Annotated in this window: 42 protein-coding genes and 1 tRNA gene; 17 read left to right on the forward strand and 26 right to left on the reverse strand. The window is 61.5% G+C overall.

Annotated features, from left to right (window positions below; genetic code table 11):
- Nucleotides 1-562: 562 nt before the first annotated feature.
- The 7 genes from AC1Q6Y_RS26945 to AC1Q6Y_RS26975 all read right to left on the reverse strand — a co-directional run bounded on the left by AC1Q6Y_RS26945 (nucleotide 563) and on the right by AC1Q6Y_RS26975 (nucleotide 8,677).
- Nucleotides 563-2,035, reverse strand: coding sequence for an aldehyde dehydrogenase family protein (locus AC1Q6Y_RS26945; protein WP_492625524.1), 1,473 nt, complete (start codon nucleotides 2,033-2,035; stop codon nucleotides 563-565).
- Nucleotides 2,028-2,855 carry an ABC transporter permease gene (locus tag AC1Q6Y_RS26950; RefSeq protein ID WP_057715265.1) on the reverse strand — a complete coding sequence of 276 codons (828 nt, stop codon included), beginning with the start codon at nucleotides 2,853-2,855 and terminating at the stop codon, nucleotides 2,028-2,030. The genes AC1Q6Y_RS26945 and AC1Q6Y_RS26950 overlap by 8 nt, the downstream gene beginning before the upstream one ends.
- 1 nt (nucleotide 2,856) lies before the next feature.
- The gene (locus AC1Q6Y_RS26955; RefSeq protein ID WP_349736185.1) at nucleotides 2,857-3,774 is read right to left on the reverse strand and encodes an ABC transporter permease; all 918 of its coding nucleotides are present in this window, start codon (nucleotides 3,772-3,774) and stop codon (nucleotides 2,857-2,859) included.
- A gap of 31 nt (nucleotides 3,775-3,805) precedes the next feature.
- Nucleotides 3,806-4,948, reverse strand: coding sequence for an ABC transporter substrate-binding protein (locus AC1Q6Y_RS26960; protein WP_492588720.1), 1,143 nt, complete (start codon nucleotides 4,946-4,948; stop codon nucleotides 3,806-3,808).
- A gap of 39 nt (nucleotides 4,949-4,987) precedes the next feature.
- Complete coding sequence (locus tag AC1Q6Y_RS26965; RefSeq protein ID WP_090454925.1) at nucleotides 4,988-6,103, reverse strand: ABC transporter ATP-binding protein; 1,116 nt, start codon at nucleotides 6,101-6,103, stop codon at nucleotides 4,988-4,990.
- Nucleotides 6,104-6,460: 357 nt separating this feature from the next.
- A complete protein-coding gene (locus tag AC1Q6Y_RS26970) occupies nucleotides 6,461-7,285 on the reverse strand; it encodes a response regulator transcription factor (protein ID WP_150814504.1) in 825 nt (274 codons plus the stop codon).
- A 171-nt stretch (nucleotides 7,286-7,456) separates the two neighbouring features.
- The gene (locus tag AC1Q6Y_RS26975) at nucleotides 7,457-8,677 is read right to left on the reverse strand and encodes an MFS transporter (RefSeq protein WP_056727878.1); all 1,221 of its coding nucleotides are present in this window, start codon (nucleotides 8,675-8,677) and stop codon (nucleotides 7,457-7,459) included.
- Nucleotides 8,678-8,810: 133 nt separating this feature from the next.
- On the opposite strand from AC1Q6Y_RS26975, the gene AC1Q6Y_RS26980 reads away from it, so the two are divergent.
- Complete coding sequence (locus AC1Q6Y_RS26980) at nucleotides 8,811-9,584, forward strand: AraC family transcriptional regulator (RefSeq protein ID WP_057715259.1); 774 nt, start codon at nucleotides 8,811-8,813, stop codon at nucleotides 9,582-9,584.
- Between the two features lie 53 nt (nucleotides 9,585-9,637).
- Here the strand turns inward: AC1Q6Y_RS26980 and AC1Q6Y_RS26985 are convergent, their stop codons facing one another.
- Nucleotides 9,638-10,984 carry a 2-hydroxycarboxylate transporter family protein gene (locus AC1Q6Y_RS26985; RefSeq protein WP_492625525.1) on the reverse strand — a complete coding sequence of 449 codons (1,347 nt, stop codon included), beginning with the start codon at nucleotides 10,982-10,984 and terminating at the stop codon, nucleotides 9,638-9,640.
- Nucleotides 10,985-11,112: 128 nt separating this feature from the next.
- On the opposite strand from AC1Q6Y_RS26985, the gene AC1Q6Y_RS26990 reads away from it, so the two are divergent.
- A complete protein-coding gene (locus AC1Q6Y_RS26990; protein WP_057715257.1) occupies nucleotides 11,113-12,030 on the forward strand; it encodes a LysR substrate-binding domain-containing protein in 918 nt (305 codons plus the stop codon).
- Between the two features lie 144 nt (nucleotides 12,031-12,174).
- Here AC1Q6Y_RS26990 and leuD read toward each other — a convergent pair whose 3' ends face one another.
- Together leuD and leuC are read right to left on the reverse strand one after the other, a co-directional pair.
- Entirely contained in the window at nucleotides 12,175-12,783 is a 609-nt protein-coding gene (leuD, locus tag AC1Q6Y_RS26995; protein ID WP_492625526.1) for a 3-isopropylmalate dehydratase small subunit, read from the reverse strand.
- Nucleotides 12,784-12,786: 3 nt separating this feature from the next.
- Nucleotides 12,787-14,208 carry a 3-isopropylmalate dehydratase large subunit gene (gene leuC / locus AC1Q6Y_RS27000; RefSeq protein ID WP_492625527.1) on the reverse strand — a complete coding sequence of 474 codons (1,422 nt, stop codon included), beginning with the start codon at nucleotides 14,206-14,208 and terminating at the stop codon, nucleotides 12,787-12,789.
- Nucleotides 14,209-14,458: 250 nt separating this feature from the next.
- On the opposite strand from leuC, the gene AC1Q6Y_RS27005 reads away from it, so the two are divergent.
- Nucleotides 14,459-15,082: an NIPSNAP family protein gene (locus AC1Q6Y_RS27005; protein ID WP_492625528.1), complete on the forward strand. Its 624-nt coding sequence runs from the start codon at nucleotides 14,459-14,461 to the stop codon at nucleotides 15,080-15,082.
- Between the two features lie 25 nt (nucleotides 15,083-15,107).
- Here AC1Q6Y_RS27005 and AC1Q6Y_RS27010 read toward each other — a convergent pair whose 3' ends face one another.
- The 5 genes from AC1Q6Y_RS27010 to AC1Q6Y_RS27030 form a co-directional block, all read right to left on the reverse strand.
- Nucleotides 15,108-16,394, reverse strand: a complete 1,287-nt coding sequence (locus tag AC1Q6Y_RS27010; protein ID WP_492625529.1) for an NAD(P)/FAD-dependent oxidoreductase — start codon at nucleotides 16,392-16,394, stop codon at nucleotides 15,108-15,110.
- A gap of 3 nt (nucleotides 16,395-16,397) precedes the next feature.
- Nucleotides 16,398-17,975, reverse strand: coding sequence for an aldehyde dehydrogenase (NADP(+)) (locus tag AC1Q6Y_RS27015; RefSeq protein ID WP_492625530.1), 1,578 nt, complete (start codon nucleotides 17,973-17,975; stop codon nucleotides 16,398-16,400).
- Between the two features lie 109 nt (nucleotides 17,976-18,084).
- Nucleotides 18,085-19,032 carry a dihydrodipicolinate synthase family protein gene (locus tag AC1Q6Y_RS27020; protein ID WP_492625531.1) on the reverse strand — a complete coding sequence of 316 codons (948 nt, stop codon included), beginning with the start codon at nucleotides 19,030-19,032 and terminating at the stop codon, nucleotides 18,085-18,087.
- 57 nt (nucleotides 19,033-19,089) lie between these two features.
- The gene (locus AC1Q6Y_RS27025) at nucleotides 19,090-20,016 is read right to left on the reverse strand and encodes a 4-hydroxyproline epimerase (protein ID WP_492625532.1); all 927 of its coding nucleotides are present in this window, start codon (nucleotides 20,014-20,016) and stop codon (nucleotides 19,090-19,092) included.
- A gap of 46 nt (nucleotides 20,017-20,062) precedes the next feature.
- Nucleotides 20,063-21,709 carry an APC family permease gene (locus AC1Q6Y_RS27030; protein ID WP_492625533.1) on the reverse strand — a complete coding sequence of 549 codons (1,647 nt, stop codon included), beginning with the start codon at nucleotides 21,707-21,709 and terminating at the stop codon, nucleotides 20,063-20,065.
- A 187-nt stretch (nucleotides 21,710-21,896) separates the two neighbouring features.
- Between AC1Q6Y_RS27030 and AC1Q6Y_RS27035 the strand changes: the two genes are divergently transcribed.
- From AC1Q6Y_RS27035 to AC1Q6Y_RS27045, 3 genes are all read left to right on the forward strand, one after another.
- Nucleotides 21,897-22,691 (forward strand): AraC family transcriptional regulator, encoded by a 795-nt coding sequence (locus AC1Q6Y_RS27035; RefSeq protein WP_057715245.1) that lies wholly within the window; start codon nucleotides 21,897-21,899, stop codon nucleotides 22,689-22,691.
- A gap of 76 nt (nucleotides 22,692-22,767) precedes the next feature.
- The gene (locus AC1Q6Y_RS27040; protein WP_008021538.1) at nucleotides 22,768-23,148 is read left to right on the forward strand and encodes a RidA family protein; all 381 of its coding nucleotides are present in this window, start codon (nucleotides 22,768-22,770) and stop codon (nucleotides 23,146-23,148) included.
- A 228-nt stretch (nucleotides 23,149-23,376) separates the two neighbouring features.
- Nucleotides 23,377-25,365, forward strand: coding sequence for a peptidase U32 family protein (locus AC1Q6Y_RS27045; protein WP_492625534.1), 1,989 nt, complete (start codon nucleotides 23,377-23,379; stop codon nucleotides 25,363-25,365).
- 104 nt (nucleotides 25,366-25,469) lie between these two features.
- On the opposite strand, the gene AC1Q6Y_RS27050 is transcribed toward AC1Q6Y_RS27045, so the two are convergent.
- The gene (locus AC1Q6Y_RS27050) at nucleotides 25,470-25,898 is read right to left on the reverse strand and encodes a hypothetical protein (RefSeq protein ID WP_057715243.1); all 429 of its coding nucleotides are present in this window, start codon (nucleotides 25,896-25,898) and stop codon (nucleotides 25,470-25,472) included.
- 321 nt (nucleotides 25,899-26,219) lie between these two features.
- Here AC1Q6Y_RS27050 and AC1Q6Y_RS27055 point away from each other — a divergent pair.
- A tRNA-Gln gene (locus AC1Q6Y_RS27055) sits at nucleotides 26,220-26,294 on the forward strand.
- A 99-nt stretch (nucleotides 26,295-26,393) separates the two neighbouring features.
- On the opposite strand, the gene AC1Q6Y_RS27060 is transcribed toward AC1Q6Y_RS27055, so the two are convergent.
- Nucleotides 26,394-27,056: a glutathione S-transferase family protein gene (locus tag AC1Q6Y_RS27060; protein ID WP_492625535.1), complete on the reverse strand. Its 663-nt coding sequence runs from the start codon at nucleotides 27,054-27,056 to the stop codon at nucleotides 26,394-26,396.
- Between the two features lie 158 nt (nucleotides 27,057-27,214).
- Here AC1Q6Y_RS27060 and AC1Q6Y_RS27065 point away from each other — a divergent pair, with 158 nt between their 5' ends.
- Complete coding sequence (locus AC1Q6Y_RS27065) at nucleotides 27,215-28,147, forward strand: GlxA family transcriptional regulator (protein WP_057715241.1); 933 nt, start codon at nucleotides 27,215-27,217, stop codon at nucleotides 28,145-28,147.
- Nucleotides 28,148-28,248: 101 nt separating this feature from the next.
- Nucleotides 28,249-29,223, forward strand: coding sequence for a nitrilase-related carbon-nitrogen hydrolase (locus tag AC1Q6Y_RS27070; RefSeq protein WP_057715240.1), 975 nt, complete (start codon nucleotides 28,249-28,251; stop codon nucleotides 29,221-29,223).
- A 68-nt stretch (nucleotides 29,224-29,291) separates the two neighbouring features.
- Here the strand turns inward: AC1Q6Y_RS27070 and AC1Q6Y_RS27075 are convergent, their stop codons facing one another.
- Nucleotides 29,292-29,798 carry an HvfX family Cu-binding RiPP maturation protein gene (locus AC1Q6Y_RS27075; protein ID WP_057715239.1) on the reverse strand — a complete coding sequence of 169 codons (507 nt, stop codon included), beginning with the start codon at nucleotides 29,796-29,798 and terminating at the stop codon, nucleotides 29,292-29,294.
- 285 nt (nucleotides 29,799-30,083) lie between these two features.
- Here AC1Q6Y_RS27075 and AC1Q6Y_RS27080 point away from each other — a divergent pair, with 285 nt between their 5' ends.
- Nucleotides 30,084-31,586, forward strand: coding sequence for an aldehyde dehydrogenase family protein (locus AC1Q6Y_RS27080; protein WP_492625536.1), 1,503 nt, complete (start codon nucleotides 30,084-30,086; stop codon nucleotides 31,584-31,586).
- A gap of 125 nt (nucleotides 31,587-31,711) precedes the next feature.
- On the opposite strand, the gene AC1Q6Y_RS27085 is transcribed toward AC1Q6Y_RS27080, so the two are convergent.
- From AC1Q6Y_RS27085 to AC1Q6Y_RS27095, 3 genes are all read right to left on the reverse strand, one after another.
- On the reverse strand, nucleotides 31,712-32,041 hold the full coding sequence (locus AC1Q6Y_RS27085; RefSeq protein ID WP_032829393.1) for a hypothetical protein: 330 nt from the start codon (nucleotides 32,039-32,041) through the stop codon (nucleotides 31,712-31,714).
- Between the two features lie 523 nt (nucleotides 32,042-32,564).
- Nucleotides 32,565-33,068: a GNAT family N-acetyltransferase gene (locus tag AC1Q6Y_RS27090; protein ID WP_218498278.1), complete on the reverse strand. Its 504-nt coding sequence runs from the start codon at nucleotides 33,066-33,068 to the stop codon at nucleotides 32,565-32,567.
- Between the two features lie 72 nt (nucleotides 33,069-33,140).
- Nucleotides 33,141-35,087: a DNA topoisomerase III gene (locus AC1Q6Y_RS27095; protein WP_154862297.1), complete on the reverse strand. Its 1,947-nt coding sequence runs from the start codon at nucleotides 35,085-35,087 to the stop codon at nucleotides 33,141-33,143.
- Between the two features lie 256 nt (nucleotides 35,088-35,343).
- Here AC1Q6Y_RS27095 and AC1Q6Y_RS27100 point away from each other — a divergent pair, with 256 nt between their 5' ends.
- The 4 genes from AC1Q6Y_RS27100 (at nucleotide 35,344) to AC1Q6Y_RS27115 (ending at nucleotide 39,943) form a co-directional block, all read left to right on the forward strand.
- On the forward strand, nucleotides 35,344-35,712 hold the full coding sequence (locus tag AC1Q6Y_RS27100) for a DUF427 domain-containing protein (protein ID WP_090454941.1): 369 nt from the start codon (nucleotides 35,344-35,346) through the stop codon (nucleotides 35,710-35,712).
- 176 nt (nucleotides 35,713-35,888) lie between these two features.
- Entirely contained in the window at nucleotides 35,889-36,410 is a 522-nt protein-coding gene (locus AC1Q6Y_RS27105) for a sigma-70 family RNA polymerase sigma factor (protein WP_057715235.1), read from the forward strand.
- Entirely contained in the window at nucleotides 36,407-37,357 is a 951-nt protein-coding gene (locus AC1Q6Y_RS27110; RefSeq protein ID WP_492625537.1) for a FecR domain-containing protein, read from the forward strand. Before AC1Q6Y_RS27105 ends, AC1Q6Y_RS27110 begins: the two co-directional genes overlap by 4 nt.
- A gap of 105 nt (nucleotides 37,358-37,462) precedes the next feature.
- A complete protein-coding gene (locus AC1Q6Y_RS27115; RefSeq protein ID WP_492625538.1) occupies nucleotides 37,463-39,943 on the forward strand; it encodes a TonB-dependent siderophore receptor in 2,481 nt (826 codons plus the stop codon).
- A 128-nt stretch (nucleotides 39,944-40,071) separates the two neighbouring features.
- Here the strand turns inward: AC1Q6Y_RS27115 and AC1Q6Y_RS27120 are convergent, their stop codons facing one another.
- Entirely contained in the window at nucleotides 40,072-41,694 is a 1,623-nt protein-coding gene (locus AC1Q6Y_RS27120) for an MFS transporter (protein ID WP_057715232.1), read from the reverse strand.
- Nucleotides 41,695-41,909: 215 nt separating this feature from the next.
- On the reverse strand, nucleotides 41,910-43,556 hold the full coding sequence (locus AC1Q6Y_RS27125) for a GMC family oxidoreductase (RefSeq protein ID WP_492625539.1): 1,647 nt from the start codon (nucleotides 43,554-43,556) through the stop codon (nucleotides 41,910-41,912).
- A 132-nt stretch (nucleotides 43,557-43,688) separates the two neighbouring features.
- On the opposite strand from AC1Q6Y_RS27125, the gene AC1Q6Y_RS27130 reads away from it, so the two are divergent.
- Entirely contained in the window at nucleotides 43,689-44,591 is a 903-nt protein-coding gene (locus AC1Q6Y_RS27130; RefSeq protein ID WP_102670101.1) for a LysR family transcriptional regulator, read from the forward strand.
- A 132-nt stretch (nucleotides 44,592-44,723) separates the two neighbouring features.
- Here the strand turns inward: AC1Q6Y_RS27130 and AC1Q6Y_RS27135 are convergent, their stop codons facing one another.
- The 3 genes from AC1Q6Y_RS27135 to AC1Q6Y_RS27145 form a co-directional block, all read right to left on the reverse strand.
- Nucleotides 44,724-45,821 (reverse strand): DNA alkylation repair protein, encoded by a 1,098-nt coding sequence (locus tag AC1Q6Y_RS27135; RefSeq protein ID WP_492625540.1) that lies wholly within the window; start codon nucleotides 45,819-45,821, stop codon nucleotides 44,724-44,726.
- Nucleotides 45,822-45,996: 175 nt separating this feature from the next.
- Nucleotides 45,997-47,805: a monovalent cation:proton antiporter-2 (CPA2) family protein gene (locus AC1Q6Y_RS27140; RefSeq protein WP_057715228.1), complete on the reverse strand. Its 1,809-nt coding sequence runs from the start codon at nucleotides 47,803-47,805 to the stop codon at nucleotides 45,997-45,999.
- Between the two features lie 170 nt (nucleotides 47,806-47,975).
- Nucleotides 47,976-48,533, reverse strand: coding sequence for a LuxR C-terminal-related transcriptional regulator (locus AC1Q6Y_RS27145; RefSeq protein ID WP_340317703.1), 558 nt, complete (start codon nucleotides 48,531-48,533; stop codon nucleotides 47,976-47,978).
- 312 nt (nucleotides 48,534-48,845) lie between these two features.
- Between AC1Q6Y_RS27145 and AC1Q6Y_RS27150 the strand changes: the two genes are divergently transcribed.
- Together AC1Q6Y_RS27150 and AC1Q6Y_RS27155 are read left to right on the forward strand one after the other, a co-directional pair.
- Nucleotides 48,846-49,133 carry a PilZ domain-containing protein gene (locus tag AC1Q6Y_RS27150; protein WP_218498270.1) on the forward strand — a complete coding sequence of 96 codons (288 nt, stop codon included), beginning with the start codon at nucleotides 48,846-48,848 and terminating at the stop codon, nucleotides 49,131-49,133.
- 89 nt (nucleotides 49,134-49,222) lie between these two features.
- Nucleotides 49,223-50,970: VCBS domain-containing protein (locus AC1Q6Y_RS27155; protein WP_492625541.1), on the forward strand; the 1,748-nt coding region annotated here is incomplete at its 3' end.

Consider the following 50,970-nt stretch of genomic DNA (forward strand, 5'->3'; position numbering starts at 1 on the left):
GAACCTCCAAGTTGGCGAAATCATATCGCCCTTAAGAGGTGTCCGGAATTATTAGGCCAGTTCAGCTTGCCCGCGAAGAGGCCGGCACATCCAACAGAGATACTGGCTGACCCACCGCTATCGCGAGCAAGCTCGCTCCCACAGTTTTGACTTTCAGTGAGCGCCAATCCTGCGGCTAGTCACAATCCCTGTGGGAGCGGGCTTGCCCGCGAAGAGGCCGGTACATCCAACAGCGATACTGGCTGACCCACCGCTATCGCGAGCAAGCTCGCTCCCACAGTTTTGATCTTCAGTGAACGCCAATCCTGCGGTTGGCCACCATCCCTGTGGGCGCGGGCTTGCCCGCGAAGAGGCCGGCACATCCAACAGAGATGTTGGCTGACCCACCGCTATCGCGAGCAAGCTCGCTCCCACAGTTTTGATCTTCAGTGAACGCTAATCCAACGACCGACCACCATCCCTGTGGGAGCGGGCTTGCCCGCGAAGAGGCCGGCACATCCAACAGAGATACTGGCTGACCCACCGCTATCGCGAGCAAGTTCGCTCCCACAGTTTGACCTGATTACTTCAAGTACCACCCCCAAGGCTGGTCGCTGACGTACTCGGTCACCTGTTTGACCTCCAGGTAATTGTGTAACCCCCATTGGCCCAGTTCGCGGCCGATGCCGCTGTGTTTTATGCCGCCCCAGGGGGCTTCGACGAAGGTCGGTTGCGAGCAGTTGACCCAGACGATCCCTGCACGCAACTGGTTGGCGACCCGGGCGGTGCGCTGCAAGTCCGTGCTCATCACGGCGGCGGCCAGGCCGAAGCGACTGGCGTTGGCCATTTGCAGCGCTTGCTCTTCGGTCTTGAAGCGCTTGATGCACAGCACCGGGCCGAACACTTCTTCGCGCCACAAAATGCTGCTGTGGCCAGGCTCGTCGAAAATCGCTGGCTCGACGAAGTAACCTTCGCGCAAGTGCGCCGGTCGCCGTCCGCCCGTGAGCAAACGGGCGCCACTGGCCAGGCCCTGGTCGATGAAGCCGAGCACCTTGTCGTACTGGCCCTGGCTGACCAGCGGACCGAGCAGCACGCCGGGCTGCATGCCTGGGCCAATGCTGATCTTGCGGGTTTCCTCCACCAGCCGTTCGATCAGGCGCGTAGCGATGGTTTCCTGCACCAGCAGACGAGACGTGGCGCTGCACACCTGGCCCTGGTTCCAGAAAATCCCGAACAAAATCCACTCCACGGCGGCTTCGACATCGGCGTCGTCGAACACGATGAACGCAGACTTGCCCCCCAGTTCCAGGCTGATGTTCTTGATGTCGCGGGCCGCCGCCGACATGATTTTCGCGCCGGTGGGCACGCTGCCGGTGAAGGCCAGTTTGTCCACCCCCGGATGCTCGGTGAGCGGGCTGCCGGCATCGGCGCCGAGGCCGGTGACCAGGTTCAACACCCCGGCGGGCAAACCGATACGATCGGCGGCAGCGGCCAGTTCCAGGGCGGTCAGCGGCGTCAGTTCAGACGGCTTCAACACCACAGTGGCCCCGGCAGCCAAAGCCGGCGCAACCTTCCACGCGGCCATCAGCAGCGGGTAGTTCCAGGGAATGATCTGCCCGGCCACGCCAATCGGTTCGTGGCGGATGCGACAGCGAAAGCGCGCGTCCGGCAAGTCCAGCGGCTGATCCTGTTGCTGATCCAGTTCGCGGGCCAACCCGGCGTAATAACGGAAGCAACCAATAGCATCGCCAATGTCCCACTGCGCTTCGGGCAAGGGTTTGCCGTTGTCGCGCACTTCCAGTTCCGCCAGCGCCTGCTGGCCACTTTCCAGTTCATCGGCCAGCGCCTCCAGCCATTGCCCGCGCTCGGCGCCGCTGGTCTGGCCCCAGCCATTGTCGAAGGCACGCCGGGCCGCACGCACGGCATGATCGACGTCTTCTTCGGTGCCCGCCGCCACGCGGTGGAAGGCCTGTTCGGTAGCCGGATCAATCACGTCCAGATAGCCGCCCAGGTCCGGGCTGACCCATTCGCCGTTGATATAGAGCTGATCACGCATGGTGCGACTCCTGGACGCCGGTGCGGCGGTTTTGCAGATGGCGGGAAGTGAACAGCAGGGCCAGCGACACGCAGATGATTACCGTGGAAATTGCGTTGATCTCCGGCGTCACGCCACGGCGGATGGAGGAAAAGATGTAGATCGGCAACGTCGTTTCGGAACCGGCAACGAAGAACGCGATGATGAAATCGTCGAAGCTGAAGGTGAACGCCAACAGGAACCCGGCCATGATCGCGGGGCTGATCTGCGGCAGGGTCACCCGCCAGAAGGTGTCCATCGGTGGCGCGTACAGGTCCGCGGAGGCTTCCAGCAAAGCCTTGTCCAGGGAATCGACGCGGCTGCGCACGATCACCATCACCAGTGCCATGGTGAAAAGCGAATGCGCGGCGATCACGGTGAAGAACCCCATGTTCAACTTCGGCACCGTTGGCAACCAGCTCGCCAGCAACGGGTTGATCAGGTCGAACAGGCTGATGAAGGCAATCAGCGTCGAGATGCCGATGACGATGCCCGGCACGATGATCGCGCAATAGGTCAGGGCATCGAACAGCATCCGCACCTTGGCGCCGCAGCGCTGCAAGCCGAACACCGCCAGGGTGCCGAACAGCGTGGCGATCACCGCCGAACTGAAGGCGATCAGTGCGCTGTTGCCCAGGGCTTCCATGATGAACGGGTTGCCGAACGCGGTGCCGAACCATTGCACCGAGCAGCACTGGAACGCCAGGCCACTGCGCCCGGCGTTGAAGCTGAACAGCACGATCAAGGCAATCGGCGCGTAGAGAAACAGGTACAGCGAGGTTGAATAGCTGCGCAGCCACATGTCACAGGCCTCCGTCGGCAGGGCGGCCGCCGTAGCGCGCCACCAGTTTCAGATACACGCCGATGATCAGCAGCATCATCGCCACCAACGTCATGGCCAGCGCACTGCCGAACGGCCAGTTGCGCGATTGCAGGAACAGGTCGACCAGCGCGTTGCCGACAAAGAACACCTTGCCGCCGCCGAGAATGGCCGGGATCAGGAACTCGCCCATCAGCAGGATGAACACCAGCATCACCCCAGTGATGATCCCCGGCGCGGACAGCGGCAGGGTGATCCGGCGGAAACTTTCGAAGGCGCTGGCACCGAGGTCCGCCGAGGCTTCGAGCAGGCGCTTGTCGAGTTTTTCCAGGCTGACGTAGATCGGGAACACCATCAGCGGCAGGTAGCCGTAGACGATGCCGATCAGCACCGCCCACGGCGTGTTGATCAGCCGTACATCCTCAAGACCCAGGCTGGCCAGCAGCGCCGGGATGCCCTTGCCGCTGAGGATGAAAATCCACGCGTAGGTGCGGATCAGGAAACTGGTCCAGAACGGCACGATCACCAGGGTCAGCAACAGCGAGCGGTTCCTTGTGACCTTGACCGCAAGGAAGTACGCCAATGGATAAGCCGCCACCAGGCACACCAGGGTGCCCAGCGGCGCCAACATCAGCGTGTTGCTGAACGCCGCGCCGCGAGAACCGAGGTTCAGGTAGTTGGCCAGTGTGAAGCCACCGGCGTAACCGCCCACGGCGCTGCGCTCGCCGAAACTGAAGACCAGGATGATCACCAGCGGCATCAACAACAGCAGCAGGAACCACAGAGTCGAAGGCAAGAGCATCAGCAGGGTAATGCGCCGGCCGAGGGTGCGCCGTTGGCGAACCTCGACCGACAGGGCATGGCCCGGCTGCACCGTTTGCGGGTGGGCGGCGGCATTCATGGGTGACTCCTCATTGGCCATGGTCAAGCGATCAGGCAGACTTGAATCGCGCCATCAGTTCGGCGCGCGCCGGGCTGGTCAGCGTGGCGGCAGCCCCGAACTCCAGCGGGCTCAGGGCCTCGGCGGCCGGGTACATGATCGGATCGTCGAGCATCGCCACAGGCAGCAGCGCGTCGACACGCTTGTCGCCGCTCGGGTAGCCGTGGCTCAGCACTTCCAGCTTGTTGTGCTGCGGATCGAGCAGGTAGTTGATGAACGCGTAGGCGGCATCCTTGTGCTCCGAGCTTTTGGGAATCGCGAAGAAGTCGCTCCACAACTCGCCACCTTCCTTGCCCAGTTCGAACTGCATTTGCGCGTTGTCGCGGTGCAGTTGCGAGGCGTCGCCGGTCCACGACATCGCCAGCCAGGCATCGCCGCTGCGCATCGACGGCTGGATGTCGGAGTTGATCGCGAACAGGTGTGGCTTGACCTCGATCAGCAGCTTTTCGGCATCGGCCAGTTCTTTCGGGTCCAGGGAGTTGAAGCTGTAGCCAAAGCTTTTCAGCGCGTTGCCGATGGCGGTCAACTGGTAGTCGTGGACAATTGTCCGGCCACTGGCCGGGCCTTGGGCGGCGGCCCAGAATTCCTTCCAGCTGGCTGGGCCGTTTTTCAGTTTGCCGGCGTCGTAGAGCATGCCGGTGGTGCCCCAGTTTTTCGGTACCGCGTAGACCTTGCCGTCCACCGTGCCCTGGGCCATGAACTTTTGCTGGAACGCCGAGGCGTCGAAGTTGGGGATGCGCGACAGGTCCAGCGGCTCGATCAGGCCCAGGCCGACGTAGGTGCTGATGGTGTAGTTGGTCGGCACCAGCACGTCCCAGCCACTGCCGCCGGCCTGTAATTTGGCGAGCATTTCCTCGTTGGAACCGAACACGCTCATCGACACCCGGGCGCCTGTGGTCTTGCCGAAGGCGTCGAGGTTTTCCTGGCTGTGGTAGTTCGGCCAGGTCGCCAGCGACAGGCGATCACCGAGCCTGGTTTGCTCGGCGGCTTCTGCGGTGGAGGTCAGCAGGCCGGGCATGTTGGTCGCGACCACAGCGGCGGCGATCCCAAGGCCCGTGCGGCCAAGGAACTCACGGCGGCTGATCGAGCCGTTCTGCCAGCTGCGCAGGGTTTTTATAAAAGTCTTCTGGTCCATAGCACGCTCCACATCCGGTTGATGAAACGAATCGATGATTTACAACGCCATGGCCAGGCCATTGGCGTGATCCCAGCCGACGCGCACTGCCGCGCCGTGTTCGAATGCATTGGCGCCGTGATCCTGCTGGCGCGGAACCCGTACGCAAACCACGCCAAAGGCCTGGGTGCGCACGCGGTACTCGGTGGAATTGCCCAGATAAATGCGATCTTCAACGCAGCCCGGCAGCTTCACTTCCCGGGTCATCTCGGCGTTGGCCCCGGCGATGCTGATCAGCTCAGGCCGCACCGCAATGCAACCGGCGGCGTTGGCGCTCAGGGCTTTGCCGGTGGGGGTGAGGGGGCTGGTCAGTTCCAGCCCTTGCTCGGTGCGCAGCACCACGGAGTTGCCATTGAGCTGGCGCACGGTGCCGTCGAACAGATTGGACTCACCGATAAAATCCGCCACGTAGCGGCTGGCCGGGGCTTCATAGAGTTGTTCCGGAGTGGCGGTCTGGATGATCGAACCGTTGTGCATCACGCTGATGCTGTCACTCATCGACAGGGCTTCTTCCTGGTCGTGGGTGACCAGCACGAAGGTGATGCCGACCTCGCGTTGCAAGCGCAGCAATTCCGATTGCATCTCCTTGCGCAGCTTGCGGTCCAGCGCGGCCAGTGGCTCGTCGAGCAGCAACACCGTCGGCTTGTTGACCAAGGCGCGGGCGAGGGCGACACGCTGCTGCTGGCCGCCGGAAAGCTCGCTCGGCTTGCGCTGGCCGAAGCCGCTAAGGCGCACCATTTCCAGTGCTTCATCGGCCATGCGCAGTTGCTGTTTTTTGTCAGGGCGCGGGGTGCGATAGCGCAGGCCATAGGCAATGTTCTGCGCCACGGTCAGGTGCGGGAACAGCGCGTAATGCTGGAACACCATGTTCACCGGCCGCTCGAAGGCCGGCACGCCGGCAACGCTCTTGCCGGCCAAGCGGACCTCGCCGCTGGTGGGCTGTTCGAAGCCGGCGATCATGCGCAGGGTGGTGGTCTTGCCGCAGCCCGAGCCGCCGAGGAAGGAATGAAACGAGCCACGGCGCACCGCGAAATTCAGACCGCCGACGGCCTGCACCTCGCCATAGCGTTTGACCACATTGCAGAATTCGATATCGCTTGGCGGGGTGTTGTTCACGAGACGGGCTCCCTTGCAGTGATGAATCAGTGCGTCGGGGGCCAAACTAGCAATCGGGGTTTTGCGGTGTATATATCCCTTGGGGGATAGAAGCGGATTGTCGTAGGAGCGAGCTTGCTCGCGATGGACCCAAGAGCACTGCGTTCAGCCAGTCATCACGCGTATTCGTTAACGACCATCGCGAGCAGGCTCGCTCCTACAGGGATTTGAGGTGAATACAAATTTTGTTTACACCGCCGACCATTGTGGGAGCGAGCTTGCTCGCGATGGCGGTGTGTCAGACACTTGGATGTTGAATGTAAGGCCGCAATCGCGAGCGAGCTCGCTCCCACAGGGGGGGCTGCTAGCCGACAGGGATCAGGCTTGCAGCTTCAGGCCAGGGGCCTGCAACGGATCCTCCGTCAGCTCCCGAATAAACAACCCCAGCAACTCCGACTGGCTGCCAATGCCCAGCTTGGCGTAGATGTTCTTGCGGTGAATCTTCACCGTGCCGGGGCTGATGTTCAGTTGTTCGGCCACCGAGGCGCTGGAGTGGCCGCGCAGCAACAGTTGAACGATTTCCTGCTCGCGTCCGGTGAGGATGTGCGCACCGAAGTGGTCGAAGGCTTCGCGGATCTTGAAGTCCAGGTCCTGCGCCGGTCGCGGTTCCTGAGCCTGACGCAAGCGCCAGGCCTCATTGATGACTTGCTCGACCACCGCTTGCGCGCACTCGACCAGTTGCATTTCGTCCCGGCTGAATGCACAGCTGGCGCTGGAGCGCATCAGCGACAACACCGCCATGGCGCCACCGCCGAGGTCGACGAAGAACGCCACTTCCTCGGCCAGTCCGGTTTGCTGGTAATAGGTCAGGAAGTATTCGCCGAGGTAGAAGTGGTCGGGGGCGAACTGGCGCAGACGCCACAGCCCCGGCGCCTGCCCACGGGTACAAGCCAGGTAGAACGGATCGAGCAGGTAAGGCCCGCACTGATAGTCGTCGACATACACCGCCCGCTTGTCCGCAGAGAACGTATCGAACAACGCCAGTGGCCGGTGATTGCCTTCGTAGACAAACAACACGAAATGATCGACCGGGCAGATTTGCCGAAGCCAATGGCTCAACCCCGACAGCCGCCCATGCCCGGCAGGCAGGTCGAGCAGGTGGGCGACACCGGTGGTCCAGAGTTTCAGTTCCTTGGGGCGCATGGCGGCTACAGGCAGAAGAGGATGGCCTTTGGATGCACAAAGTACGCCATGGCGGTATTGCCCGTGTGAAGCGCGGCGGTTGGCGGTGCGTCGTGGCGAAGACGCACCGCAACAGGGCTTGGTGTTACCGAGTGCTACAGGGCAGGTATCAAAAATGATCGGCTGAATCCTTTAGCGAGCACTCCGGGTCGAAGGCAACAGGATCGTCAGAATTCCCAGTAACGGCAGGAACGAACACAGCGTGTACACGTACTCGATGCCATGGATATCCGCCAGGTGCCCCAGCAGCGCGGCACCGATTCCGCCGAAACCGAACATCAGGCCGAAGAACACCCCGGCGATCATGCCGACGTTGCCGGGCACCAGTTCCTGGGCGAAGACCACGATGGCCGAGAACGCCGAGGCGAGGATGAAGCCGATGATCATGCTCAGCACACCCGTCCAGAACAGGTCGACGTAGGGCAGGGCGAGGGTGAAGGGCGCAGCGCCGAGGATGGAAAACCAGATCACCTGCTTGCGGCCGATCCGGTCGCCGATCGGGCCACCAAAGAACGTGCCCGCCGCGACGGCGCCAAGAAACAGGAACAGGTACAGCTGCGAACTGGCCACCGACAGGTCGAACTTCTCGATCAGGTAGAAGGTGAAGTAACTGGTGAAGCTGGCCATGTAGAAGTATTTGGAGAACACCAGCAGCGCCAGCACCACCAGGGCGAATGTCACCCGCCGTTTCGACAGGCCGTGGGTGGCCTTGCTGCCTTGCTTGAGCTTGAACAGGTTCAGGTGATTGCGGTACCAGCGGCTCAGGCCGTATTGCACGAGGATGGCAAACACCGCGAACAGGCCGAACCAGGCGACGTTGCCCTGGCCGTACGGAATGATGATCGCGGCGGCCAGCAATGGGCCGAAGGCGCTACCGGCGTTGCCACCGACCTGGAAGGTCGACTGCGCCAGGCCGTAGCGACCGCCCGAAGCCAGGCGCGCCACCCGCGAGGTCTCCGGGTGAAAGGTCGACGAACCTACGCCCACCAGCGCCGAGGCCACGAGAATGGCCGGGAAGCTGCCGACCATCGACAGCATCAGAATACCGATCAGGGTGCAGACCATGCCGGCCGGCAACAGCCACGGTTTGGGATGACGGTCGGTGTAGAAACCGATCCACGGTTGCAGCAGCGAGGCGGTGAGCTGGAAGGTCAGGGTGATCAGGCCGACCTGGGTGAAACTCAGGCCATAACTGGCCTTGAGCATCGGGTAGATCGACGGCAGCACGGCTTGGATCAGGTCGTTGATCAGGTGCGCCAGCGCACAGGCGCCGATGACGCGCATGACCAGGGGGCTGGCCTGGCTAGCCACCGAAGCGGTGGGTGAGGGAGAGCTCAGGGTAGTGGTCGACATGGGCGAGTTTCCGGATAAAAACGCTAACTGCGAACGCAAGGCGCAGCCAATTTCAGGGTTCGGCGTTATCCTAGGGGCCTCAACGGCGCCCGTCTCGCGCAACTAGGGCATGGACCATCGCAAAAAGGGCGTCATGATCAAACCATTGCAGACATTTCTCGCGGAGATCGACCAGGGTGGCTGGAGCGTACGCAGCAGTGCGACCGACTACCCGGAAAACTGGTTCATCCCGCCGCACTCCCATGAAAAGCATCAACTGATCTATGCCATCGAAGGCGTGATGGTGGTGCACGCGGCCACCAGCCAATGGACGGTGCCGCCGAGCCGTGGCATCTGGATGCCGAGCGGTGAAGTGCATTCGATTCGCTGTGTGGGGGCGATCAAGATGCGCAGTGTTTTCGTGCACCCTGACGCGAGCCCGGATCTGCCTGCCGAAACCCGGGCGGTGAGTGTTTCCGCATTGCTGAGTGAGTTGATCAAGGTCTCGGTCGATTTCGATTTCGCCTGCAATCCGGACTCGCGGGAAGCCCGGGTGCTGCGGCTGATCCTGGATGAGCTGACGATCCTGCCGACCTTGCCATTGAACCTGCCGCAGCCCGCCGACCAACGTATCAACCTGATTTGTAGTGCGTTGCAGCGTGACCCTGGGGATGGCTCGACGTTGTCGGACTGGAGTGCCCGGTTGAGCCTCGACGCCAAAACCATCCAGCGCAGGTTTCGCAAGGAAACCGGCATGACTTTCGGCCAATGGCGCCAGCAAGCGCGACTGCTGTTGGCGCTGGAACGGATAGCCGTCGGGGAGAAGATCATCGACATCGCCGGGGAGCTGGGATACGACAGCCCAAGCGCATTCACGACCATGTTCAAGAAGCAGTTCGGCAAGACGCCGAGCGATTTTTTCAAGTGATGGAAAGGGTGTTCTCTCGCACAAGAGAACACCCTCGGGTCACCGGCACCGCGTCAAACAAAAAGCCGCAACAGTATCGTCGCCAGAATCACCGTCGAGGCACCGCCAATGCGCGTGGAGATCTGCGCGAACGGCATCAGCGACATGCGGTTGGAAGCCGAGAGGATCGCCACGTCTCCGGTGCCGCCCAGGCCGCTGTGACAGCAGGTCACGATGGCCGATTCGATGGGGTACATCTTCATCAGGTTGCCGATGAAGAAGCCGGCTACGGTCATCGACACCACCACCGAGACGCATACCAGCACGTAGCCGACCGAGAACACTTTCACCACACTGTCCAGCGGCACGTAGAGCATGCCCAGGCCGATCATCACCGGCCAGATGAACGCCGATGACACCAGTTTGTAAAAGCTGTTGGCGCCTTTCTCGAGTTTTTCCGGCAGCACCCGAAGGTACTTAAACAGCACCGCCGCGAGGATCATCATCACCGGGCCGGGAATGCCCACGACTTTTTCCAGCAGGCCGCCGAGGACGAAGAACGCGCAGATTACCAGCACCCCTGCACCCATGACGCGGAAGTCGACAATAGTGCCTGTATCTTCCTTGACCAGGAATTGGTCATTCTCGTCCTTGGCGCGAATCAGCGAGCCTTCGCCATTGATGGTCGGGCGCTTGAGGGCCAGGCGCGCCAGGTAACCGGCACAGATGATCGCCACGATGTTGCCGACCACGGCGGCGGGCGCCAGTTGAGCCACGTAGATATCCGGCGTGCCGCCGAGGATTGCCGAGTAGGCCAGCGACAGGGGCAGTATCCCTTCGCCGATCCCGCCGCCAATGATCGGCACGATGATGAAAAAGAACGTGTGGTGGAAGCTGTAGCCGACCAACTTGCCAACGATCAACCCGCTGGCAACGGCGGTCAGGGTGCCGACGAGCAAGGGAATGAACATCCGCAGCATGCCCTGGACCAGAATGAAACGGCTCATGCCCAGAATGCTGCCGACCACCAGGCTGGCGATCACGAAGTAAAGGAAGTTGGCTTCTTTCATCAGCATTTTGGTGGCGTCGATCGTCGCCGGTCCGAAGAAGCCGTAGAACACCAGGATCGATGGCAGCATCAGGCACAGGATGGCACCGCCGCCGATTTCCTTGAGGATCGGCAGGCGCGAGCCCATTTGACCGAAAAACACGCCCATGGTCATGATGACTGCGAGCCCGCCGATCATGTTCTTGGGCAGGAAGCCCAGATGGGCCGAGAGATAAACGATGACCGCGATGCCGAGAAAGATCGGCAGCGGGATGACGCCGATTTCGTAGGCGCACAGGCTGCGCAGGCGTTGCACAAACCCGCCGTCGGAGGCGGTTTCGATTTTCAGGGATTGCTCATAGGGCTTGTTCATGTCGCGCTTTCCTCATGTTGTTTTTATCGAGGATTCAGAAACCACGGTTGGCCGGGGATGGATTGCCACTCGGTAGATCGATGGTATCCTTCGCTAATAGCGCAATAAACAGCGAAAGTATGAGGCGTATGAACACGAATCGTGATCAATTTCCCTTGCCTGAAGACCTCAAGGTGTTCCTCACCGTCGTTCGAAAAAACGGCTTCGCCAGCGCCGCCGAGGAGCTGGGGTATTCACCGGCCTACATCAGCAAACGCATCTCCGTGCTGGAAACCACGCTCTCGACTCGGCTGCTGCACCGCACCACACGGCGCATCGCGCTGACTGACGACGGCGAGCGGGTGCGGGTGTGGGCGGAGAAGTTGCTCGGTGACTTCGATGACTTCGTCGGCGAAATATCACAGGCGCGGCAACAGCCGATGGGTTCGCTGCACATCTGCAGCAGCTTCGGTTTCGGGCGCAACCATGTGGCACCGGCGATCTGCGAGCTGTCGCAAACCTATCCCAGGCTTGAATTGCGCCTGGACGTGTTTGATCGCGTGGTCGACATCGTCGGCGAGGGCTTCGATCTGGAAATCCGCGTGGGTGATGACCTGCCGGGCCAGCACCTGGGACGCAAACTGGTGAGCAACCGGCGGGTGCTGTGTGCGACGCCCGAATACCTGGAGCGCAGGGGTGTGCCGCAATCGCTGGCGGACTTGAAAGACCACGATTGCCTGGTGCTCAAGGAACGCAACAACGCGTTCGGCGTGTGGAGCCTGACGAAGGACGGGCAGGAAGAATCGGTACGCGTCAGCGGGCCGTTATCGTCCAACAACGGTGAGATCGTGTTGCAGTGGGCCCTGAGTGGCGGCGGGATCCTGTTGCGCTCGATGTGGGATGTGAAGCCGATGCTGGAGCAGGGGCGACTGGTGCAGGTGCTGCACGATTACACCCAGAGCGCCAACGTCTGGGCGGTGTACCCGACGCGGTTGAGCCAGTCGGCCAAGCTGCGGGTTTGCGTCGAGTTTCTCGAGGAATACTTTCGTCATCTTTCAGTTGAATGAACCACCGGCATCTCTGTAGGAGCGAGCTCGCTCGCGATGGTCGTTAACGATAACGCGTGTTTACTGGTTAAACGCGGTGCCGTTGAGTCCATCGCGAGCGAGCTCGCTCCTACAGAGCATTAGATCCGCCGCCGGGGTTTTGCATCAGCCCAACCAGGGATTTTCCGCCAGATGCCGGGCCTCGAAGCTGCGAATCTGTTCGGCGCGTTGCAACGTGGTGCCAATGGCATCCAGCCCCAGCAGCAATGATTGCTTGCGCAGTTCATCGATCCCGAACGGGATCACGTTGCCGTCTGCCAGTTCGATGGTTTGTTCCGGCAGATTGACGCTGATTCGAGCCGTTGCCGGGTTGCTGGTCAACGCGGCAATCTGATTGAGTTGAACCTCGGTCAGCTGGATCGCCAACACGCCATTGCGTTGGCAATTGTCGTAGAAAATACCGGCGAAGCTGGTGCCGATCAGGGCGCGTATGCCGACCTGTTTCAGCCCCCAGACCGCATGTTCGCGGCTCGAACCACAGCCGAAATTGGGACCCACCACCAGGAACGCAGCGTCGTTCCAGGCCGGCTGGTTGAGGATGAACCCGGGATTGGGTTCGCCGGACTCAAGGAACCTCAAGTCAAAGAACAGCCCCTTGTCCAGCCCCTTGCGATCAATCCCTTTGAGGAACTGCTTGGGCATGATCACGTCGGTGTCGATGTTGGAGGCCAGGAGCGGGGCGGCGCTGCCGCTGACGAAATCGAAAGGTTGCATGGTTCAAGCCTCCAGCGCGAAGGTGCGCACGTCGGTCAGGTGCCCGGTAATCGCTGCGGCGGCGACCATGGCCGGGCTCATCAAATGGGTGCGCGCACCGGCGCCTTGGCGGCCTTCGAAGTTGCGGTTGGTGCTTGAGGCGCAGCGATCACCGGGGGCGAGCACGTCGTCATTCATGGCCAGGCACATCGAGCAACCCGACTGGCGCCATTCAAACCCGGCGTCGAGGAAGATCTGCGCCAGTCCTTCGTCTTCGGCCTGATCACGTACCAGTGTCGAACCGGGCACGATCATCGCCCGCACGTGCGACGCCACCCGTTTGCCGCGCACGACGCGGGCGACGTCGCGCAGGTCTTCGATGCGCGCGTTGGTGCATGAGCCGATGAAGGCGTGGCTGATCACCACGTCGCTGAGCGGCATGCCCGGTGCCAGGCCCATGTAGTTCAGGGCGCGTTGCATGCCCTGACGCAGGATCAAGTCAGGTTGCGCGGCCGGGTCCGGCACATGCCCGCCCACCGATGCGGCCTGATCGGGGCTGGTGCCCCAGGTGACCATGGGTTCGAGCGCCGCGACATCCAGGGTGACTTCGCGATCGAACACCGCACCTTCGTCGCTGTGCAGGCCGCGCCATTTTGCGACGGCCTGTTCCCACAGTTGGCCTTGGGGGGCACGGGGTTTGTGTTGCAGATAAGCAAAGACCTTGTCATCCGGGGCCATGAACGCGCCTCGGGCGCCCGCTTCGACGGCCATGTTGCAGATGGTCATGCGCGCTTCGACGCTGAGGTCGCTGATCGCCGGGCCGGCGAACTCGATGGCATAGCCGGTGGCACCGGAAGCGCCGATTTTTTCGATCAGGGCCATGATGATGTCCTTGGACGTCACGCCCGTACCGAGTACACCGTTAACCGTCACGCGCATTGTCTTCAGGCGCTTGTAGACCAAGGTTTGCGAGGCCAGCAGGTGTTCGATTTCCGAAGTGCCAATGCCGAAACCGAAGGCACCGAGGGCACCGTAGGTAGTGGTGTGGCTGTCGCCGGCGGCAACGACCATGCCGGGCAGGATAAAGCCTTGTTCGGGGGCCACGACGTGCTCGATGCCCTGGCGCTTGTCCAGCACGTCGAACAGTTCGATACCGAAGTCGCGGCAGTTTTCTTCGAAGTAAGACACCTGACGAGCGCCGCCAGCGTCCGGCATGGCGGCAGTGCGTGTCGGTGCCGTGGGATTGACGTGGTCGACGACCGCCAGGGTCGCGCCCGGGCGCCAGGCTTTGCGACCGGCTTCGCGCATGCCACTGAAGGCTTGCGGGCTGGTGTATTCGTTGGCGACCTGGCGGTCGATGTACAAAAGCACGTGGCCCTGATCGTCGAGGGCGCATACGGTGTGGCTGTCGATGTGTTTTTGGTAGAGCGTTCTGGGGCTGTGCATGGAGTGGGCTCTTGTTGTCATGCGAGATCACGGAAACGTACCCACAGCATATTCGTCGCCATTCCTGCATCAAGCGCCATTAAGTGAAGGCATTGAACACGATCTGTGAATTACCGGGCGCTGCTCAACGTAAAGAAACTACCTAGAACACTGCGGCAAATGCCGTTACCGATGGGGTTCGTCTCAATATCCCGCCTGCGAGGGCTGCCCTAGGCTGTGTGCTTTTGGCAAACCGGTGGGCGGAGTTGTTATGCGTTTGTTTGAACTGATCACTTTTACCGTGCGAGTGCGCACGATGGTCGATGCGCTGGTACGCATCGAGGCTGAGTTGGCGAAGCCGGAAGTCGGCGGGGTGTTAATGGGCTGCTGGGCCTCGGAGATCGGCCAGTTGAACCAGATCGCCGTGCTGCGTGGCTACGCCGACGAACACCTGAGGCAAGCCGAGCGCGAGCGTTTCCTGCAGGGGGGCGGGGCGTTTGGCATCAACGAGTTCATCACCGATCTGCGCATCGAAAACTACACGCTGTTTCCCTTCCTCGAACCCTTGAGCGCAGGCCAGCACGGTCCGTTCTATGAACTGCGCGTCTACGACCTGGTCAGCAGCGGATTGCAACCCACCCTCGACGGCTGGAGCAAAGCCATCGAAGCGCGAACCGCCGAACAGTATTCGCCGGTGTACGCAGCGTTCTACGCCACCGACGGCGCGCTGCCGCGCTATCTGCACATCTGGCCGTGGACCACTTTGGAACAGCGCCTGCAAGTACGCACCCAAGCGGTTGCCGACGGCGTCTGGCCGCCGGAAAACTCCGGCCCGCAACTGCGTGACATGCGCTCGACGATCTACCTGCCCGCGAAGTTCTCGCCCTTGCAATGACCCGGGCTCGGCGCGACCGGGGTCCTCAGAAACGATCCAGCCTGTACGGCGCAGTCGCTGGCAGGCTGTGGGGCTGGGTGCCAGTCAAGGGCGAGGCCATTTGCGCGATCATTTCCGCCGTGACCGCCGCCTGGGTCAACCCCAGATGCTGATGACCGAAGGCGAGCAGGACCCTGCCGTCGCACACCCGGTCGATGATCGGCAGGGAGTCGGGCAAGGACGGCCGGAAACCCATCCACGGCGTGGCGGCTTCAGCACTCAGGTCGCGTTTGAACAGGCCTTTGCTCAGGCGGTGCAACTGCCAGGCGCGTTCCATGGTCGGTGGGCAGTCGAGACCGGCGAACTCGACGGTGCCGGCCAGGCGCAGCCCGTCAGTCATCGGCGTCATGATGAACTTGCGTTCCAGTGAAGTGACGGCAAACGGCAAGCGTTCGTGCTCGTGGGGCAGCATCAGGTGATAGCCGCGCTCGGTGTCCAGCGGCACCTTCTTGCCGGTCAATGCAGCGGTGAGCTTGGCGGAATGGGCGCCACAGGCAACCAGCACGTGTCGACTGCTGACGCGTCCTTGATCGGTGATCAACGACACGCCGCTTTCATTCAATTGCCCACCCTCGACCCGCTGCTTGAGGAACTGCACGCCGCTGCTTTTGGCCGCGTGCACCAGTTCGCCGACCACCTGGAAGGGATCGAGAAAATGCCCGGTGCGCGGGAAGAACAATCCGCCCCGGAGCTGCTCGCTGAGTTGCGGCGCCGCATCGCGTACCGCCTTGGCCCGCCAGAAATCCACCGGCACTTGCTGCTGGCGCATGCGCGCCTGTAGCGCTTCGATGGCCTGTTGCGAGTCGGCGCGCTCGAACACCAGCAACGAGCCGTCTTCCTTCAGCAACTGGGGACGTTCGATGGTCTCCAGCAACCGGTGCCAGGCCCCCAGGCTGCTTTCATTGAGCGCGCGGATGCCGGCCACGGTGCGCTGGAACGGCGCCGGTCGCAGGTTGAGCAACAGGCGTGCGAACCAGGGCAGGGCCCGGGGCATGTATTTCCAGTCCAGGCGCAGCGGGCCCATCGGGTCCATGAGCATGGCGGGCAGGCGTTTGAGGATCGATAGGTCGGCGATGGGGAACACCTGCTCGGTGGCCAGGTGCCCGGCATTGCCGAACGAGGCGCCACGACCGGGCTCCTGCTGATCGATGACCACCACCCGCCGGCCCTGGCGCGCCAGGCGCAGGGCGCAGGCGACGCCGATGATCCCGGCGCCGATCACGGCAACGTCCGACACTGTATTGGGGCTGTTGAAAAGGGAGTCGTTGGACATGGCCTAGGCTTCTCTCTGGCCGTCGAGCAGGCGACGCAACTGCAATGGGTTGCCGTGCTTGAGCGCGGCCGGCAACAAGGCGTCGGGGAAGTCCTGATAGCAGACCGGGCGCAGGAACCGCAGGATGGCGGCGGTGCCGACCGAGGTGGTGCGCGCATCGGACGTCGCCGGGAACGGGCCGCCATGGACCATGGCATCGCACACCTCGACCCCGGTCGGCCAGCCATTGACCAACAGGCGTCCGGCCTTGCGCTCCAGAGTCGGCAGCAATGCCTTGGCGCTCTCCACGTCGGCATCGTCCAGGTGCAGGGTGGCGGTCAACTGGCCTTCCAGGTTTTCGATGACCTGGCGGATTTGCTCGTCGTTGGCGCATTGCACGATCAGCGACGCGGCGCCGAACATTTCTGCCTGCAACGCCGGGTCGGCGAGAAACTCACTGGCCTGGGTGACGAACAGGTGGGCCTGGCACTGGTTCGGGGTTTCGCCCTTCAAGCCGACGGCCACTGTTTTCGCGTGGGCATGCTCGGCCAGCGCGCCGACGCCGGCCTCGTAGGCCTTGAAAATACCGGGGGTGAGCATGGTCTGCGCCGGGCTGCGCTGTAGCAGTTGCGCGGCCGACTGGATGAAGCGCTCTAGGTCCGGGCCCTGGCGGGCAATCACCAGACCCGGGTTGGTGCAGAACTGGCCGGCGCCTTGGGTGAGGGAGGCGACGAAGCCTTGCGCCAGGGCTTCGGCTCGCGATTGCAGGGCTGCCGGGAACAGCAAGACCGGGTTGATCGAGCTCATTTCCGCATACACCGGGATCGGCTCGGGACGCGCCTGGGCCGCGTTGCACAAGGCGATGCCACCGCTGCGCGAGCCGGTGAAACCCACGGCCTTGATGCGCGGATCGGTGACCAGGGCGATACCCACTTCGCGGCCGGAGCCGAACAACAGCGAAAACACGCCTTCGTGCAGCCCGCACAGTTTGACCGCACGGGCCAGGGCTCGGCCCACCAACTCGCTGGTGCCGGGGTGCGCGCCATGGGCCTTGACGATCACCGGGCAACCGGCGGCCAGCGCCGACGCGGTGTCACCGCCGGCGACGGAGAAGGCCAGGGGAAAGTTGCTGGCGCCGAACACCGCCACCGGGCCGAGCGGCACCTGACGCTGACGCAGGTCCGGGCGGGGCAGGGGCTGACGCTCCGGCAGCGCGCTGTCGACCCGTACATCCAGCCACTCACCGGCACGCACGGTGCGGGCAAAGGTTCGCAACTGCTGGCAAGTGCGGCCCCGTTCACCCTGGATACGCGGGCGTGGCAGGCCGGTCTCGGCCACGGCGCGGTCGATCAACTCATCGCCGAGGGCTTCGATTTCGCTGGCGATGGTTTCGAGGAATTCGGCGCGGGCCTCCAGGGACGTCGCGCGGTAGCTGTCCAGGGCACTCCACGCCAGGGCGCAGGCCTGTTCGACGTGTTCGCCGCTGCCACCGTGATAGGCCGGTTCAAGGGGGAGATCAGTGGCGGGATCGATGCCGCGGATCGCTTCGCGGTTGCCGGCGATGGCCTGCTGGCCGATCAACATGTTGCCTGTCAGAGTCATGGTCTTTCCTGAAACAAAGAGGGGGGGGGGCGTTGCGAAAAAAACGCCGTACCGCCGTGGGCGAAAATAAAGGCGGCGCACCTTGGCACGCCGCTGTACAGGCTGAATATCAGGCGAAGTTCTGCTCGGCCGACCACTGCTCGTACCACTGGCGGAACAGCGCGTACTGGTTCTCGGCATAACGACGCTGGGCATCGCTGAGCGCATCGGTCTCGTTGAAGTGCAGGGTGTATTCCTTGTCGCCATTGAGCACCATCAGGTGCTTGTAGTAGAGCACCAGGTCGCAACCCTCATCGAAGGACGACAGCACCGCCAGTGCCGATTCCAGTTCCCGCGCCTGACGACGCGCCTTGGCATCGCCCTTGGCCGCTTGTTTGCTCAAGGCCACCAGGCGCAACACTTCGCGCGGCAGCGCGTTGCCGATGCCGGTGATGGCGCCGGTGGCGTTGCAGTTGACGAAGCCATGGACCACCTGGGTGTCGACACCGACCATCAGGGTCACGTCATCGTCCTTGGAGGTGATGTGTTCGGCGGCGTAGCGCAGGTCGGCGGCACCGCCGAACTCCTTGAAGCCGATCAGGTTCGGGTACTCGCGGCGCAGTTCGAAGAACAGGTCGGCGCGGGTGGCGAAGCCGTAGTAAGGGCTGTTGTAGATCACCGCCGGCAGGCCTGGAGCAGCTTTGAGGATCGCGGCGAAGTGGGCTTTTTGCGCGGTGGCCGAAGCGCCGCGAGACAGCACGCGAGGGATGACCATCAAGCCATGGGCACCGACTTTGGCCGCGTGTGCCGCATGGGACACCGCTTCGCGGCTGTTGACGGCACCGGTGCCGACGATGGTCGGAACACCGGCGGCCACCAGGCGCGCCACGCCTTCCTGACGCTCGGCTTCGGTCAGCAGCGGCCAGTCGCCCATGGAACCGCAATACACCACCGCGCTCATGCCAATGTCGATCAGTTCGCGACCCTTGGCCACCAGCGCGTCGAAGTCCGGCTTGCGATCGGCGGTGCATGGGGTCATCAGTGCAGGGATGCAGCCAGTGAAAATGTTGTCGCTCATTGTGTTGTTACTCCTTGAGGCGTTCATTCAGATTTGGTCAGGGAAAAGGCGTGGGGCTCAAATGCCCCACGCAAAGGGATCCTGTTCGTCGATCAGCAAGGTGCTGTCGGCGGTCATGTAGGCGCGGCCGGTGATGAAAGGGATGATGTGTTCGCCTTCCCATTCGTAGCTGCCGACAAATTGGCTGGCGGTGATGCTGGCCTGGACCCAGCGTTCACCGGCGGCCAGCTTCCCGTCGGCCGCCAGGCACGCCAGTTTTGCGCTGGTACCGGTCCCGCAGGGCGAGCGGTCGTAGGCCTTGCCCGGGCACATGACAAAGTTGCGGCTGTCGGCGTGATCGTCGTCGGCAAACAGTTCGATGTGGTCGATCAGCGCGCCGTCTTCACCGTGGATGCCCTGGGCCTCGAGGGCCTTGAGCATTGCCCAGGTGTACTCGGTGAGGAACTCGACGTTGTCCATCTGCAAGGACTGGTCGTGGTCGGACACCAGGAAAAACCAGTTGCCGCCCCAGGCGATGTCGCCGTACACGCGGCCATGCCCCGGCACTTCGACCGGCACCTGTTGGCGGTAGCGGTAGGCGGGCACATTGCGCAGGGTGACGTTGCCGTCCTCATGCAGCGTGGCGCTGACGGGGCCGACCGGCGTATCGATCTTGTGCTCGCCGGGCTGGATATGCCCCAGGTAATGCAGCGAGTTGACCAGGCCGATGGTGCCGTGACCGCACATGCCGAGGTAGCCGGCGTTGTTGAAGAAGATCACACCGCAAGTGGCATCCGGCGACACCGGTTCGCAATACAGCGCCCCCACCAGCACATCGTTGCCACGGGGCTCCAGCAGGCAGGCGCGACGCCATTGGTCATGCTGCTCGCGCAGGGCATCGCGCTTCTCGGCCATGGTCCGGCCGGGCAACTGGGGCAGGCCCGACATCACCAGGCGAGTCGGTTCGCCGCCGGTGTGGGAATCAATGACATGTACTTTTTTCATAAACCTTTCCATTCAGAGGAACACGCAGGCTTTGCCGGCCTGAATTTCAGCGAGAGGTCTGGGCGGACACACCGATCGGACGCTGGCCTGTGGTCGTGCCGGTGTGAACAGGATCGGCTTGGCTTTCACCGTCCTCGTCTTCCAGGCGAACCAGATGCGCCGGCACCCCGGTGGCCGCGCCCCAGTAGTAGATGCCCATCGCGCAGGCCGCCACGACCACTGTGTCGAAGGGATGGGTGAGTACGCCCATGCCGCCGAAGCTGCCGAGCCAGGACAGCACGATGGTCACGGCATAGAAGCCGATCAGCCACGCCGAAGAACGCACTTGTTGGGCCAGGCTCAGGTGTTGGGTCGGCACAAAGCGTCCGCACAGCAGGTACACCACGAACATCAGGATTTGCAGGCCGAGCAACCAGGACACAGTGCTCCAGCCAGACCAGTAGACGATCAGCGCGGCGATGATGAACGACACCGGGCCGAGGACACCCATGCGCTTGACCTTGAACGGGCGCGGCATGTCGGGCGCATTGCGGCGCAGGGCAGCCACGGACACTGGGGCGACGGCGTAGCTCAATACCAGCGCGGCGGAGACCACGTTGATCAGCGCTTCCCAGGAGGGGAAGGGCAGGGTCCAGAACACCGACAGGGCGAAGGTCAGCCACAGCGCCGGACGCGGGATGCCGGACTTTTCGTCAATGCGCGTGAAGATCTTGAAGAAGGTGCCGGTCTGCGCCCAGCCGTAGATCACCCGCGGTGTTGCGTTCATGTAGATGTTGCCGCAACCGCTGGGGGAGATCACCGCGTCGGCCACCACCAGATAAGCCAACCAGCCCACACCCAATGCCAGGGCGATGTCGCGGTAGGGCAGGGCCAGTTCCTTGGCCACGCCGGCCCAACCGTTGGCGAGCATTTCGGTGGGCACGCCGCCGAGGAACGCCACTTGCAACAACACATAGATGGCGGTGGACAGCAGTACGGAGAGGATCAGTGCAATCGGGATGGTGCGTTGTGGATTCTTCACTTCGCTGGCCACCGAGATGATCGGTGTCAGCCCCAGGTAGGCGAAAATAATGCCGCCGGCGGACACCGCCATCTCGACACCTGACAGCCCGAACGGCATGAAGCCCTGGGACTGGAAGTTCTCCGGTTTGAAGAAGGTGAACAGCACGCCGATCACCAGCAGCGGCACGATGAACTTGAACATGCTGATCAAGTTGTTGGCCTTGGCGAACGTTTTCACGCTGTAGTAGTTGAGCATGAAGAACAGGCACAGCAGGCCGAACTGGACCAGCCAGCCAAGCGCCGTTGGATTGCTGGAACCGGACTGGGTCAATGCGGGAAACCACGCAGCGGCATACTGGCGCGCGGCGACCACCTCGATGGCCACCAGGCTGGAAAACGCGATCAGCGTGATGAAGCCCATCAGGTAACCCAGCAACGGGCCGTGGGAGTAAACCGGGTAGCGAACCACACCGCCGGCCCGGGGCAGCGCTGCGCCAAGTTCACAGTAGACGATGCCCAGCAGCAGCACTGCAAAACCGCCCAGCAGCCAGGAAAAGATCCCCGCCGGCCCCGCGATGGCGGACACGTGACTGGCTGCGAACAACCAGCCGGAACCGAAGATGGCCCCCAGTCCGATAAACGTAAGGTCTATCAACGAAAGTTGTTTTTTGAACTTGCCTTGGCCTGACATGGCATCGCCTTCTTGTGAGTTATTGGATAGGCAGGTGTGCACTTCAAGACGCCCCGGTCGGTTTTGCCGAGGAGGGCGGTGGCCATAGAGTGAACTTGGCGGCGTGCCCGCGATTGATGTTTTCCTTGGGTGTCGATGACGAAATCAGCACAATGGGAAATGTCTGATTTTTGCGAGGGACCGGTTGATGACTCAGGATGCGTTTGCGCTGTTGTGCCAGGGCGACGACTCGAATCGCCCCGAATCCATCGAGCAACTGCTGGCAGGTGTCGCGCTTCTGCTGCCCATGCTGGATGTCATTCCGAATGCGGCGATCTTTATCAAGGATGTGCAGGCGCGCTATGTCATGGCCAACCGCACGCTGGTGCAACGCTGTGGCTTGAAGCAGCTAAAACCGCTGCTGGGGAAAACCAGCGCCGAGGTGTTCCCGGAGCAACTGGGGCCTGGTTACACCGAGCAGGACCGGCGGGTGCTGGAGCAGGGGCTGGTGCTGGAAGACCAGCTGGAGCTGCATCTGTACGGCAGCCGGGAACCCGGCTGGTGCCTGACCCATAAACGACCGTTGTATAACCGCCGCAATGAAATCATCGGTCTGGCGGGCATCTCGGTCGACCTGCAATCGGCCAGTGACACGCACCCGGCGTACCAGCGCCTGGCGGCAGTGGACGAGCACATTCGCGCGCATTTCAACCGTCGCGTCACCCTGGGCGAGTTGACGCGCATCGCCGGTATTTCCGTGGCGCAACTGGAACGCTACTGCAAGCGCGTGTTTCACCTGACGCCACGGCAGATGATCCAGAAGGTTCGCCTGGAACACGCGCATCGACTGCTCCACACCGATATGCCGATCACCGAGGTCGCCCTGCAATGCGGCTATACCGACCACAGTGCGTTCACCCGGCAGTTCAAGGCATTGACCGGTTTCACCCCGCGCCAGTACCGGCAGGCCACCGGTCATCAGCAGCCGTCCGGTCTGGATTAGCGACGCGCCGCCAATGGCCCTGTAAACTGGCCGCGCAAAAGGCGCCTGCCTCACCACCTCAAGCAAGAGAGTCCTCATGGCAAACCACGACCTGACCTTCACCCCTGATCCTGATGCGGATTCGATTTCCTCCGACGTTGTCGGTTTCGGCGGTGTGCTGGTCTCCACCCAGATCCCCACCCGCGCCGACGGCAGCCTGGAACTGGGCGACATCACCCTGCAAAGCGAATGCACCCTGCAAGCGCTGAAGGTCGCGCTGGAGCGAGCCGGCAGTTCCATGGACCGCGTGATGCACCTGACCATCTACCTCACCGACATGGCCGACCGCGCCGCGTTCAACGAGGTCTACAAGCGCTACTTCGCCAAACCCTGGCCGGTGCGCGCTGCTGTCGGGGTTGCCTCGTTGGCGGTTGAAGGCATGCGCGTGGAAGTGACCGCGATGGCGGCCAAGGCCTGATCACGGCAACACACACAATACTGTAGGAGCGAGCTTGCTCGCGATGAACCTGAGAGCGACTCGGGGCATCAGGTTGCCAGCGTTATCGTTGACGGCCATCGCGAGCAAGCTCGCTCCTACAGGGATTGAGGCCTGCTCAAAGCACCACCTGGCAGCGCACGGGTGCCGGTCAGGCGTTTCGCCGCTACAATGCACGCCTCGACCGTGACAAGCCTGACTAAAAAAACTATGTCTTTGCCCAAACATCACCTGGAATTGCTCAGCCCTGCCCGCGATGTCGCCATCGCCCGCGAGGCCATCCTGCATGGCGCCGATGCCATCTACATCGGTGGCCCGAGCTTCGGCGCCCGCCACAATGCCTGCAACGAAGTGAGTGATATCGCCCAATTGGTGGAGTTCGCCCGTCGCTACCACGCGCGGGTGTTCACCACCATCAATACCATCCTGCACGACAACGAACTGGAACCGGCCCGCAAGCTGATCCATCAGTTGTACGACGCCGGCGTCGATGCGCTGATCGTCCAGGACCTGGGGGTGATGGAGCTGGACATTCCGCCGATCGAGCTGCACGCCAGTACCCAGACTGACATCCGCACCCTGGAGCGGGCGAAGTTCCTCGATCAGGCCGGTTTCTCGCAACTGGTGCTGGCCCGTGAGCTGAATCTCCAGGAGATCCGCGCCATCGCCGACGAAACCGACGCAGCCATCGAGTTCTTTATCCATGGTGCGTTGTGCGTGGCGTTTTCCGGCCAGTGCAACATTTCCCACGCGCAAACCGGGCGCAGCGCCAACCGTGGCGACTGCTCCCAGGCCTGCCGTCTGCCGTACACCCTCAAGGACGAAAAGGGTGGGGTGATCGCCTACGAAAAGCACCTGCTGTCGATGAAGGACAACAACCAGAGCGCCAACATCCGCGCCCTGGTCGAGGCCGGCGTGCGCTCGTTCAAGATTGAAGGCCGCTACAAGGACATGGGCTATGTGAAAAACATCACTGCCTACTATCGTCAGCGCCTCGACGCCGTGCTCGAAGATCGTCCGGACCTGGCCCGTGCCTCCAGCGGCCGCACCGCGCACTTCTTCCTGCCCGACCCGGAAAAAACCTTCCACCGTGGCAGCACCGATTACTTCGTCACTGACCGCAAGATCGACATTGGCGCCTTTGATTCGCCGACCTTCACCGGTTTGCCGGTGGGTGTGGTCGAAAAAGTCGCCAAGCGTGACATGCAGGTCGTGACGCACGAACCGCTGTCCAACGGCGACGGCCTCAACGTGCTGGTCAAGCGTGAAGTGGTGGGGTTCCGCGCCAACATCGCCGAACCCAAAGGCGAATTCGAAGAGGACGGCGAGAAACGTTATCGCTATCGCGTCGAGCCCAACGAGATGCCGGAGGGGATGTACAAGCTGCGCCCCAATCATCCGCTGAATCGCAACCTTGATCACAACTGGCAACAGGCGCTGCAAAAGACCTCCGCCGAGCGTCGAATTGCCCTGAACTGGGTCGCTTGCCTGCGTGAAGAGCAACTGGAACTGACCGCTACCAGCGAAGAGGGCATCAGCGCCAGCGTCACCCTGGCCGGCCCGTTCGGCGCCGCCAACAAACCGGAACAGGCGCTGGAGCAATTGCAGGATCTGCTCGGCCAACTGGGTACCACGCAGTACCATGCCATCGACATCAAGCTGCACGCGCCGCAGGCGTACTTCATCCCCAACTCGCAGCTCAAGGCCCTGCGCCGTGAAGTGATCGACGCCTTGACCGAAGCGCGGATCGCCGCCCACCCGCGTGGCAGCCGTAAGGCCGAGACCACGCCGCCGCCGGTGTACCCGGAGTCGCACCTGTCCTTCCTGGCCAACGTCTACAACCAGAAGGCCCGCGACTTCTATCACCGCCACGGCGTCAAGCTGATCGACGCGGCCTACGAGGCCCACGAGGAAACCGGCGAGGTGCCGGTGATGATCACCAAGCACTGCCTGCGTTTCTCCTTCAACCTGTGCCCGAAACAGGCCAAGGGCGTGACTGGCGTGCGCACCAAGGTTGCACCGATGCAGCTGATACACGGCGATGAAGTGCTGACGTTGAAGTTCGACTGCAAGCCTTGTGAAATGCACATCATCGGCAAGATGAAAGGCCACATCCTCAACCTGCCGCAACCGGGCAGCGTGGTGGGGCACATCAGCCCCGAAGACCTGCTCAAGACCATCCCGCGCGCACCGCACTGAGTGACCGGTGAGTGCGCCGCAACGGCGCGCTCACCTGTTCCAGCCTGAAACCTCTTTTGCTGAATTCCAGACGCTGACGATAAACCTGGAGCTGGCGGTCGACACTATTTACAGGTATCGGCGACGGCCTTTTCAGCACGTTTGAATTCCTGTTTGACGTCGGTCGGGATGCGTTGCCTTTTCAGTTCCTGACCGAGGAAGGGTTGTTCGCCTCGGGACTGGACCTCAGCCTCCTCGGCCGTTATCTGCGCCTCGATGGCAGCGGCATGCTTGTCGATGACGGCATCGACCTCGGCTTCATTCCTGGCGGTATCGAGTGCCAGGACCAACTGGCCGGCCTCGGCTTTTTCGGCTTCGGCATAGGCTTCGACCGTCAACCCGGAGGCCAAGGCTCGCGCTTGGGTTTCCAGGTCATTCAGATGCTCCCGGGCGGCCTTGCAGACCGCTTCCTGTCGCTGGTTCTGGATGTGTTCCCAGGTGTTCAACCCATAAACCGCGGTCCCGAGTACCAGAAGGGTTGCAGCGGCCCCCATTAATTTGCCTTTCACTTTTGGCGCCCTCAAATGGCAAGGGAAGGGTGTTGCATAAACGATTCCCGATTCAATTCGAGTAAAGAAAAGCGTAGCAGAGCTGTTCGGGCTGAATGTGCGCCGATAAATCCCCGAGATCCGGCTCAACACTAAGCGCCTGTTTTAATGAACAATTTTTTTTGTTTGGGCTTCCCAGACGAGGAAAAAGTTGGTAAATTTGCGCCCACTCTTGCAGCGGCCCTCAGGGAACCAGCCGCGAGAGCAGGCAACAGGTCTTGTTGCCACTCAAGAAAGCGAGTGCCAGGCACTCATCGCAACAGATACAGGGGCGTCGCCAAGCGGTAAGGCAGCAGGTTTTGATCCTGCCATGCGTTGGTTCGAATCCAGCCGCCCCTGCCATTTTTTTATTCCTGCATAATCAGATAACACTCGACCGACGGTTATTATTCGTCGATTCGTTGGTTTTTTGCCTCCCGTTCCCCGGTCGCGCTGGCGCCACTACCGAAAGCGCTCCGGGATGGCCTCGGCAAACGGGTACCAGGAAAAATACGGCCTTGCCTCGTCGATGACCCGCTTGACCGAGGACCTTTGGGCCAACCTGTCGAAATAAGCACTCAAGTGGCGATGATCGCCGGGAAAGGGTACGAGGGTGCTGGCGTAGAACAGTGCCGGGGCGGCGGCACAGTCGGCCATGCTGAACGCGGGGCTGGCGACCCAGGTTCTTGCCGTCAGTTGACGTTCAAGCATGCCGTACGCCGTCATTAGCGCGGCGCGTTCGCGGGTCAGGTCGCCATTTGCGGCATTGATTCTGTCAGCGACGATCTTCTGCATCGGCACCTGGATGTGCAGGTCGAAAAAACGATCCCACAGACGCACCTCCAGCGCGGTTTCCCAGTCGTCCGGAACCAGATGCACCTGACCGGGATGAAGCCGGTCCAGGTACTCAATGATCACACTCGACTCCGGCACATCCTTTTGCCGGGCGTGATCGCGCAGCACCGGAAACTTGCCGATCGGCCACAGCGCTTGGAGCTCGGCCCGGTCAGCCTCGTTGCCCAGGTCTATGACCCTTTTTTCAAACTCGATTCCCAGCTCATAGAGAGCGATCAGCGCTTTGTGGCAGAACGACGAAAGCGGATGGAAATAAAGAGTCAGTGACATCCTGCTATTCCTCGGTGAGATGGAAACCACCTGATTATCCGTCGCTATCGGCCAATGCGCGAGGTGCTCCGCCCTGATGCCCGGCGCCTGCTGTTCGGGTTAGAGTACTAGTCTTCTGGCCTGAACATCAGGCATGCCACGTTTAGGGTCATATCGCCATGCACCAGATCGGACTCATTGTTTACCCCGGCTTCCAGGTTTTGGGCCTGGCCATGTGTGCCGCCTTCGAGTTGGCCAATAGCGCCGGCGACGAGCCGTTGTACCGCATTGCATTGCTGTCCGAGCCGGGTGGCCTGGTGCAAACGTCCGCCGGTTTTGCAGTGCAGACCGAAGCGTTCGACCAGCGCGCGTTCGATACGCTACTGGTCCTGGGCGACAACCTGATCCGCCCGACCACGCCGGGCATGTTGGAGTTTCTGCGCCGCGCCAGCCACGGCACCCGGCGTCTGGGCTCGATTTGCACGGGGGCGATTGCCTTGGCCCAGGCCGGTTTGCTTGATGGTCGGCGGGCGACCACCCACTGGGCGCATGTGTCGGCCTTTCGCAAGGCGTACCCGAACGTGAAGGTCGAGGAAGACCGGATCTTCATCAACGACGGCAACGTCTGGACGGCTGCGGGCATGAGCGCATGCGTCGATCTGGCGCTGGCCCTGGTGGAGAACGATCTGGGCATCGACGTTGCACGCAAGGTGGCGCGGCAATTGGTGGTGTATCACCGGCGTTCCGGCGGGCAGTCGCAGTTTTCGGTGATGCTGGAGCTGGCCCCCAAGACCGATCGCATACAGGCCGCGCTGAATTACGCCAGGCAGAATCTCAAGTCCGCGCTGTCGGTCGAGGAGCTGGCCAGTGCGGCCAATCTCAGCCCTCGGCAATTCAGCCGGGTGTTTCATGCCGAAACCGGCCAGTCTCCGGCCAAGGCCATCGAAAACCTGCGGGTGGAGTCGGCCCGGTTGATGATGGAAACCGGACGGCACTCTATCGATGCGGTAGCGACGGACACCGGCTTTGGTGACCGGGAGCGGATGCGCCGCGCTTTTATTCGTGCGTTCGGGCAGCCGCCGCAGGTGATTCAGCGTGCCAGTCGGGGCTGAATCGTGATGTCCTGAAAGGTGGTGTATACGACATTCAGGCCTTAATATTATTTGCGTAATATTTATCTCGTTGAAACCTTTCCCTCAATGAGATCACCGCCATGACCCTCGTCAAAGCCGCCGCCGTACAAATCAGCCCTGTTCTTTACAGCCGAGAAGGCACCGTCGACAAAGTGGTGCAGAAGATTCTCGAACTCGGCGAGCAGGGTGTGCAATTCGCCGTATTCCCGGAAACCGTGGTGCCGTACTACCCGTACTTTTCCTACGTGCAGTCGCCATTCGAAATGGCCGCCGAACACCTCAAGCTGCTGGACCAGGCGGTCACCGTGCCTTCGCACGCCACCGATGCCATCGGCGCTGCGGCCAGGCAAGCGGGGATGGTCGTGTCCATCGGCGTCAACGAGCGCGATGGCGGCACGTTGTACAACACGCAGTTGCTGTTCGATGCCGACGGCTCGCTGATCCAGCGTCGCCGCAAGATTTCCCCGACCTACCACGAGCGCATGATCTGGGGCATGGGCGACGGCTCCGGCCTGCGGGCCGTCGACAGCGCGGTAGGGCGCATCGGGCAACTGGCCTGCTGGGAGCATTTCAACCCGCTGGCCCGTTATGCCTTGATGGCCGATGGCGAACAGATCCATGCGGCCATGTACCCGGGGTCGTTTGCAGGTCCGCTGTTCGCCTCGCAAATGGAAGTCAGCATTCGTCAGCATGCTCTGGAGGCCGCGTGCTTTGTGGTCAACTCCACGGCGTGGCTGTACCCCGAGCAACAGGCGCAGATCATGGCCGACACCGGTTGCGCCATCGGTCCGATCTCCGGCGGTTGCTACACCGCGATCATCAGCCCGGATGGCTCGGTGCTGGGTTCGTTGCATGAAGGTGAGGGCGAGGTGATCGCCGACCTCGACATGGGCCTGATCGACAAGCGCAAGCGCATGATGGATTCCCGTGGACACTACAGCCGCCCGGAACTGCTGAGCCTGCTGATTGACCGCACGCCGCAATCCCATGTGCATGAGCGCAGCGCGCATCCAAAGCTGGCGGAACAGACCGGGCTGGAAGAGGTGATGGGTTAGTTCCGGGGAAAAAAACAGGGGACTTCATGGAAGTCCCCTTTTTGTTTGTCGGCGTTGCAGCTGTCGTTTCAGCGTCGCCAGAAGCAACGCGCCAGCAGCGCATCGATACCGAGCTTGCCGCCCCCCGACAGCAACAGCGGCGTGAGGGCCACAAGATAGATCAAAGGCAGCTTGAAGTTGCCGTAACCCTTGTTGCTGATGGCATAGCCTTGGGCAAGTTCATTGAGAGTGTGCCAGTCGGCGGGCCAATGGACGGCGGCGGTTGCGACGAGGGTCACCACCATCAGGCTCAGCGCCGAAAAACGTGTGCCCAGGCCCACCAGCAAGGTCAAGGCGAAGATCAGTTCGGCCCACATCGACAGTTCCCAGTTCAGCGTCGCTGGAAGGTGGTCGAACGGAAACGGGAAGCGCTCCTGGATATCGGCGAACCAGTTCTGGCCGTTGAATTTTTCCAGGCCGGACTCGAAGAATTCCCAGGCGAGAAACACCCGCAGCGCCAGGGGGGCAAACCAGTCGCCGGCACGGTCGAGGTTCAGGTGCAGGCCTTTGACGGCCGAAGAAACGGAAGTGTTCATGGGCGTAGTTCTCTTTCAGGTCAGGGCGGCGGGGCAACGGCATACCCCCGAGAGTTGAGCGCTTTGATCGGCTTGGCCAATCGACAGGCGTATTTCATCAATGGGGTGTATCTGCGGTGTGTCGTTGTGGCGGGGTTTTGAGTGCGGGGTGTGTCTGGGGTGGGGCTGTATACACTGAGATACGTAAACGGCCATCGCTTACCCCCTGTGGGAGCGAGCAGGCTCGCTCCCACAGGAAAATTGCTATACATTTTCTGGCCGCCCCCTGCATGGTGAAACCGCTTCATGTCTCTTGCGCTCGAACGTCTAGTCGCTGGCACGCCAATCCCTTTCGCTGGTAATCGTGTCACTGTCGTCAGCCCCGAACTGGCGCAACGCTTCCAGCCCGGTGACCACCTGCTGGTGGAGCAGGTCAGCGGCGAGTTGCTGCTGATTCCCGTGGCGGACCAGCAAGCGGCCAACGTCGCGATCGAGCGCGCCCAGGCGGCATTCACCGCGCTGTCGGCAGTGTCCGATCAAGCCATCAGCGCCTTCTTCGACCTGTTTGCCCAACGCCTGGAAACCGCGCAATGCTGGGCCTTGATCGAAGCCGCCAACCTGGCCGACATCGAACGGGCCAAGGCGCGCGGTCGTTCGACCACCCGGTTGCTGGCCGATGAGCGCATGCGTCGCGACATGATCGCCGGCCTGCGCGCCTGGCGCGATGCACCGGCCAGTCGTGGCAAGGTGATCAGCATCGTCGAGCACGACGGCTGGAAAGTCGAGCAAGTGGTCTCGCCGCTGGGCATCGTCGCGTTCGTCTTCGAAGGCCGGCCGAATGTGTTTGCCGACGCGGCCGGTGTGTTGCGCACCGGCAACACCGCCGTGCTGCGCATCGGCAGTGATGCGTTGGGCACCGCCCAGGCGATCGTCACCCATGCACTGAACCCTGCGCTGAGCGACGCCGGTTTGCCGGCCGGAGCCGTGTCGCTGGTGGAAAGTGTCAACCACGCCGCCGGTTGGGCGATGTTCGCTGACCGACGCCTGTCATTGGCAGTGGCCCGTGGTTCGGGTCGCGCCGTCAGCCAGTTGGGGAGCATCGCGCAGCAGGCTGGCACGGCGGTCAGCCTGCACGGCACCGGTGGCGCCTGGTTGATCGCCAACACCGATGCCGACGCCCCGCGCTTTGCCGCCGTGGTGCGCAACTCCCTGGACCGCAAGGTCTGCAACACCCTGAACGTCTGCCTGATTCACCGCGACCGCGCCGCTGAACTGGTGCCGCTGTTCCTCGACGCACTCAAGCAGGCCGGCACCGCACGGGGCCAGGGCTGCAAGCTGCATATCGTTGAAGGCAGCGAGTCGCACCTGCCGCAAGACTGGCTGGCTGCAACGGTCCAGGTATACCGTGCCGAAGGCTATCAGAGCGAGGCGCAGGCCGAGCCGTTGCCGGAAGATCAATTGGGCCGTGAATGGGAGTGGGAAGAAACCCCGGAAATCAGCTTGAAGATCGTCGACAACCTGGACGATGCCATTACCTTGTTTAATCGCTACAGCCCGCAATTCACCGTGTCATTGATCAGTGAAAGTGCCGAGGCTCAGGAGCGTTTCTACAACGCGGTCAACGCGCCTTTTGTCGGCAATGGCATCACCCGTTGGGTCGATGGCCAGTACGCGTTGAACAAGCCGGAACTGGGGCTTTCGAACTGGGAGAGCGGGCGCCTGTTTGCTCGCAGTGCGATTCTCTCGGGTGATGGCGTGTTTACCATTCGTAGTCGCATGACCCAGGTCGATCTGGGCGTCAAACGCTGAGATGGCGGAACTTGTGACTGCTGCAAGCCTGCTCCCACAGTTGATTTTTATTCCAACATAAAAAAGCCTGCTCCTTATCGGGAGCAGGCCTTGTTTATCAATAAGTCAGTTATGACTCATCTTAATCAGTAGAACCGGTCAATCACCCGAACTTCGTTCTGGTTCTGCATCGAGGCCCAGGCCTGTTTCAGGGTTTGCAGAACATTACCGATGAAGTCCTTGTCGGCCGCGGCCTTCTTGCCGACATAGCCCTGGCCGCGACGGTACATCTTCAGTCGGGCGAGCAGGTTCTGGTTGTTCTGGTCGAACTCTGCTTCATGGGCGTGCGGCGACAGGCAGTCGATATGAACCTGGCCACACTTGCTGATCCAGAGAATATGGTTGTCGTGGCTGTCTTTCTTTGCAGCGAAGATACGAGCCAGTTCATCGATAGTTGGTTGATTGTTCAGATTCATCATAAAGCCCCTTGACCAATTGGTGATCTTTCAAAGTTGATTCGCTAATACAGGTAGCCCATCGGTTAGTTGATCCCTGGCACCGAAACCAGGACGTCAGCGTTCGACCGCCTTATCGGGCGGGGTCCTGCGTCTGTTGCATGTAGTCGTGTTGAATAACTGCTACGCAATAGCGTCACAACGAAGAGAAGCGGCGAAAACCTTAAGGCCACTGCCGACATTTTCAGGGTCGGCCACAAGCTTCATGAGGATTGCTCGCCAAGACTTCTCGCCCTTGTACTGGACGTTCAGGCCAGGTCAGCTTCTTCAATCTGCCTTGTGGGCAGCGTGTATCCGGGAAAAACAGCTCGGCGGTCAGACGAGCTTGCTCAAACGTGTTGCCTGTACTCCCGATCGGGGAGACGTCTGCATCATGCAAGGGCAAATCGGAGGCGTCAACGGTTTTGTAGTGAATATTTTTAGTCACTACATATTGTCGGACAAAGCTGTTGGGAATTAGCGGGTGGAGTCGAAGGTGTGTCGGTCAGGACGACAAAGGCGGACACTCAAAGCGGTAAAAAGTGCAGGGATAGCGGTCTACCACCTGCTGATGCAAGGTGAGCCCGGCAACGTTGAGCCCCGGCATCACGGCGGCCCAGAACAGGCGCGCCGGCTGATTCGCCTCGATGTGGAAAATCTGCCATTGACCGGGGAACCGACTCAAGAGGGTGGAAACGACAAATCGCGCGACACCCCGGCCACGAAAGCGTCGACTGACAAACAGATAGCCGATGTTGTAGTCGGCACCGGATAGATGGACCTGGTTATCCACGGTCACGAAGCCGGCCAGTTCACCGTCGACCTTGATCAGGAAGGGTCGGGTAGCCGGGTTTCGCCAGTAGTCGGGCATGGGCAGGATGTTGAAGAAACCGTATTCGCCCAGTTTCAGCGGTAACCATTCGCTGAAGTCGTAGGTATAGAACTGCATAAGGTTCTCGATGGTTTCCAGTTCATCGCGTTGGGCGGCGTGCAGTTCTATCGAAGGCATACGGGTTGGCTCCAGTTACGCCGGGGCAGGTACACCCTTCATTATGGTTGGCCACAAGGTTCGGTGTCGGGTTCAGGTTTTGCTTGCCGGCTTTGCCCCGCGCCTGGTGCCGCTCGATGGTTTGCGCGGGGCGCTCTTGCGCTTTTTCTTCCATGGGGTTGCGGCGCGCCCGCCGGGCGGTGGACCACTGATGGTCAGGCTCAGGCCGGCACAGCGACTGACCTGCTTGCTCATCCACGCCGCCTGTTTGGTGACGAACTCTTCCAGGCTCATTTCCCCGCTTTGCACCATGTCCAGCGCCTGCTCCCAGATCGCCGTGGTGCCCGGATCGGCGATGGCCCGGGGTACGGCGTCGATCAGGCTGAACGCGGCCGGCGTGGCGGCCAGGGCCTTGCCGTTCTTGACCAGATAACCACGGTCGAGCAGGCCCTGAATGATCGACGCACGCGTCGCTTCGGTGCCGATGCCGGTGGTGTCCTTGAGCTTTTGCTTGAGCAGCGGGTCTTGCACCAGTTTGGCGACATTCTTCATGGCCTTGATCAGGTCGCCTTCCGTAAACGGCTTTGGCGGTTGCGTCCAGAGGTCCTTGAATTGCACGCCGGCCACTGCGCAGTCGATGCCTTCGGCCAGGTTGGGCAGAGTCTGCGGTGCCGGGGCTTCGCGCCCCTTGGCCGGAGCCAGTGCTTCGGGCAGGGCGCGTTTCCAGCCCGGCTCGATGATCTGCTTGCCGACAGCGCGCAAGGCCTCGCCGGCGCAGTCGAAATCGGCCTGGGTGCGGTCGTATTCGTGATTGGGCAGGAACTGCGCCAGGTATCGGGCGCGGATCAGGGTGTAGACCGCACGCTGTTTGCCCGCCAGACGTTCGAGGTTCTTCGCCGCAGCCGTGGGGATGATGCCGTGGTGAGCGCTGACCTTGGCATCGTTCCAGGCCCGTGAGCGCCGTTGCGGATCAAGGTGATCGTGCAAGGCGTTCAACGCCGGATCGGCCTGGCGCAATGCCGCCAGAATGGCCGGAGCCTCGCTGTGCTGACTCAGGGGCAAGTAGCCGCAATCACTGCGCGGATAGGTAATGACTTTGTGGGTCTCGTACAGCGCCTGGGCAATGTCGAGGGTTTCCTGGGCGCCGAGGCCGAGTTTCTTTGAGCAGACCTCCTGCAGGGTACCCAGGTCGAACGGCAGTGGGGCCACTTCGCGCATCCGTTCGGTGCGCAGTTTGATCACCCGCGCACTGGCCGCGCCGCTCATGGCGGCCGCAGCTTGTTGCGCCAATGCCTGATTCAGACAGCGGTCCTGGTCGTCGCATAGCTCGGATGCCGCGCGCCATTGCGCCGTGAACGCGGTGCCGTTGTGCAACAGTTGCACGTCGATGGCCCAATAGGGGACGGGCACAAAGTCGGCGATGCTGCGATCGCGATCCACCACCAGGCGCAAGGTCGGCGTTTGCACCCGGCCGACCGGCAACACGCCTTGATAGCCAGACTGGCGCCCCAGCAGGGTGAACAGCCGACTCATGTTCATGCCGATCAGCCAGTCGGCCCGGGAACGCCCCAGGGCCGAGTGATAGAGGCTGAAGGTCTCGTTCCCCGGTTTGAGGGCCGCGAGGGCCTTGCGGATGGACGCATCGTCCAGCGCCGACAACCAGAGCCGGCGGATCGGCCCGCGATAGCGGCAATGCTCCACCAGTTCCCGGGCGATCATCTCGCCCTCGCGGTCGGCGTCCGTGGCAATGATCAGTTCGGACGCCTCACCGAGCAGGCGCTTGACCGCCTTGTACTGGCTGGCGGTGCGCGGCTTGACGGTCATTTTCCATTTTTCGGGAATGATCGGCAGGTCGGCCAGCACCCAGCGCTTGTAGCGCGCGTCGTAGGCATCCGGCGGTGCGGTTTCCAGCAAGTGGCCGATGCACCAGGTCACCGTGACGTCCGTTCCCAGCCAACAGCCATCGCCCCGGCGCCGGGCGCCGAGGACTGCTGCAATGTCTTTGGCCTGGGAAGGTTTTTCACAGAGGTACAGCCGCATAACCACCATCGTCGATCAATGTGCCGGAGATGCACAGAATGGCGCTTGATGAACGATGGAGCAATCTTTATCTGTATGGATGTACAGGTTTGTGTGTCGCTCCCGTTCGGCTGCGAAGCAGTCGCGAGGGTAAAACTTGGGTTATACCTGATAAATCGTGGTTTCAGGTTTTGGGGGCTGCTGCGCAGCCCATCGCGGGCAAGCCACGCTGCCACATCGATTTGCAGGTCCATTACCGTCATGAGGAACGTTTTCCATGAAAAGCTCCGGTCCTAGCCCTGTCATCACCATCGCCGAGCAGCCTGGCTGTCTGTTGGTAAAATTTCACGGCATTCAAGTGGCCGCCTCGGCGCGGGCCCTGGTGTTGCTGGAGGCCAACTACCCGCCGGTGTACTACGTGCCGCGAGAGGACATCGACGAGAAGTATTTCGCCCGCACCGACCACACCAGTTATTGCCCCTACAAGGGCGATGCCAGTTATTTCAGCCTGCAGGTGCCGGGGCATGAAAGCGCCAACGCGGTGTGGAGTTACGAAAACCCCAAGATATCTGTCGAACAGATTCGAGAGTACGTGGCGTTCTACCCGGATCAAGTGAAGTTCGAGCTGCTTGATGCCGAGGTTTGATTGTCGTTTTCAAGCGATAAGACAGTCACGATTCAACGGTTATCCCCCAGATCGGCAAATTCCGGAATGTCCTTCTGCTCACTCGGACATTCTGGATTGCCCCCATGGCTATTGCCAATCAGCTCTTACAAATATGACAATGCGAGTCATTATCACTCGCGAATTATTCCACTCTCATGTCCGCCAATGATTTATCCCTGCGCAGCGCCGTCAACGACCTGTATTGCGACCATCACGGTTGGCTCCATGGCTGGCTGCGCAAGCGTCTGGGGAACGCGTTCGATGCCGCGGACCTGGCGCAGGACACCTTTGTCCGGGTGATCAAGGCACGCAGCGCACTGGAGATCCGCGAGCCGCGGCCTTATCTGTCAATGATCGCCAAGGGGTTGTTGATTGATCTGTTTCGCCGCCGCTCGCTGGAGCAATCCTATCTTGAAGCGTTGGCCGCCACTCCCGAACGGCAACAGCCATCGCTGGAGGAACAGGCGATTTTGCTGCAAGCACTGATGGAGATTGATCGGTTGCTGCAAGGACTGGGGCCGAAGATCAAGCAGAGTTTCATCCTCTCGCAGTTCGATGGCCTGACCTACCCACAAATCGCCGAGCGCCTGGGCGTCAGCGTGCGTACGGTAAACAACCACATGGCCAAGGCCATGGAGCATTGCTGTCTGATGCAAATCCAGTTGCAGCTCGCATGAGCCTGTCGCCCGCCGAACTGAAAGCGATCAGCAGCGCCGCGCAGTGGTACGCGCGGCTTCACTCCGGTGTTGCAACGGATGCCGATCAGGTGGCCTGGCGCGCCTGGCTGGCGGCTGATCCTGGGCATCACCAGGCCTGGCAGCGCATGACCGACGTCGGTGAGCAGATGGCTCGGGTTCCGGGTGCACTGGCTGCGCCGGCCTTGCGCGGAGCCGATCGATCCCGTCGCCAGGTGCTGCGCAGCGTGCTGGTGCTGGCGTCGGCGGGCTCCCTCGGGTGGTTGGGCTGGCGCAGTGAGGTAACCCGGGACCTGTTCGCCGACTACCGCACGGCCATCGGCGAGCGCCGGGAATTTCGCCTGGCCGATGGCAGCTCGCTGCTGCTCAACACCCAGACGTCGGTCAACCTGCGTTTCGATGGCCGGCAGCGGGTGCTGGAGTTGCTGGCGGGGGAAATTCTCGTTTCGACCGCCGTCGACCCGGCGCAGCGGCCGTTCAAGGTTGTCACTCGAGATGGCGAGGTCCGGGCGTTGGGCACGCGGTTTATCGTCCGCTCCCAGGCACGCGGCAGCGAAGTGGCGGTGCTGGAAAAGGCCGTAGAGGTGAGCGTGTCACCATCGAAGGCACGGCTGGAGGCTGGTCAACGCATGGCCTTCGGTCCTGCCGGGTTGGGTGCAATGCAATCGAGCGATGCCTCGGTCGGGGCGTGGCGTCAGGGCAGCATTATTGCGATCAACCGCCCCTTGGCCGAGTTGCTGGCCGATCTTTCGCGCTATCGCAGGGGTGTTCTGCGCTGCGATTCGAGCATCGCCGACCTGAAGGTTTCCGGTTCTTTTCCGATTGACGACACAGACTTGGCGCTGGCAGCGCTGGAGAGTGGTTTGTCGTTGCGTGTCACCCGCTACAGCCGCTATTGGGTCAATGTTTCCGGTGGTGCTACGGGATAATCCGCGACGCCGATAAAAATAATTTCTGCTCCATTGCACTATTCATGCGCATCGTTCGGCTCATCCCCCAATGAGTTTTTATTGATCGTTTGGGGGAGGGTAAGCATGTTTCGGGTGTACCAGTCTGGTCGTCTGGCGACCGCGGTGAAGTTCGGATTATTGGCGGCTACGACAACCGGTTCATGGTCTGCTGCAACGTACGCCGCGCCGGTGCCGGCGCAACAACAGCGTTCGGTTCAATCCTTCGATATCGCCGGCGGCAGCCTGACTGAAGTCCTCAGTCGTTTTGCCAGCGCGGCAGGCGCGGCCATTTCGTTCGATGCGCGGCAAACCGACGGTTTCAGTTCCCCCGGGCTGAAAGGCTCTTTCGGTGTCAGTGAAGGCTTTGCACGCATACTCGGAGGCAGCGGCCTGCAAGCCGAGCCCCAGGGCAACGGTACTTACATGCTGCGGGCGGCGCCTGTGTCCGGTTCGGCGCTGGAACTGGGCGCCACCAACATCAATGGGCAGGAGCTGGGCGCGACGACCGAGAACAGCGGGTCGTACACCACCGGAGCGATCACTATCGGCAAAGGCGAACACTCCCTGCGGGAAACACCGCAATCGGTGACGGTGATGACCCGCAAGATGCTCGATGACCAGAACCTCAACACCATCGATCAAGTGATGGAGAAGACCCCGGGCATCACCGTCTACGACTCGACCATGGGCGGCAAATACTTTTACTCGCGCGGTTTCCGCATGTCCGGCCAGTACCAGTACGACGGCGTGCCACTGGACATGGGCAACCTCTACGTTCAGGCCGACAGTTTCAGCGGGGACATGGCGTATTACGACCGGGTAGAAATCCTGCGCGGTGCCGCCGGCATGATGAAAGGCGCGGGCGGCACGGCGGGCGGTGTGAACTTCGTGCGCAAACGCGGGCAAGCGACGCCTCACACCGAGATCACCTTGTCGGGCGGCAGTTACGACAACTATCGCGCACAGGTCGACACCGGCGGCCCACTGAACGATTCGGGCACCCTGCGCGGCCGCGCCGTGATTGCTGAGCAGAGCCGGCATTACTTTATCGACGATGCCAGTCGCAAGGACCAGGTGTATTACGGCGCGCTCGATGTCGACTTGAGCCCGGACACCACGCTCGGACTGGGCCTGGCCTATGAAGATGTCGACGCCAACCCGTGCTGGGGCGGGTTGCCGCGCTACAAGGATGGCAGCGACCTCAAGCTCAGTCGTTCAACCTGCCTCGATCCGTCGTGGAACACCTGGCGCAGTAAACGCACCACCGTCTTCAGCGATCTCAAACACCAGATCAACGAAGACTGGGCATTGAAAGTCGCCAGCGTTTACACAAAAAACACCCAGGACATCAAATACGCGTTCGCCTCCGGGGCGGTAACGCCTGGCGTGGATACCACCGGTGTGCTGGGCAGCATGTACGACTACGATCAAGTCGACTACGGCCTCGACGCCTACGTGGATGGCAAGTTCGATGGGTTCGGCCTGCAACACGAACTGGTGGTGGGTTTCAATGCCAGTCGTTCGAACAAGGACGACTTCTACTCGGTGGCGTTTCTGCCGCAACGGCAAAATGTGTTCAATCCCGACAAACATATTCCGGAGCCGGACGACAGTTTCTTCATCGACAACTCGTCTCGTGGCGGTCCGGTCGATAGCGTGACCAAACAGAAGGGGGCTTACTCGACCTTGCGCCTGAAACTGGCTGAACCGTTGACCTTCGTCGTTGGCAGCCGCGTGAGCTGGTACAGCTCCAATACCGATTCGGTGTTCATCAGGTCGGGTACGTCCGAACACGCCAGCACCAAGGAAACGGGGCAGGTCACACCTTTTGCCGGGCTGTTGCTTGACCTCAATGAAAACCTCACGGCCTATACCAGCTATGCGGAAATCTTCACGCCCCAGGGTAACTTGCGGGCCGAAGACGGCTCGACCCTCAAGCCTCTGGTGGGCCAGAGCTATGAACTGGGGATCAAGGGGGCGTGGTTCGACGGTCGCTTGAACAGCTCTTTCAATCTGTTTCGCACGATCCAGAAAGACCAGGCGCAAACCGACTACAACTCGTCTTGCTCATCCTCTGACGGCTATTGCTACGTCAATGCCGGCAAGGTCCGGGCCCAAGGCTTCGAGGCGGAAATCAGCGGTGAAGTCATTGAGCGATTGCAATTGCTGGCGGGTTACACCTACACCCAGACCAAGACCCTGGATGACATCGACACGAGTCTGAACGGCGCTGCGTTCAACAGCTATGTGCCTCGACATGTATTGCGCATGTGGGGCGACTACACCCTGAGCGGGTCTCTTGAAAGGTTCAGCATTGGTGCCGGCGTCAACGCGCAGAGCGATAACTTTCGGGTTTCACCCAACAGTGCAAAAAAGATCAGCCAGTCGGGTTATGCCGTCTGGAACGGTCGCATAGGCTATCGCATTGACGACACCTGGTCGGTTGCGCTAAACGGCAACAACCTGTTCGACAAGCGTTACTACGCCACGATCGGGACCGAGACGTTTGGCAATTACTACGGTGATCCACGCAACTTCATGGTGTCGGTCAAGGCCAGCTTCTGACGCTGCGCAACCCCCTGTAGGAGCGAGCTTGCTCGCGATGGACTCGAAAGCGCCGTGTTTAACCAGTAAACACGTGTTTTCGTTAACGACCATCGCGAGCAAGCTCGCTCCTACAATGTCAGGTCAGGTCAGTTTTTATCGAGATCGACGTTGCGCGTCTCACGCAGGCAAATCATCCCCACCACCAGGCTCACCCCGGTGATCACCACCGGATACCACAGCCCGTAGAAGATATCCCCGGTGTACACCACCAACGCGAACGACACGGTCGGCAGGAAGCCGCCGAACCAGCCGTTGCCGATGTGGTAGGGCAGGGACATCGAGGTGTAGCGGATGCGGGTCGGGAACAGTTCGACCATCAACGCCGCCAGCGGGCCGTAGCACATCGCGGAGATGATGATCAGCGCGACGATCAGCGCCACGATCATCGGCTTGTTGATCTGCTGCATGTCCGCCTGTTGCGGGTAACCGGCGAGGGTCACGGCACCGCGCAGGGCGGCTTCGTCGAACCCGTCGATCTTCACGTCACCGACGCTCACCTGCACGTCACTGCCGGCCGGTGCGACAGCACTCTGGTACGGCAGGCCCTGCTTGACCAGGAAGGTCTTGACCTTGTCGCACGGGCTGTCGAATTTCGCCTTGCCCACCGGGTCGAACTGGAAGGTACAGGTGGCCGGGTCGGCCATCACGGTGATCGGTGCCTGGCGGCTGGCCTGGTCGATGGCCGGGTTGGCGTAGTGGGCCAGGGTCTTGAAGATCGGGAAGTACAGGGCGGTGGCCAGCAGCAGGCCGATCATCAGCACCGGTTTACGCCCGACCTTGTCCGACAGCCAGCCAAAGAAAATGAAGAAGGGGGCGCCGATGGTCACGCTGACGATCAGCAAACCGTTGGCCACGGCCGGGTCCATTTTCAGGAACTGGGTGAGGAAGAACAGCACATAGAATTGCGCGGCGTAGAAGGTCACCGCTTGCCCGGCATTGATGCTGAACAGGGCGATCAACACCACCTTGAGGTTTTCCCACTTGCCGAAGGAGTCGCGAATCGGCTGTTTGCACAGCTTGCCTTCTTCTTTCATTTTCACGAAGGCCGGCGATTCATGCAGGCTCAGGCGAATCCAGGTCGAGATGCCCAGCAGCACGATGGAAAACAGGAACGGAATGCGCCAGCCCCAGACTTCGAACTGATCGCCGGTGAAGTAACGGCAGCCCAGCACCACCAGCAGCGACAGCAGCAGGCCCAGGGTCGCGGTGGATTGAATCCAGCTGGTGTGGAAGCCGCGCTTGCCGATGGGCGCGTGCTCGGCGACGTAGGTCGCGGCGCCGCCGTATTCACCGCCCAAGGCCAGGCCCTGGAGCATGCGCAGCACCACCAGGATGATCGGCGCGGCGATGCCGATGCTGGCGTAGGTCGGCAGCAGCCCGACGCAGAACGTCGCCAGGCCCATGAGGACGATGGTGGCGAGGAAGGTGTACTTGCGCCCGATCATGTCCCCCAACCGACCGAACACCAGCGCGCCGAACGGCCGCACGATGAAGCCGGCGGCGAAGGCCATCAACGCAAAGATAAACGCCGTGGTGTCGTTGACCCCGGCGAAAAACTGCTTGCTGATCACCGCCGCGAGGGCGCCATAGAGGAAAAAGTCATACCACTCGAAGACTGTCCCGAGGGACGAGGCAAAGATGACTTTCTGGGTTTCCTGACTGGTGCCCGCGCTACGCACGGCTTCCAGGGTTTGAACGTTCTCTGACATACCGGTATCCCTCACAGTGATTGTTTTTGTTGTTCCACTGCCGGCACCGGCCTTGTGGGCGGGTGCCGCTACTGCGATGTATCGGGTGTATCCGCTACTTGTAGGAGCGCGCCTGCTCGCGATGGTCGTCAACGATAACGCTGCAAACCTGACACCCACGTGCGCTCTCAGGTTCTTCGCGAGCGAGCTCGCTCCTACAGGGGGGCGCACAGGATTCAGGGGTGTGCGATCAGTTCCATTGTCGGTGTGATGCTCCTTGTGGCGGGGTTGAGGATCAATTGTGCAGCCTTCTCGGCAATCATCAGCGTCGGCGAGCAGGTGTTGCCGGAGGTGATGCGCGGCATGATCGAGGCATCGGCAATGCGCAGGCCGGGAATGCCATGGACCTTGAGTTGCGCATCGACCACGGCGTCGGCGTCATTGCCCATGCGGCAGGTGCCCACCGGATGGAAAATCGTGGTGCCGATCCGCGCGGCGGCTTCGTGCAACTGTTCTTCGCTTTGCAGGCTGTCGCCGGGCAGGTACTCCACCGGATTGAAGACACGCAGGGCCGGGGCGGCGACGATGCGCCGGGTCAGGCGAATGGCATCGGCGGCGACCCGCAGGTCTTGCGGGTGGCTTAGGTAATTGGGTTGGATCAGCGGAGCTTCTTGCGGATCGGCCGAGCGGATTTCCACCCGGCCACGGCTTTGCGGACGTAGATCGCAGACCGACGCGGTGAACGCCGGGAAGGCATGCAGCGGTTCGCCAAAGCGTTCCAGCGACAGCGGCTGCACGTGGTATTCGAGGTTGGCTGAAGTCTGCTCCGGCCCCGAGCGGGCAAAGGCGCCCAACTGGCTCGGCGCCATGGACAGCGGGCCGCTGCGGTCATAAAGGTAGCGCAGGCCCATGCCCATCTTGCCCCACCGGCTGCCGGCGATCTGGTTCAGGGTGCGGGCATTTTCCAGCTTGTAGATCAACCGTAGTTGCAGGTGATCTTGCAGGTTGCCACCGACGCCGGGTAACTCATGGGCGACGCCAATGCCCAGCCGCTCAAGCAGTGGACGCGGGCCGATGCCGGAGCGTTGCAGGATGCTGGGCGAACCGATCGAGCCGGCACACAGGACGATCTCCTTGCGCGCCTTGAAGGTTTTTGTCTGGCCTTGCCAGCGGGCGCTGACCGCCGAGGCACGGCCATTGTCCAGCAACACGCGGTCGACTTCGACACCGGTGAGCACGGTGAGATTGGGACGTTGGCCAATGGGTTTGAGAAAGGCCTTGGACGCGTTCCAGCGGATGCCGGCCTTCTGATTGACCTGGAAATAACCGCAACCTTCGTTATCGCCCTGGTTGAAGTCATCGATGCTGGCGATGCCGCTTTGCTCGGCGGCACTGCGGAACGCATCGAGAATCGGCCATGACAGGCGCTGGCGTTCGACCCGCCATTCGCCCGCGGCGCCGTGAAACTCGGCGGCGCCGGCAAAGTGATTTTCACTCTGCTTGAACAGTGGCAATACGTCTCGCCAGCTCCAGCCGGGATTGCCGTCGGCGGCCCAGCCGTCGTAGTCGCCGGCCTGGCCGCGCATGTAGATCATGCCGTTGATCGAGGAGCAGCCCCCCAGCACCTTGCCGCGCGGGTAGCTCAGGGCGCGGCCTTGCAGGCCCGGTTGCGCTTCGGTCTTGAAGCACCAGTCGGTGCGCGGGTTGCCGATGCAGAACAGGTAACCCACGGGGATGTGAATCCACGCATAGTTGTCGCGACCACCGGCCTCGAGCAGCAACACGCGATGTTGCGCATCGGCCGACAGTCGATTGGCCAGCAGACACCCGGCCGGCCCGGCCCCGACCACGATGTAATCGAATTCATCTAGGGAAGCCTGCATCCCTGACCTCGTGTTGTTGTTTTTGTTGTCTGTCATCCTAGTTGTTAGCTTTCGTCAAAAGAATGTTAGTTTTTGCGCAGCTGCTGTGCGTTTTTAAACAGCGTTCCGAACGGCAACGAACAAGGACGATTCATGTTCGACTGGAATGACCTGCGGTTTTTTCTCGAATTGCAGCGCAGCGGGCGTTTGCTCACGGCTGCCCGTCGCTTGAACACCACCCATGCCACCGTGGCGCGGCACATCGAGGCCATCGAAAAAAGCCTCGGTACGGCGCTGTTCGTCCAGCACGCCCAGGGTTACGAGATGACCCCGGCCGGCGAGGCGTTGCTTAAACACGCCGAGGCGATGGAGAACGTGGCGCTGCTGGCACAGGAGGAAATCACCCAATCCACCGCGCCGCTGGGCAAGATCCGCGTCGGCGTGACGGAAGGGCTGGGCATCATGTTTCTGGCCAGTCGCATGAACGGTTTGTTCGAGCGCTATCCGGGGTTGGAGGTGGAACTGGTGGCGGTGCCGCGTTTTGTCAGCATCCTCAACCGCGAGGCGGAAATCAGCATCCACCTTGAGCGCCCGGCCGCCGACATGCTGGTCACCCGCAAACTCACCGACTATCGCCTGGCGTTGTATGCCAGCCAGGACTATCTCGATCGTTCGCCGCCGTTGCGCAGTCGGGAGGACCTAGGGCGTCATGCGTGGATTGGCTATGTCGATGATTTGCTGTTCAGCCAGGAACTGATGTTCCTCAACAGCTTCTGCCGCAACCCACGGGTGGTGTTTCACAGCACCAGCGTGATCGCCCAGCAACAGGCGGCGCGCTCAGGCCTGGGGATCGCCGTGCTGCCGTGCTACATGGCCAGCGCTGATCCCGGTCTGGTGCCGCTGCTGCCGGACGAAAGCATCCAGCGCAGCTACTGGATCAGCACCCGCCGGGAGCTGCACAAATCGGTGCGGCTGCGGGTGCTTTGGGATTATGTGGTGGAGTTGTGTGAGCGGGAGCAAGGGTTGTTGCTCGGGCCAACCTCCTACGGTGCCTGAACGGACGCGATCGCGAGCAAGCTCGCTCCCACAGGGTGCTGTGTTGTCACACATTTTGCGAACGAAGCTAAACCAATGTGGGAGCGAGCTTGCTCGCGATGGCGGCAGCACATCCAATATCCATCTTGGGGCTCAAGCAAGAATCTCGAACGCCGTGCTGGCCAGCCGTTCACCATTGACCATGATGTGCACCGCATGGCGCCCCGCATAATGCCGGCGGGTGGTGAGTTCCTTGATCTGCTGACCACGGCTGACGGCTTCGACGGCGTTGCCCGGCAGCGTCAGCGCCTTGAGCTTGAACACCTTCGCCGAGGTGCTGCCGTTGGCCTTGACGTAATCGATGGCGTAGTCGATTACCAGGCGCTGGCTGCTTTGAACGGTGGATTTGACGGCAAACGACAGGGTGATTTTTTCTCCGAGGCCAATCACCGGCGGTTCGACTTTTACATCAACGATCTCGACTTCAGGCTTGCCGCCCGCGCCGATGATCGCCAGTGCCCGCCGGTTGCCCTGTTTGATCAGGCTGCGCAGGGCGTGTTTGGCGATCCATGCGGTGTGCCGGTTGTCCAGCGACCAGCCTTCGATCAGGTCCAGCACCCAGTCGGGATGATCCTTGGTGATGTCGTTGAGGTGGTTGGCCACGGATTTGCATACGTACAGGCTCGTATCGGCCTTGAGGTTGTCGAGGATGTTCGCGGCCAGTGTCGGATCGGCCTGGATGGGCTCCAGCCGGAATGACCAGGGCAGGCGTGGCCGGCATCCTTCGCTGGCCAGGCGCCGCACATGCTCGTTGTCATCCAGCGACCAGGCATGCATCAGCTTGAGCGAGCGCTCGAGGTCACTGCGCAGAAAGTAACGGATTGCGAACTCCGAAGAGCCAAAAGCGGTGAAGTACTTCAGTGCGTCCATCGACTGATCGAACGCATGGGCGCCGTAGCTGGCGACATAGTGCGGCAGGCACATGCTGACGAAGCCGCTGTTCAGGCGCGGGGCGAGGGCGCGCAGCACCTGCAGCGACGCTTCATAGTCCAGCGGCAACACCGCGTGCAGGCATTCGCTGACCCGGGCCATGCGCTGCATGACACTGAGGTCTGCCAGGCCGGTTTGGGCAAGCTTCAGGAAGCGTCTGGCCTCGAATTCCGGATACACCGCCGTTATTTCGGTGGCGATGTGCTGGAGACGCTCGGTGTTGAAGATTTCCTTGAGGGCGGGGGCAGGTTGGTCAGTCATGGTGGATTCCTTTGAAATGATTGTTTATCCAATGCACCGCGTTATCGTTCTTCGCGAGCAAGCCCGCTCCCACAAGGGGGCTCTGTCAGGCTCAATATTTGTGAACACCCAAGATCCAATGTGGGAGCGGGCTTGCTCCGGGCGGCGTTCCGACGAAGGGGCCCTCAAATCCACCTCAATTCTTGCCCGCTTGCTCTTGCAGGTGATCCGACTCGAATAACCTGGCCAGTTCCGCCCGCGCTTCCTGCGCCGTCTGCATCACTTTCACCGCGTCGTCATACACCGCATGCTGGGCTTCGAGCACCACTTCGTCGTGCTGCTTGAAGCGCTTGATCCGCGCATCCGCCTGAGCCTGGGTCAATCCCAGCCCGATCAGGGTTTGCCGGCTCATTTCCAGGCTCGAATAAAAGGTTTCGCGCACGGCGTGTGCGCCGACGTCCATCAGCCGGTGCACATGCTGACGGTTACGGGCGCGGGCGATGATTTTCATATGCGGATAGAGCTTGCGCACCAGCTCGGCGGTCTTGATGTTGGTGTCCGGGTCGTCGGTGGCGATCACGAAGTACTCGGCTTCCCCGACCTTGGCCGCGTTGAGGATTTCCGGGCGCATCGGGTCGCCGTAGAACACCGGCACGCCACCAAAACTGCGGGACAGTTCGATGGTTTCCACCGAGGTGTCGAGGGCCACGAACTTGATGTTCTGCGCGCGCAGAATCCGCGCAACGATCTGGCCCATGCGCCCCATGCCGGCGATCACCACCCGTGGCGCGTCGGCGTCGATTTCGCGGAACTTCTCCGGCACTTCCACCGGTTGCACTTTCGGGCTGACCAACCGTGCGCAGAGCAGCAGCAACAAGGGTGTCACGGCCATGGACAGGGTGATGGTCAGCACCAGCAAGTCATACAGTTCTGCCGCGAACAGCCCGTGATCTCGCCCGATCTTGAACACCACAAAGGCAAATTCACCACCGGCCGCCAGCACGATACCCAGGCGGATCGCGCTGACGTTCTTCAAGCCTCCGGCCAATCGACCGACAATAAACAGCAGCGGCAGTTTGATCGCGATCAGCAACAGGGTCAGGCCCAGCACAGCCATCGGCATGCTCAGCAGCAAACTCAGGTTCGCCCCCATGCCGACACTGATGAAAAACAGCCCGAGTAACAGGCCCTTGAACGGTTCGATCTGGGCTTCCAGTTCATGGCGATACTCGGAGTCCGCCAGCAACAGGCCGGCGAGGAAGGCGCCCAGGGCCATGGAAATCCCGACCAGTTCCATCAGCCATGCTGTGCCAATCACCACCAGCAACGCCGTGGCGGTGGAGACCTCTGGCAACGCGGTTTTGGTCACCACGCGAAACACCGGTCGCAGCAGATAGCGCCCACCGATCACCACGACGGCGATGCTGGCCAGCACTTGCAGGCCGTGGTTCAGATTTTCGCTGACGGTGGTGCTGTGATCGCCACCGGCCAGCAACGGCACCATGGCGATCAAGGGGATCGCGGCGATGTCCTGAAACAACAGGATCGCGAACGCCAGCCGCCCGTGGGGGCTGGTCAGTTCCTTGCGTTCAGCCAGGCTTTGCAGGCCGAACGCCGTGGACGACAGCGCCAGACCCAGGCCCAGGACGATCGCGGTGTTCAATGGCTGGCCAAACAGCCACAGCGCCACCACGCCGATCATCGAACCCGTCAGCAGCACTTGGGCCAAGCCCACGCCGAACACTGATTTGCGCATCACCCACAAGCGTCGCGGTGACAGTTCCAGGCCGATGATGAACAGCAGCAACACCACGCCGAGTTCGGAAATGTTCGCGACGCTTTGCGGGTTGTCGATCAGGCCCAACACCGACGGGCCGATGATCACCCCGGCAAACAGATAACCCAGAACCGCCCCCAGTTGCAGGCGCTTGGCTAATGGAACGATGAGTACGGCCGCCATCAGAAACACGACAGCGGCTTGTAGCAGGTTGCCTTCATGGGGCATGGGCGAAACTCCAGGACTCGGGACAGCGGGGGGCGTCAAGGATAAAGGCTGGGTTCCGTGAAGATCCACTGCGGCAGTGGTCTGTCACGCAGATTGATGGCGAATCTTGCTGGTCTCGCAGGAGATGGGTGGGGTAGATCGGATTTTCGATCAATCTGGAAGGAATCGGCTCAGTCGCCTGTGGAAAGCCCATGCTTGTGTGCATAGGCGTACAGATCTACGCGATTCGTCAGGCCCAGCTTGCTGTAGATCGATGTCAAATGGTTGCGCAGCGTGTGTTCGCTGATGTGCAGTTTCTCGGCCACCAACTTGCCAGGGGCAGAGGGGTCGCGGGCCAGCGATGCAATGGTTTGCTGCTCGCGGCGCGTTAGCTTGGCGATTTTTTGTTGCTCCGGGTCTATATCGCGTTCGACTTTCTTGCGCGCCAGTTCAAGGAATATACGGCTGGTCGCATTGCGGTCAATCCAGAGCTCGCCGTCATGCACTTTTTCTATGGCTTTGAGCAATGTCGATGCGGATGCCGACTCCCGCTTATCCACCACGCCACGTGCGCCCGCCAGCACCGCACTGTCATGCAGCGTCACGTCGCTCGACCCTGTCACGACCAGAATCCTGGCTTTGGTCTGTCTGTGCAATTCGGCCAGTGACTCGATACAGTCCTCGCTGTCCAGGTCCAGCACCACCACATCCGGCGCGTATTGGTGCAGCGAAAGCAGGTATTGCGCCACCGACGCCACCGAACCCGCCAGCGCCAACCTTGGTTGAGCGCTTTCCACCAGACGCTCAAGGCCCCAGGCCACGAGCGGTAGAGCGACTAACAGGACTTGAATTGGCATTCGGGTCGCTGCCTCTTTAGGCGGGTTGTGTTAGCTGATCATGATAGCAATCGTTGCAGCCTGTAGCTTTTTTCTATAGCGCTTCAGTCCCCCCCTCCCATGACATTTGTCCCATAAAACACTGTTTTCATGGGTGATTGACTCCCAGAAAAAAAGGGATAGCGCACTCATGTAATAAACAGCGGCCGTTTTTAGACTGCAGTCATGAAAGACGCACACCGAATTGAGCCCCGTGAACAAGTCACCCTGTCGCTGCAACTGATCGGCGGGGGCCAGGGTGTCATCCGTGACATCAGCGCCTCCGGTTTGTATTTCGAAACCGATAGCGAGCAGCAGGTGGGTAGCTTGATTGACTTCGAGATCGAACTCGACACGCCCGGCGGCCCCATGAAGTTCAAGGCGCAAGGACAAATCGTGCGCATTGAACCGCTGGGCGGCAGGGCCGGGGTGGGCGTGAAGCTACTGGCCAGCCGGCTGGTACCGGTGGAGTGAAGTGTTCGTGGGTTGAGGAAGAATCGGCTTGCGGCTGTTGGTGGCCCACAGCGGTTTTTTGCTCAGGGTGACATTCTTGGGAGAAAGACATGGCTAGCACTACAACTACAAGCGGCGGAACCGTTACCTCGTTTTCCAACACGCCGCAGGCGAAGGATGATGTCCTTAACACCACTGAAAATCTGCTGGGGGTCATGTATTGGGACGTCATGTCCAATGACCTTGGCGGCAACGCGAAGACACTCTGGTCACTCGACAACGCGGACAGTTTTTCTACTGCCACCAAGGCTTATGCTCCGGCCGACCTCCTGACCCAGGATACGGCGAGGGCTGAGGCGACGAGTTCTGACACCAGTAAGAATGGTGCAAAGATCTGGATCACCTCGGACGGGAAGGTCGGCTACGACGCCGCTACTTTCTCGTGTGAGTTCAAGGAACAACTCCAGGCGCTTGCCACTGGTGAGCTCCTGACGGACAGCTTTACCTATGCGATTCGCCTCGGCAACGGAACGCTCAGTTGGGCCACTGCTACCGTGCAGTTTTCGGGCGTGAATGATGGTGTGACGATCAGCTTCGGCGCGCAGACCGGCATGGTGACCGAAGACGCCGACACCACTGCGAGCACGACCGACTCGCTGACGGCCAGCGGCACGATTGTCTTTAACGACGTCGACCTCAATGACACGCACATGGCGACGTTCACGCCGGCGCTGGGCAACGCTACTCATCTTGGTACGTTCATGCTCTCGCCGGTAAGCGAAGCCGCGAACGCGGCCAACGGTTCGGTGCAATGGACGTACAACCTGGACAATGCGGCGGCGCAGTACCTGGCCCAGGGACAGACAGTAACCGAAACTTACCTGGTCACCATCAGCGATGGTCAGGGTTCGTCGGTAACGCAGAATGTGACCATCACTATCACCGGCACCAACGACGCGCCGACGGTGACGGCGGCAGAAATCGAAAGCGGGGCGGTGACCGAAGACGGCACCACGGTGGCCAGCGGCAGCTTCGCCTTTGGCGACGTGGACCTGGCCGATGACGCCCATGTGGCCAGCGTGAGCGCGCCGTCCGGTGCGCTGGGTACGCTGGTGGCCATTGTCAGCGACGAGAGCACGGGCGACGCGGCGGGCAGCGTGGGCTGGACCTATACGCTGAACAACAACGCGGCGCAGTACCTGGCCGAGGGCCAGACCAAGACCGAAGTGTTCACGGTGACGCTGACCGACGACTTCGGGGCGACGGTGACCAAGGATGTGACGATCACCCTGACCGGCACCAACGACCAGCCGACGCTGACCATCGACGACACGACCGGGGCGATGAACGAAGGCAACGGCGCGGCCACGCTGAGCGACAGCGGAGCGCTGAGCTTCGCCGATCTGGACAGCAACGACGTCGTGACGGTCAGCCAGACCGCCAACAACGACCTCGTCTGGAGCGGCGGCACCCTTGGCGCGGCGCAGGCCGCCGCGCTCATCGCCGGTTTCTCGGTGGATCAGGCCGGCTGGAACTACAGCAGCAACCAGAACCTGGACTTCCTGAGCACCGGCGAAACCATCAGCTTCTCCTACACCGTGGTGGCCAGCGACGACAGCGGTACGGACAACGCCGCTTCGGCAGCGCAGACGGTGACGATCACCCTGACCGGCACCAACGACGCACCGGTGCTCAGCTTCGCGACGGGCCATGATGCGGGCGCAGTGCAGGAAGACACCACGTTCAGCGTGAATGGCCAGTTCAGTTCGGCCGACATCGATCACGATGCCACCGCCACCTGGAGTATTGCCGGGTCAAATACCGGCACCTATGGCTCGATCGCCGTGGACAACAGCGG

The organism is Pseudomonas sp. GW823-FHT06E10 (assembly GCF_058794995.1).

What these genes read in the sequence shown, in the direction of transcription:
- AC1Q6Y_RS27120 (WP_057715232.1), bottom strand. Translation starts at nt 41,694, where the DNA reads ATGTCAGAGAACGTTCAAACCCTGGAAGCCGTGCGTAGCGCGGGCACC.
- AC1Q6Y_RS27110 (WP_492625537.1), top strand. Translation starts at nt 36,407, where the DNA reads ATGAGCCTGTCGCCCGCCGAACTGAAAGCGATCAGCAGCGCCGCGCAG.
- AC1Q6Y_RS27040 (WP_008021538.1), top strand. Translation starts at nt 22,768, where the DNA reads ATGGCAAACCACGACCTGACCTTCACCCCTGATCCTGATGCGGATTCG.
- leuC (WP_492625527.1), bottom strand. Translation starts at nt 14,208, where the DNA reads ATGCACAGCCCCAGAACGCTCTACCAAAAACACATCGACAGCCACACC.
- AC1Q6Y_RS27135 (WP_492625540.1), bottom strand. Translation starts at nt 45,821, where the DNA reads ATGACTGACCAACCTGCCCCCGCCCTCAAGGAAATCTTCAACACCGAG.
- AC1Q6Y_RS27115 (WP_492625538.1), top strand. Translation starts at nt 37,463, where the DNA reads ATGTTTCGGGTGTACCAGTCTGGTCGTCTGGCGACCGCGGTGAAGTTC.
- AC1Q6Y_RS27020 (WP_492625531.1), bottom strand. Translation starts at nt 19,032, where the DNA reads ATGAGCGACAACATTTTCACTGGCTGCATCCCTGCACTGATGACCCCA.
- AC1Q6Y_RS27050 (WP_057715243.1), bottom strand. Translation starts at nt 25,898, where the DNA reads ATGGGGGCCGCTGCAACCCTTCTGGTACTCGGGACCGCGGTTTATGGG.
- AC1Q6Y_RS27150 (WP_218498270.1), top strand. Translation starts at nt 48,846, where the DNA reads ATGAAAGACGCACACCGAATTGAGCCCCGTGAACAAGTCACCCTGTCG.
- AC1Q6Y_RS26975 (WP_056727878.1), bottom strand. Translation starts at nt 8,677, where the DNA reads ATGTCGACCACTACCCTGAGCTCTCCCTCACCCACCGCTTCGGTGGCT.
- AC1Q6Y_RS26955 (WP_349736185.1), bottom strand. Translation starts at nt 3,774, where the DNA reads ATGAATGCCGCCGCCCACCCGCAAACGGTGCAGCCGGGCCATGCCCTG.
- AC1Q6Y_RS27130 (WP_102670101.1), top strand. Translation starts at nt 43,689, where the DNA reads ATGTTCGACTGGAATGACCTGCGGTTTTTTCTCGAATTGCAGCGCAGC.
- AC1Q6Y_RS27035 (WP_057715245.1), top strand. Translation starts at nt 21,897, where the DNA reads ATGACTCAGGATGCGTTTGCGCTGTTGTGCCAGGGCGACGACTCGAAT.
- AC1Q6Y_RS27010 (WP_492625529.1), bottom strand. Translation starts at nt 16,394, where the DNA reads ATGTCCAACGACTCCCTTTTCAACAGCCCCAATACAGTGTCGGACGTT.
- AC1Q6Y_RS26990 (WP_057715257.1), top strand. Translation starts at nt 11,113, where the DNA reads ATGAACACGAATCGTGATCAATTTCCCTTGCCTGAAGACCTCAAGGTG.
- AC1Q6Y_RS27065 (WP_057715241.1), top strand. Translation starts at nt 27,215, where the DNA reads ATGCACCAGATCGGACTCATTGTTTACCCCGGCTTCCAGGTTTTGGGC.
- AC1Q6Y_RS27105 (WP_057715235.1), top strand. Translation starts at nt 35,889, where the DNA reads ATGTCCGCCAATGATTTATCCCTGCGCAGCGCCGTCAACGACCTGTAT.
- AC1Q6Y_RS26950 (WP_057715265.1), bottom strand. Translation starts at nt 2,855, where the DNA reads ATGTGGCTGCGCAGCTATTCAACCTCGCTGTACCTGTTTCTCTACGCG.
- AC1Q6Y_RS26945 (WP_492625524.1), bottom strand. Translation starts at nt 2,035, where the DNA reads ATGCGTGATCAGCTCTATATCAACGGCGAATGGGTCAGCCCGGACCTG.
- AC1Q6Y_RS27100 (WP_090454941.1), top strand. Translation starts at nt 35,344, where the DNA reads ATGAAAAGCTCCGGTCCTAGCCCTGTCATCACCATCGCCGAGCAGCCT.
- AC1Q6Y_RS26980 (WP_057715259.1), top strand. Translation starts at nt 8,811, where the DNA reads ATGATCAAACCATTGCAGACATTTCTCGCGGAGATCGACCAGGGTGGC.
- AC1Q6Y_RS27060 (WP_492625535.1), bottom strand. Translation starts at nt 27,056, where the DNA reads ATGTCACTGACTCTTTATTTCCATCCGCTTTCGTCGTTCTGCCACAAA.
- AC1Q6Y_RS26960 (WP_492588720.1), bottom strand. Translation starts at nt 4,948, where the DNA reads ATGGACCAGAAGACTTTTATAAAAACCCTGCGCAGCTGGCAGAACGGC.
- AC1Q6Y_RS27085 (WP_032829393.1), bottom strand. Translation starts at nt 32,041, where the DNA reads ATGAATCTGAACAATCAACCAACTATCGATGAACTGGCTCGTATCTTC.
- AC1Q6Y_RS26985 (WP_492625525.1), bottom strand. Translation starts at nt 10,984, where the DNA reads ATGAACAAGCCCTATGAGCAATCCCTGAAAATCGAAACCGCCTCCGAC.
- AC1Q6Y_RS27005 (WP_492625528.1), top strand. Translation starts at nt 14,459, where the DNA reads ATGCGTTTGTTTGAACTGATCACTTTTACCGTGCGAGTGCGCACGATG.
- leuD (WP_492625526.1), bottom strand. Translation starts at nt 12,783, where the DNA reads ATGCAACCTTTCGATTTCGTCAGCGGCAGCGCCGCCCCGCTCCTGGCC.
- AC1Q6Y_RS27090 (WP_218498278.1), bottom strand. Translation starts at nt 33,068, where the DNA reads ATGCCTTCGATAGAACTGCACGCCGCCCAACGCGATGAACTGGAAACC.
- AC1Q6Y_RS27075 (WP_057715239.1), bottom strand. Translation starts at nt 29,798, where the DNA reads ATGAACACTTCCGTTTCTTCGGCCGTCAAAGGCCTGCACCTGAACCTC.
- AC1Q6Y_RS27095 (WP_154862297.1), bottom strand. Translation starts at nt 35,087, where the DNA reads ATGCGGCTGTACCTCTGTGAAAAACCTTCCCAGGCCAAAGACATTGCA.
- AC1Q6Y_RS27015 (WP_492625530.1), bottom strand. Translation starts at nt 17,975, where the DNA reads ATGACTCTGACAGGCAACATGTTGATCGGCCAGCAGGCCATCGCCGGC.
- AC1Q6Y_RS27140 (WP_057715228.1), bottom strand. Translation starts at nt 47,805, where the DNA reads ATGCCCCATGAAGGCAACCTGCTACAAGCCGCTGTCGTGTTTCTGATG.
- AC1Q6Y_RS27125 (WP_492625539.1), bottom strand. Translation starts at nt 43,556, where the DNA reads ATGCAGGCTTCCCTAGATGAATTCGATTACATCGTGGTCGGGGCCGGG.
- AC1Q6Y_RS26970 (WP_150814504.1), bottom strand. Translation starts at nt 7,285, where the DNA reads ATGCGCCCCAAGGAACTGAAACTCTGGACCACCGGTGTCGCCCACCTG.
- AC1Q6Y_RS27080 (WP_492625536.1), top strand. Translation starts at nt 30,084, where the DNA reads ATGTCTCTTGCGCTCGAACGTCTAGTCGCTGGCACGCCAATCCCTTTC.
- AC1Q6Y_RS27045 (WP_492625534.1), top strand. Translation starts at nt 23,377, where the DNA reads ATGTCTTTGCCCAAACATCACCTGGAATTGCTCAGCCCTGCCCGCGAT.
- AC1Q6Y_RS27070 (WP_057715240.1), top strand. Translation starts at nt 28,249, where the DNA reads ATGACCCTCGTCAAAGCCGCCGCCGTACAAATCAGCCCTGTTCTTTAC.
- AC1Q6Y_RS27025 (WP_492625532.1), bottom strand. Translation starts at nt 20,016, where the DNA reads ATGAAAAAAGTACATGTCATTGATTCCCACACCGGCGGCGAACCGACT.
- AC1Q6Y_RS27030 (WP_492625533.1), bottom strand. Translation starts at nt 21,709, where the DNA reads ATGTCAGGCCAAGGCAAGTTCAAAAAACAACTTTCGTTGATAGACCTT.